Source organism: Arthrobacter sp. NPDC093128, from assembly GCF_040683875.1.
Classification (GTDB): domain Bacteria; phylum Actinomycetota; class Actinomycetes; order Actinomycetales; family Micrococcaceae; genus Arthrobacter.
On sequence record NZ_JBFBEY010000024.1, the window covers coordinates 1 to 56,064 of the forward strand.

Here is a 56,064-nt window from a genome sequence, read left to right on the forward strand (position 1 = left end):
AGTGCCGTCCGCCCAAAGGGGACCGGTGCAGGTTGATGGTCGGTCCCAGGACGACGTCGACCCCCTTGCGCCGTGCCTCGGAGGCGGAGGCCTCATATTCCGGTGTCCCCGGGCCGATTCTGCGTCCTGGACCCTCTACGACGGCGGGGCACGCCTGCAGCCGCCAACTTTCCTTCCAGCTCGCCCGGCTTCCGCAGGTCACTCCACACCCACCGGACCACGTTCAGGCCGGTCGCCCTGATCCTGTCCTCCCGCAGCTTTTCATCCACCACCGCCTGCCCGGAAGTCCTGCCGTTGAGGTATTCCGGCTTGAGGTACTTCGCCACGCCGTCGAACTCCCCTACGGTGCGGCTGCCCCTCCAATAGAAGTCGGCAAAGGCCACGAAGCCGGTGGAGCTCCGGACCTCGTGCTGCAGGGTTGGTGCCGCGAAACCCGCTGTGTGAATCAACCCTCGGCTGTATGACTCGCCTGGAGAACCGGACCGGGCATCGGCAAACTCCAGGGCAGCCCTCACCCGACGCTCGGCAGCAGCGGAGTAGCGTCCGGCCACCGCCGCGAGAAGCTCCGCCATGGTCAGTGCGGGGAGCGACCGGGCGTTGTCCGGCTTCAGCACATGGTCCAGCGGAACAATTGCTTCGGCTAACGGGACGGCTGCCGCGAGATCGAGCACCGTCACCACCCGTGAGGTGACGAGCAGACCGTCCACGGTGTCGACGTCGAGCATTCCGGGCCCCACAAGATGCCTCCGCACACCGCCGCGGGACCTGCCGCCTCCCCTGGACGTAGTGAGGGCGTGAATGGGCTGGCCTCGCTGGATCGTGGGGATACCCCAGAGGACGGCGCCGGAATGATGCGAGAAAATCGGCGGAACGATGGCGGTCTCAGCGACCGCCTCGATCTTCAGCCGGTAGCGTTGCCATGCGGCGAGCCCGTCCCAGGCTAAAGCCTCCACGTACACACCCTGCCGGATACGCACCAGCGAGCCCGATTTCACTGCTGCCGGCAGCGGGCGCGTGCTTGCGCCGGTCTCGGCCAAGTGTCGGGTCAGAATCAGGCGGGGAAGCTTACTCATACCGCACCATTGCAGGGCACGCAGGGTGGCCGACAGAGGTCGAAGCGGCTATGTGGAAAGCCTGAATTGGAGGGGGGACACTGTTTCGGTCTGAGGACGCGGGATAATCTGTGTCCTCGGACCGAAACGGCGTCCGGGGTCAGCCGGCCAGGACTCCCGACGCCGCTTCCGCCACTGCGGCCTTGATGCGGCCGTGCAGCTCCCGGAGGCCCTGCCGGTCCGTGCGGACCTCAATAATGCTGCGCCCCGACCGCGGTGCGGCGAGCGCCTCGGCGAGTTCCGCCGTCGTACTTACCGCACAATGTCCGACGCCGTACGCTGCGGCGAGTGCCGCGATGTCCACTGAGTGCGGGGTGCCGAAGAGGCGCTCGACGGCGTTCCCGTATGTTCCGGCTTGCTGCACGGCTCCGTGTTCCAGGAGGTTGAAGATGGCCCCGCCGGCGTCGTTCAGGACCACGATGCGCAGGAGGGGATCGTTCTCGGCGAAGCCCAGGAGGAGGCCGCCGGCGTCGTGCAGGAAGGTGACGTCGCCGACCAGGAGGGTGGTTTCCTGCCGGCCGCCCCAGGCAATGCCGGTGGCGGTCGAGATGGTGCCGTCGATCCCGGCGAGGCCGCGGTTGGCGAACACCGTGGCCTGCGGTTCGGGCAGGGGCTGACCCGCGAGGTCCACGTCCCGGATGCCGTTGGAGGACCCCAGCATCAGCTGCCCGCGCGCATGCTTCCACACCAGCGCACCGACGGACGGCCCGGTTGCCGCGGTCTCTCCGGACAGCACCTGGTCGAGCGCGTGCTGCGCGGCGGCACCGGCCAGCAGCCAGGTATCCAGCCACGCCGAGGAGCCGCGGCCGGAGAAATCGGCGAGGTCCGCGAGGTTGTCCAGCGGGAGTTCGGTCCGCCGGCCCGGTTCGTACCAGGCCACAGGAACCGGCTGGTACAGGGCGGACGGGACGTCGGCACGGGCCAGCAGCGCGGAGACTGGGCGCGAGAGGGTCGGCCGGCCAAACAGGACCACCCGCTCGATCGGCTGGGCGGAATCCGGACCGAAGTGCTCCAGCAGGAGCCGGTACGGGCCCACGGCATTCGGGCCGAAGCGTGAGTTGGAGGACGGTTCGGCGAGCAGCGGCAGGCCATGGGCGCGGGCGAAGGCTTCGGCGACCGGACCGGCATCGTGCCCGGCCAGCACCACGGTGCGCCGTTCCTCCAGACTGGCGGGTGCGGGCGGAAGGGTCAGCGGTTCCGGGCCGCGTCCGATCCTCCACGTCCTGCGGCCCGCTTTTTCCGGCAGGTGGTCGCCGGCGGCGGGAACCAGCGGATCTCGGAAAGCCAGGTTCAGCTGGACGGGCCCGGGCGCGACGTCTTCGAACACGCCGGTGGCGGCGCTGAGGGCGGTCTCCACGGCGCGTTCCGGATCGGTGCCCGCGGGAATGTCGACGGCGAAGCGCACGTGCTCGCCGAAGAGGTCCAGCTGGACGGTGGTCTGGTTGGCGCCGGTGCCGCGCAGTTCGTCAGGCCGGTCAGCGGACAGCACCACCAGCGGCACGGCGGCGTGGTTGGCCTCCATGACGGCTGGCATGAGGTTCCCGACGGCGGTCCCGGACGTGGTGAGCACGGCGGCCGGCGCTCCCGTGGACAGGGCAAGGCCCAGGGCAGTGAAGCCGGCGGAACGCTCATCGATCCGGACCAGGAGCTCCACGCGGCCGGCGGCGTCGGCCTCGGCGAGCGCATAGGCCATGGGTGCTGACCGCGAACCCGGCGAGACCACTACATACCGGACGCCGCCGTCGAGCAGGGCGGACACGGCAATCCGGGAAGCCTCGATAGCGGTCAGTGTGCCCTGCGCCGCGTCGGTGCGCGTGGCGCCATCGGCGTGGCCGCGGGAGTCCTGCGCTGCTTGGGCCGGTGCTGCTTCGGCCGGGGCGCCGGTGGCGTCACCTTCGGAAAGAGGGGCGTCGTCGGCAGCGGCATAGACGTTGAGCGGGTCCAGCGGGTTCTCGGAAGTCACCAATCCAGTCTCCCATCAACCCCAACGCTCTCTCACTTCCTGCCGCCCAAACCCCAACCCTCTCTCACTTTCTTCGGCGAAGTGAGAGAGCGTCACGGGAAACCCCGCAGGAAGTGAGAGAGCGTCGCAGGAAAACCCACAAAAAGTGAGAGAGGATCGCAGGGGCGCGCACCAGCTCACACGAGTTAGGTAAACTGCAGCAAAGCAGTGTTTTCCCACCCGGAGGATCAGCCCATGAACCGCAAGGCCACCGCACTGGACGTCGCCAAGCTGGCGGGTGTCTCGCGCAGCGCTGTGTCGCTCGTGCTCAACGGGCGGGGTGACGGCAACGTGGCCGCGGAAAGCCAGCAGCGCATCCGGGAAGCAGCCGTTGCCCTCAACTACTCGCCGAACAAGATTGCCCTGAGCCTGCGCAACCAGCAGTCGCGGGTGATCGGGATCGTGTCGGACCACGTGGTCGTCAGCGCCTTTGACGGGAACATCATTGGCGGGGCCGACGACGTCGCACGCAGCCGCGGCTTTGTCACCGTAGCCATGGACACGGAGTTCGACGCCGCCCGGGATGAGAGCGCCGTGGAGACCCTTCTGGACCGGCAGGTGGAGGGACTCATGTACGTCACGGAGGGTCTAAAGCGCTTGGAGGTGCCGCCGGGGATGCTTCGGGTTCCGTCGGTCCTGGCCAACTGCTTCGACAACGCCCCGGCGCCGGCCCTATCCCACGTGATCCCGGACGAAGTGCGCGGCGGCAGGGAAGCCGCTAGCCACCTGCTGGAGTTGGGCCACCGCGATATCGCCATGGTTGCCGGCCCCGCCAACGCCTCGGCCGCACCCCTTCGCGTCGCCGGCTATCGCGAGGCCTACTCCGGGGCCCACCTTCCGGTCCGGGAAGACCGGATCAGCTTCGCCGGATGGGACATTGACGACGGATTCCACGGCGCCATGAAACTGCTCGACGGCGCGTCGCCCGCCGAGCGGCCCACCGCCATCATGGCCGCCAACGACCGCGTCGCCATCGGCGTCATGCTGGCCGCCGCCCGCCTAGGCCTCAACGTGCCCGGAGACCTCTCGATCATGGGCTACGACGACGAATTGCACATCGCCGATACCATGGTCCCCGCGCTCACCACCATGGCCCTGCCGCTTCGAGAAATGGGAGCCGCGGCCATGACCCAGCTGTTGGAACGGATCGAGGGCGACGGCGGTTCGGAACCTGCGCGGGTTGACGGCCTCGAGACCTTGGTCCCCTGCCGCCTCGTAATCAGAGAGTCCACGGCGCCCGCACCGCCGGGCCGCAGCTGATTCCCGCCGCCTGCGACGGCGGCACCACGGCCGAACGGCACGACGGCGGCACCCAGCTGAGTGCCGCCGTCGCTAAGTACCGCTGTCCGCTATTTAGGCTGCTTCAGTTCCCAGACGTCCGCCGCCGCGCCGGCGGGAAAGTGCAGCTGCCACTCTTCCCCCGGAGCCGGGTAAGCCCGCAGCGTGGTGGCCACGGAACCGGCGCGGTAGACCTCCACCAGTGAGGCATCGACGAAGACCCTCAGCTCCTCCCCCGGCTCGAGGGTGCCGCTAAACACGCTCTGGCGGCCGCCGTCGCCCACGAGCAGGAGTTCGACGGCGGTGTTCCCGCCGCCGGCCCCGCCGCCAGTCCCGTCTCCAATAGCCGCACCGGCAGTAATCAAGGCTTCAGCAAACGGAGGCAGTACAACGGATCCTGCCGTCTGGCTGGCCGTCAGCGCTCCACGGTAGGCGTCGACCTCGGGGGCAGGGCTGACGGCAAGGGCGCCGTCGACCACGGAGAGTTCTCGCGGGAAGGTCAGGACCCCGGCCCAGCCGGCGGCGTCTATTTCGTCCTGGCTGCGGCCGCGGCGTCCATCGCGGCCCGGTCCTTCATTGGCCCAGCCCCACAGCAGGGCCCGGTCCTCCAGCGCCACGATCTGGGGCGCGTAGAAGTCCCGTCCGAGGTCGGACTTCCCGCCGCCGCGGGGCGTGAAGACCGGCAGTCCGGTCGCCGGGTCTTCGGTCAGGGAGCCGACCAGGTGTCCCACGCCGTTGGCGTGTTCGTGCGCGTCACCTGAGAGCCAGAGGGAGAACATCATCAGCCAGGTGCCGGCGTCGCCTGCGGACTCCCCCGCGGACCGGGACCCGGAGTTCCCGGACACCCCGGAGGAATCCGCCACCCGCACCAGCTGCGGGCATTCCCAGATCTCGGCGGGCGTGTACTCCGAAGCCACCGGATTCTCCGAGGTCAGCCAGATGCCCTGGTACTTCCAGTCGGACAGGTCCTCCACCGTGTACAGCAGCAGTGCGGCGTGCCCGCTGGCGAGGCCTGCGCCCTGCATGGCGTACCGCCTGCCGTTGAAACGGAAGATAAACGGGTCGCGCACCGCGGTGACCCTCCCGTCGTTCGGCATCGAGGCCGCAACGTGGCCGGTCTGCTCCCAGCGGACCAGGTCCTCCGAGCCGCGGGCGATGACCACCTGGGAGTGGCCCCCGGCGCCGTGGACGCCCGAGTACGCGGCGGTGGGAACACCGCCGTCGTCCGTCACCACACCGGTCCAGCAGCCGTACTCATCCGGTCCGCCCTGCTGCGGACGCAGCGCCACCGGGTGTTCCTCCCAGCGCACCAGGTCGGCGGAGCTCACGTGGCCCCAGGCGATCCTGTGGTGCCGGGTGGAGTCCGGGTTGTACTGGAAGAACACGTGGTAGCGGCCGTTGATGTAGCTGATGCCGTTGGGATCGTTGATCCAGCCCTGCGCGGGACGCGGGTGGAACCGCGGGAAGGCGGGATCGGGGTGGGCGGCGGCGACGTCGTCGAAGCGCAAGGCGGCGAGGTCCGGGGAGGGCATAACAGGGGGCCTTTCGGTGAGGAGGTTATTTTCCGGTGCCGGCCGTGAGGCCGTCCTGGAGTGCGCGCTGGCCGAACATAAAGACCACCAGCGCCGGGATCATGGACAGGACCACGCCTGCAAGCACCACGGAGATGCTGCCGGTTCCCAGGTTGCCCTGGAGCGAGACAAGTCCCAGCGGGAGCGTGAAATTCTGCTCGGAGATGGTCAGGATGAGCGGGCGGAAGAACTCGTTCCAATGGAAGTTGAATGCGAGGATTCCCACGATCGCCATGCCTGGCATCGCCAGTGGTGCATATATGGAACGGAACGTCCGCCAGGGTGAGGCGCCGTCGATCGAGGCGGCCTCGGCCAGCTCGGCCGGGAGCCCCATGAAGTACTGGCGCATCAGGAAGGTGCCGAACGCCGTCGGAATGGCCGGCAGGATCAGTGCCAGCAGCGTGTCCGAAAGGCCCATGCCGCGGATCAGCATGAAGACGGGCACGATCGTGACCTGCACCGGCACCATCATGGTGGCCAGCACGATCGAGAAGAGTGCGCCGCGGCCGCGGAACTTCAGGTGCGCGAAGGCGTAGCCTGCCATCGCCGCGGTCACCATCTGGCCCAACGCGATTAGCCCGGTCACCAGGGCGCTGTTGAGGACGAGCAGGAAGATATTCAGTTTCTGGAATACTTCACCGTAGGACGTGAAATCCGGGTTCCACGGGAAGAACGACGGCGGCAGCTTGAAGGATTCCGACGGCGACCGCAGCGACGTGGACAGGGTCCACAGCACCGGGCCCAGCGTCAGGGTTGCCGCGATCAGCAGCAGGACGATGCGGAAAGCGAAATTCCAGCTGAACCTGCGCCGGTTGGGTGACGTTTCCGGGAGGCCTTCCGAGAGCCGGGGGGAATGCCCAGCCAGGCCGTGGTCTGTTGTGGTTGTCATGGCTGGCCTTACTGGTAGAAGACGAATCGTTTGCTGAGCCGGAACTGCGCGGCCGTGATGGCCATGATGATCAGGGTGAGAAGCACGCCGATGGCGGAGGCCTGACCGAACTCGAGGCGCTGGAAGGCCGATTCGAAGATGACCATGACGGCGGTGCGGGTGGAGTCGCCGGGTCCGCCGCGGGTCAGCACGTAGGGCTGGTCGAACACCTGCAGGGCGCTGATGATCGCCATCACCGAGGCCACCAGCGTGGTGGGGCTCAGCAGGGGCAGCGTCACGTAGAGGTGCTTGCGCCAGCCGGTGGCCCCGTCGATCGATGCCGCTTCGTATGTCTCCACGGGAATGGAGGCCAGGCCGCCGATGAACAGCAGGAAGGAGAACCCGAAGTTCTGCCACACGTAGACAAGGATCACGACGGCGGCGGACCCGCCCGGCGTGGTCAGCCACGGCACCGCGGGGATGCCCGCGAGGGACAGGAACCAGTTGACCACGCCGAACTGCTCGTTGAAGAGGTACCGCATGAAGATGGAAACCGAGGCCGCGGACAGGATCAGCGGGAAGAAGAAGGCGGAGCGGAAGAATACGCGCAGCCAGGCCGGCATCTTCTCCTGCACCATGATGGCCAGTGCCAGGGCGAGCCCGAGCTGGAAGGCCACGGCCACCACCACGAACAGGATTGTGTTCAGGAAGGACACCCGGACGGTGGGGTCCTGGACCACTTCGGAGAAGTTGTCGAAGCCCACGAAGGTCGGCGCCGAAATGATGTCCCAGCGGAAGAAGGCAAGGACCACGGATGCCACGATCGGGATCAGGGTGAAGAGGCCCATGCCCAGGATGGTGGGGGCCAGGAAGATCCAGGCCAGCCAGCGCTGGCTGTTCCTGCCGTTCGTTACGGGTGCCTTGGCCTGCGTAGCCTGCCCGGCCGCCTGCCTCGGCCGCTCCCGCGGCGGGGTGGTGGTGCTCATGACTGCCTCCTCAGGGCCAGTTCAAGGTCGCGCTGCATGGAGGCGAGGGCCTGCTTGAGCTGGCGCTCGTCGCCGCTGACAGCCAGCGATACGTTCTTCATCAGGGCCGTTTCGACGGCTGCCTGCTGCGGTGGGGCCGGAATGGGGCCGGTGGTGGGGAACCTGTCCAGGGTGTCGTAGAAGACCTTCCAATTGGCGGGTCCCTTGCCGGCGTAGAGCTCCTCGTTGACCATGGAGCGGCGCGCCGGCGTCGTGATCGGGTTGGGGAAGATCAGTTCCATCGCCTCGCGGCTGGAACTGAACTTGATCCACTCCCAGGCGGCGTCCTTGTCCTTTGCGGTCTTCATGATCGCGTAGCCGGCGGTGCCGAATTGGTGGCGCTGGGTCTTCCAGCGGGGGAAGAACTGGACGTCGAAATCGTTTTCGCCCATCCCGGCCTCATGCAGGCCCTGCACCCAGTAGCCGCCGGCCGGCGTCGTCCCGATGCGGTTGGACGCGAACAGCCCGACGAGTGAACCACCGCCGCCTTCCTCCGGGCGGACCCCGAGTCCGTCCTTGACCAGCCCGCGCAGGTAGTCGAAGGACTCGAACACGCGGTCGTCGTTGGCGTTGGGCTCCAGCCACTGGTACCCGCCCGACCTGAGGCTGCGGGAGGGATCGTTGGCGTAGAAGCCGTCCCAAAGCCACTCCCCGCCGGCGGACCTGGTCTCCTTCAGGAAGCTGGTGTCGTTCGCGTACAGCCACGGCACCACACCGCCGAAGAGCCGGTTGGTCCAGTAATACGGGGTGAAGTCCGAGGTGCGGGCCTTGCGCATGGCGGCGAGGCTGTTCCGGAAGTCCATGTGGGTCCAGTCATCCGCCGGGCGCTCGAGCCCTGCCTGCGCGAAGGCGGTGGTGTTGTAGTACATGTTGGCCGCGTTCCAGTCCATGGGGAGCTGGTACAGGCTGCCCTTGTACATGAAGGCCTCCACCAGGCTGGGGTGGACGTCGTCGAAGAACTCCGCCATGTCCGCGGCGTCGCGGCGTACGTACTCGTCGAGCGGGTGGGCGAGTTTTTCGGCGAACAGCTGGGCGCCTTCGGTGGCAACGTAGACCACGTCCGGTGGTGTCCCTGCGGCCACCATGGTGAGGATCTTGGTGAAGAAGTCTTTCCAGTCCGCGGCCTGGATGGCCTGGACCTTGACCTTGATCTCCGGGTGGAGACGGGTGAAAGCGTCGATGGCGCGCTGGCGGGCGGCGGCGTCCGCGGCGGTGCCCATGATGGCGATGCTGAGGCTGTTGTCCCCGCGGCCCGGAATGTCCGTCCCGGAGAGACGCGGCCACGATGCCACGGTTGCTCCGATAATTCCCGCGCCGAGGGCACCAAGGGCGGTACGGCGGGTGAATTCCCGCAGGTGCCCGTTTGTGGCTCCGGTCATGTCAATTTCCTTCCTAACACGTGTTAGGAACTGTAGATCAAGGCCTAACACGTGTCAAGCATCACAAGCTAGGCGCAGGCAGGCCTCGCAACCTGGCACACTTCACTGCCACGCTCTCTCACATCCTGCGCTCAAAAACCCGGACGCTCTCTCACATCCTGCTCCAAAAACCCGGACGCTCTCTCACATCCTGTTAGTCATGGTCGTGCGATGCGCCCTGCAGTGAACCCTCAACGGCTGTGGAGCGGAGCCCGGCTGTAAATGCGGATCGCCAATTGGGATCCGGTCGCCCGGTCGGCGGCCCGAAGGTCGTTCCGCGGATTGAGTTCAGCTCGCGGTTCATCCCGCCGAGTGCCTCGCTGTACGCGAACTGTTGCCCGGCAGACATCGACTCCTAAGGCGCAGCCAGTTTCATGCCAAAGAAAAGCTCCTGCATCCACCCCGTATCCGCTACGGGGACTAGGTCACTCCCGTAGGCCCGTTCCACCATCCGGCGCAGAGTGTCCGTTGACTGCCGATATTTGGTGATGCTATCCATGGGTCCTCACATGATCCGACCATTTTCTACTCGAGTAGACAAGAATACTCCACGTACGGCGAGCTGCGAAGGTCACGGATGGAGTGCGTCAGAAGTGAGAGAGCGTCGGTCAAAAACCCGCAGGATGTGAGAGAGCGTCCCTGCGCCTACATGTTCTCCGGGGTCTCGATGCCCAGCAGGTCGAGCCCCTCGGAGAGCCTGTGGAGGACCAGTGCGCACAGGGCCAGCCGCGACTGGCGAACCGAATCGTCCGCCTTGAGCACGGGGCACTGGTCGTAGAAGGACGTGAACAGCTGCGCGAGCTCGAACAAGTACGCACACAACCGGTGCGGCTCGAGGAGTTCCCCCACCCGGCGAAGGTTGGCACCATACTCCAGCAGGTGCAGGGCCAGGGCACGTTCAGCGGGTTCGACGACGGCGATGGACGCAGCCGCCGTCGGCCCGCCGGCCGTCTCGCCCGGGGAAGCCGCCTCGCCCAGAGACCCCGCCTCCCCAGCAGACTCCGCGTCGCCCACAGACTCCGCCTCGCCGGCCTTCCGCAGGATGGAGCGGATCCGCGCGGCGGCGTACTGCACGTACGGGCCGGTGTTGCCACTGAGTGCAAGCATGCGGTCAAAGTCGAATACATACTCGGTATCGTGGCCCACGGAGAGGTCGGCGTACTTCACCGCTCCGATGCCCACCTGCCGGGCGGTCACGGCGCGCACGTCCTCCGGGAGGTCCGGGCGGCTCGAGTCCACCACGGCCCGGGCGCGGTCCACAGCCTCGTCCAGCAGGGCCATCAGCTTCACCGGCGTGCCCGAGCGGGACTTTAGGATCTTGCCGTCCTCGCCCAGCACGTTGCCGATCTGCACGTGGGTGGCTTCGACCGTGTCAGGCAGCCAGCCAGCCTCGCGCGCCGACTCCATGACCATGCGCAGGTGGACGTTCTGCGGGGCGCCCACCACGTAGAGGATGCGGTCGGCCTGGAGGTCCCGGACCCGGTACCGGATGGTCGCGAGGTCCGTCGTGGCGTACCCGTACCCGCCGTCGGACTTGCGGATGATGAGCGGCAGCGGCTCGCCGTCCCGGCCCGTAAACCCGGCGGGGAAAGTGCACAGCGCCCCTTCGCTGACGCGGGCCAGGCCCCGCTCCTCCAGTTCCTGGCACAGCTGTGCTAGATGGCGATCGTACGAACTTTCACCCGCGATGTGGTCGTCCTCGAGGCTGACTCCCAGCGTGGCGTAGATGGCGTTGAAGTAGACCTTCGAGTGGTCCACCAGCCGCTGCCAGACCTCCAGCGTCTCCTCGTGGGCCGACTGGAGTGACACGACGCGGAGACGGGCCCGCGTCGCGAAGTCGGGGTCGCCGTCGAACTTTGCCCGCGCCGCCTGGTAGAACGCGCTGGGGTCCTCCACCAGCAGCGCGGCCTCGGGTGAATCCTCGCCGATCTCCAGCCAGTGCTCAATCAGCATGCCAAAGGGCGTGCCCCAGTCGCCGATGTGGTTCTGCCGGATCACCGTGTGGCCCAGCGCCTCGAGGACGCGGACCAGGCTGTCCCCCACCACGGTGGTGCGGAGGTGGCCCACGTGCATTTCCTTCGCAACGTTTGGGGAGGAATAGTCGACGACGACGCGCTGGGCTTGCGTCTCCGGCCCGCCTTGCGACTGGGAAGCCTGGGCGTTGAGCAGCTCCTCGATCCACGTGCCGTCGAACGTGAGGTTGATGAAGCCGGGGCCGGAGATTTCAACGCCGGTGCAGAGGCCGTCGAGCTCCAGGGACTCGACAATGCGTGCGGCAGCGTCGCGTGGCGCCAGGCCCACCTTCTTCGCGAGAGCCATGGCCGCGTTGACCTGGATGTCCGCGAATTGCGACGGCCGGACCACCGGGTCGGTGTCCCGGAACTCTTCGCCGAACGCTTGGGCAATAGCTGCCTGGACTCTGGGGACAACCATCTCGGCCGGATTATTCACAAGCTCAAATTATCAGTCCCGGGCCCTTCCGACCCTCTCTCACTTCCTGCGGATAAATCCGGGACGCTCTCTCAGTTCCTGCCGCCAAAAAGCGGACGCTCTCTCACCTCCCGACTTTGCGGCCAGGGAGGTGAGAGAGCGTCCGCAAAAAACGCACCAAAGGTGAGAGAGCGTCCGCAAAAAACCCACCAAAAGTGAGAGAGCGTCCTGGAAGGTAGGGCGGGCCGGGGGGTGACCCGGTCAGATGAGTGGAAAGCGGCCCTAGCCGCGGAAGACCTGGACCACCGACGGGCGCGGGGCGCGCGCCTGGCCGCGCGCCGGCGTCGTGCCTGCCGGAACGTAGTCCGGGAAGTACGAGTTCGGTGCGTCGAATGTGCCTTCCTCCCCCGGGTGCTGCACGGAGACAAAGACGGTGCGCTCGTCGTCGTGGACGATCGGGCCGCAGGTCTCGGCGTCGCGCGGGACGGCCAGGAACTGCTCCACCTTGCCGCGATCAGCGCCGTCGAGGGTCACCTTGAACAGGCCGTCCGCGCGGCCGATGCCGGCGGGGGCCCCGTCGGTGGAGATCCACAGATTGCCCACGGAGTCGAACGCCAGGTTGTCCGGGCAGGAGATCGGGGAGACCTGGTCCACCGGGAAGCCGGAGAAGTAGGTGACGTCGCCCTGGGCGGGATCGCCGCAGACCATCAGCAGGTTCCAGGTGAACTTGGTGGAGGTCTGGTCGCCGGTTTCGGTGATCTCCACGATGTGGCCGTCGCGGTTGGCGTTGCGCGGGTTGATCTCGGTGGCGCCTTCCTTGCCGGCCTTGCCGCGGTCCGAGTTGTTGGTGCAGGCAACGTAGACCTTGCCCGTGTGCAGGCTGGGCTGCACGTCCTCGCAGCGGTCCATCTTGGTGGGACCCACCTTGTCCGCGGCCAGCCGGGTGTAGACGAGGACCTCTTCGACGGACATCCCGGGCACTGCCGAGGCCCCGTCAACCACCAGCGGCAGCCATTCGCCGGTACCGTCGAACGAACCATCCGCGGGGACAGCCCCGGTCCCGGTGATCTCGGCCGCCGGCGAGTTGCCGGTGAACTTGGCCACGTACAGGTTGCCGGCGGACAGCAGCGTCATGTTGTGCTTACGGTCGCCCTCGCGGTATTTCTCGGCAGAGACGAACTTGTAGAGGTAGTCGAAGCGCTCGTCGTCGCCGGAGTAGGCCACCGCGTGCCCCGATTCGGCGACGATCACGTTGGCGCCCTCGTGCTTGAACCGGCCCAGCGAGGAGTGCTTCTTCGGCGTGGAGGTGGGGTCGAAAGGGTCCACTTCCACGATCCAGCCGAAGCGGTTGACCTCATTCGCGTAGCCGGCGTTGCGGGTGTCGAAGCGGGGGTCGTCCAGTTCCCATTTGCGCGCCGTGGCCGACGACGTCAGGCCGTAGCGCTTGTCGCTGGCGGACGTGCCCGGGGAGACGAAGTACCCGTTGAAGTTCTCCTCGCCGGACAGGATGGTTCCCCAGGGCGTGGTGCCGCCGGAGCAGTTGCCGAGCGTGCCCTTGATCCTGCGCCCGGACGGGTCGTCGATGGTCTTTACGAGCGAGGAACCGGCGGCGGGGCCGGTGAGTTCGTAGACCGTGCTGTTCAGGTAGCGGCGGTTGAGCCCGGCGCCCTGGACGTAGCTCCACGGCTTGTTCCTGTTCTGCCGCTCCAGCTCCACCACGGTCAGGCCGTGGGCGGCCTGGCCCACGGCGCGGACATCGGCGGCCGGCATGGTGGCCGGGAACATGATGTTTTCGTTGGTGTATTCGTGGTTGGCGAAGAGCACGGCGCGGCGGCCATTGCTACCCGGAACCTCGAGGATGTCCGTGTAGTCGTTGTTGTAGCCGAACTGCTTTTCCTGCGCGGCCGCCGTCTGGTTGTTGATGTCGAACGCGGGAGCATCGTTGAAGATCGGGTCTCCCCAGCGGATCACGGGCTGCCAGGCGAACCCGGCCGGCACGGTCAGGGTGTCCACGTCCGCGGCGATGGACGGGATCGCGGTGAACTGCAGCTTGGACTTGCCGAAGCCGTCCTTTGCTGCGGCGGCGAGACCGGTGCCGCCGTCGGCCACTGCCGTTCCGGCGGACGTTACCGCACTGCCCAGCACGACGGCGAGCGCACCGGCGGCGCCGAAGCCGAGGGCGGCGCGGCGGGACATGGTGGCGGAGGCGATGTCGCGGAAGTAGCTGTTTGAGCTGTTGTTGCAGACCTCGCCCGAGCAGGCGTTGTCGCACTTCAGCGCGCAGGTGACGGGGCTCCGCTTGCCTTTGGTGTGGCCGAGCATGGGGAGCAGGGCAAACTTGCGTCCGGTCGTTTCAGACATGAGGGGGCCTTCCAAGGAATCCGATGCGGTCCCGCCAACCCTGCCAGCAGCTTCCAACCGGGAGCCGACAACCAGATGAAGATCCGGTGAACCGCCGGTGGCCCGCAGAAAGGGGTGAGAGAGCGTCCCGGAAAAACCCGCCAAAAGTGAGAGAGCGTCCCAGGAAAACCCACAGGAAGTGAGAGAGCGTCAGACCTGGGCGGGGGCGGCCAGCGCTGCGTGCACCCGGCGGAGGCGGTCCAGCCACCAGTCCCGGCGGCCAGCCGGGGCCGCGAACTCCTCAAGCAGCCCGGCGTCGGCGGTGACGTCGCGGAGGCGGATGGCGCCGTCGTCGGCCACCAGCGGATCCCGGGTGACGTCGGCCGCGAGCAGCGACACCGTCCCCAGGCCGCACGCGTACGGCAGTTCCGGCAGGGCCGCCGCCAAAGCCAGCCCGGCGCGGATCCCCACCGAGGTGTCCAGCGCGGAGCTCACGACGGCGGGCAGCCCTGCCTGCGCCACGATGTCCAGTGCACGCCGGACTCCCCCGAGGGGCGCCACCTTCACCACGATGAGATCGGCTGCGCCAGCCCGCGCGACGCGCAGGGGGTCGTCCTCCTTGCGCACGCTTTCGTCCGCGGCGATCAGCAGGGGAATGCCGGCGGCCCGCAACCGGCGGCGCACCTCGGCCAGGCCCTCGATGTCCGGCACCGGCTGCTCGGCGTATTCCAGCCCGACGGCGGACAGCCGGGTCAGTGCCTCCACGGCCGTGGGAACGTCCCACCCGCCGTTCGCGTCGACCCTTATGGCGGCGTGCGGGAGGGCGTTGCGGACGGCGGCGACCCGGGCGGCGTCGTCGTCGAGCGTCTGGCCGCGTTCAGCCACCTTGATCTTGACGGCATCCACGCGGCCGAACCGGGCCAGCACCGCCGGAACGCGGTCCGCGGCAACGGCCGGAACGGTGGCATTGACGGGGATGACGTGGCGCAGCGGCGCGGGAAAGCCCTGCCAGCCGGCCTCGACGGCGGCGGCGAGCCAGCGCGAGGCTTCGGCGTCGCCGTATTCGGGGAAGGGGCAGAACTCGCCCCATCCCAGCGGGCCTTCCAGCAGCAGGGCCTCGCGCTGGGTGATGCCGCGGAACTTCACGCGCATGGGCAGGCTCACTACATGGGCGGACGCCAAAAGCCGGTCCAGGGAAGGAAGGGCTGCATCCTTTTCGGAGTCTTTCCCCCGGGGCTGGCTGGGTGCGTCGGCAGGCATGATTTCACTCTACCGGGCACCCCCGACAACGGGCCGACGCAAAAAGCCCCACTGCAGATAGGGAGGCCGAGGAGTCCCTTGGTAGGGCCGACGGCGACTGGGGGCGAGCTTCACGTTTTATGAGACTCGTCGCCGCCGGCCCAGCTCAAGGAGCCCCGGGCGCACATTCCCTGCGGATAACCGCCGGATCTGCTGCGGGGCGGTCCGTGTAAAACCGGACCGTTGATAAAATCCTAGGGACCCCGGGCCGCCGCCGCATGAGTACCCGCTACTCGTTTTGGCGGCTCGGATGTACTCGGGAAAGCGGCCATCACGCGCCGCGAACAGCGTGCGATGGCCGCCAGTTGGAAGGGAAAGCGCCCCTAACGCAACATGGATCTACCGGTGGTTGTGGTCGTCATCCTTCGCGCGGTCCAGCAGCTTGCAGATGTCCTTCGCGTGCCGGATGCTGTTGTGCGTGATCTCGCCGGAGACGATCTCCATCTGGTCGGCGGCGGCGTAGACAACGTTGCCTGCCAACCGTCCGCGTTCGAAGTAGAAGGCCTTGGGCAGTCCGGCGTCCTCAAAGACCTTCTCGTCAGCGGCTCCCATAGCGAACACCAGGCTGGGACCCCGTGCGGAGAGGTGGGCGCTCAGGCCGTCCGCTGCGAGCCTCTGGGTGAAGGGTCCGGAGACGTCCAGCTCGTCGATCGTGGCGCCGTCGGAAACGCGGGTGAGGTCAATGGTGGCGTCGCCCCGGAACCTGATCACCAGGGTCCCGTCGTCCTTCTTCTCGCCCTTGTACTTCACCTCGCGCTCGTCGCCGGCTTCCACCTTGATGGTGGTGTCGCAGGCCTCGAACTCGTAAGGGTCGTAGTACGAATCGGGCACGGAGACGTACTTTCCGTCGGTGTCCTGCGGGGGCCACGGCCCTGCAGCCCCGCCTCCGCCGCCAGACCCGGCGGACGCCGGAGCGGAAATTCCCGTAAGCAATGCCAGCGCCAGAGTGGCGGGCAGGCACAGATACCTCATTTTTCGGTTCATGGCAGCACTCCTGAAGATGGCAGGAGGGGACGCATACGGGCCTGACCTGCCAATGTTTATAAACATCAAATGCCAGTTAGGCGACGAGACCAGTTGTGATGCGGTGATATTGCGGCCGCTGTGTTCAGGCCGACAATACGTTCAAGCTAGCGCCGCCGTCGCCGGGGTGTCAACGGGTAATCGGACGCCCCGCGGCACGCTGAATCGTACGCCAAATCCGGGCACGGAAGCGGGACGGCAAATACGCCTCGAAACAGGGCGCGCAAATGCGGGGTTTTGCGGACGCCAATGCCCTGCGTGTCACCGTCGTCGTGGGCATTGGCATCCGCTACGGTCGCCGGCTTAGTGCTGGTCGGCTGGCGGCCGATATCCCTAGCGTAGGAAAATCGCCACCGGCCAGCACGAGTATTTGCTACCTGTTTTGGGGCGCAATTGCAGCCAGTGGTGGCCCTCGGTACGGTGCTCCTGGCCCCGCAGCGGAGGCGCGGCGCAGGCACTTTCCTCAGACGGCTCCCAGCATTTTGTGGGACGCTGATGGTGATGAGTTCTCACCTTAAAGATTCCCGACGACGGCGGCCCGCCGGGCAGGTGCGTGGCACCAAGCGACTGGCTGCGCTGTGCATCCTCGCAACACTAGCCTGTGTTGCCGGCCTGATTGCAACGTATTACTTCTTCGTGCGGACCACCACGGGGCAGTACATCGACGAATCCGCCCTCGTGGAGGCCGTCGCCATCCACGGGCCCGCCGGGAAGGCCGCCACCAGATTCCTGGACTGGCTGCCCACCATCTCGCTGGTGATGGCCGCCGTCGTCGTCCTCTTTGTCACGGTGATCCGCAAGAGGTGGAGGGCCGCGGGCATTGCCGTGGCAGCGTGCATCGGCGCGAACATCGCCACGCAGGTACTGAAGGAACTGCTGCCGGCCCGGCCGTTCCGCGGCGTCGAAACCCTGGAATTGAATTCGTTGCCGTCCGGCCACACCACGCTGGCTGCGTCGGCCGCGGCGGCCGTGTTCCTGATGGCCTCGCCGCGCTGGCGGCCGTTCGCAGGCTTCGTGGGTGGCAGCTTCGCCATCGTGTCCGGGATTTCCACGGTGGTGAACCAGTGGCACCGCCCCGCTGACGTCGTGGCGGCCTTCCTGTTGGTGGGCGCGTTCGCGATCCCGGCCGGGTGGCTGATCATCCGCACCGGCAATTCATGGAACGTGTGGGATGGCTTCGGCGGGCACTGGGCGTCCTCACGCTGGTGGATCCGGCTGCCGGGCCTGATCTCCGTGGTGTTTGCAGCGGCCGCCGCGTATTTGCTCACCCGGTACATTCCCGGCGAGGGCGGAAGCACCACCAGCTACTTCTGGGGCGGCATCTCACTGATCGTCGTGGCCGGGTACGTTGCCACGGTGGCCACCACCGCGCTGTTCGCCTTTGCCGCACGACGGCGGGTGGCCGGCGGCCGCTGACGGAGCCAGCCCGTGTCTACTTCAGGAACGAGGCGTTGAAGGAGTTCAGGTCCACCGGAACGCCGTTGAGGCTGTGCTCGAACTTCTGCTGGATGCCGATCCGCATGGTGCTGGCCGTGTTCCAGCCGCCGTACTGCACCGGGGCCGGGGCGAGGTAGTTGGCTGTCCAGGTTGAGTAGTTGAGGTTGCTGGTGTTCGTGTCCCAGAGCGGGACGTCGGAGAAGGCGGTGCTGTTGCTCATGAGGTCCGGCCACATGCCGCTGCCGCTGTAGATCACGGGCCGCACGCCCATGCTGCGGACGCCGTCCACCATTTGGCGGGTCACCGCCGCGCTGCCGGGCTCAACGTCCAGAGCGAAGAACTGCAGCTGCGCGGTGTACGGTCCGGCAGCGTTGATGCCGCCCTGCCAGCAGGCGGCGTCCCGCGTGTACACGGCGATTTTCAGGCCGGCGTCGAGCGCCATCTTGAGCTGGGCCTGGGTCCGGGACCAGGGATCACAAGTACCCCAGGCGGTGGAGTGCATCACGTAAAGCCGGATGCCGGCGTCGTACGCCTTTTTGAACCACGCGGGGTCGGTGATCGCGGCGGTGGTGTCCACAACCTTCACCGAAGAGCTCGAGACGGGCGGCGTGCGCTTGGTGGGCTGCATCTTCGCCTCCTGGACTTTCGCGGGCTGCAGCACAGCGGCTTGGACTTCCGGCGCTGACTGCGCTGGCTTCTGCGCGGACGGTGCGGCGGCAGGTGCCGCTCCGAGGCCCAGCAGAAGGGGCAGGGCAGCAATGGCAGCAACAAGGTTGATCTGAAGCAAACGATACTCCTGGGTCTGGCCGGCCCGGCGGGGATGGGGGCAGGCATGGCGCGGCAAGGCCGCGTGAGGGTGGGGATGCGCAGTTGATCGAGCCCAGTTCCCGGTCAACTCGTGGGACGCCGCACAAGTAGTGCCGGGGTCCGCCCCCTACCTTACGGGTGTTGCGGCGGGTATCGAAAACCACAAAAACGAGTGTTGACTGTTCCGGTGTTTGTCCCGTAATGGCGTGGAAGGCATCTTCCATTTACATTGCCGCCCGCGAAGGCCAGAATAAATCGCACCACCAGCCTCCACTGGCTCAGCAGCGAGCTGACTTCCATGCTGCTCAATACAGGGGGCTGCTCTGATGGCCGATCTCTACGAATCCAAACTTTCCACGCGGGTGGATTTCCCGGCCCGGGCCAGGGCTGTCGCCTCAATTCCCTCGTTGCTGAGGCTCCAGGCTTTCCTGCGCATGCATGCCCGGCGCCAGAATGAACCCGGAATCTGCGACTTCACACTCGGCAATCCGCATCAAATGCCGCAAGAGGCATATGTCGCGGCATTGCGGGACCAGCTGGAACCGAGGAATGAACTCTGGTTCGCCTACAAATCCAACGGCGTGGAGGCCCAGCAGGCCGCCGCCGAATCGTTGCAGCGCCTGTTGGAGATGCCGTTCGAGCCGGAAGACATTCACCTCACCACGGGAGGCTTCACCGCCATCGCCATGGCATTGAAGGCCGTGGCCGATCCTGGCGACGAGGTGATCTACAGCCTGCCGCCGTGGTTCCTGTACGAGCCGATCGTCACCGAAGCCGGCCTGGTTCCGGTCAAAGTGCTGATCAACACGGAGACGTTCGACCTGGACCTCATGGCCATCGCCTCCGCCATTACGGCCCGCACGCGGGTGGTGATCGTCAACTCCCCCAACAATCCCACCGGCCGGATCTACCCGCCCGCGCTGCTGGTGAAGCTGGCGGCGATGCTGGAGCTGGCCTCGGAGCGGAACGGACGCCGGATCTATCTCCTGTCCGACGAGGCGTACAACCGGATTGTGTATGACGGCGCCCGCTTCCACAGCCCGGCCGAATACTATCCGCATACCCTGCTGGCGTACTCCTACGGGAAAACCCACCTGGCTCCAGGGCAGCGCATGGGCTACCTGGCCCTGCCGCCCACCATGCCGGACCGGGACGCCCTGCGGGAGATCCTGAGTGCGCTGCAGGTTGCCATGGGCTGGATCTACCCCAACGCGCTGCTCCAGTACGCACTGCCCGCACTCGAGACGTTCTCCATCGACGTCGGGCAGCTGCAGCGGAAGCGGGACCGGCTGTATGACGCGCTGACGGGAATGGGATACCGGCTCCACCGGCCGGAGGGCTCGTTCTACCTGTTCGTCCATTCGCCGGCTCCCGACGACGAAGCGTTCACTGAGTCCCTGGCCACGCACAACGTCTTTGTGCTGCCGGGAGTGCTGTTTGAAACACCGGGGTTCTTCCGGATCTCGCTCACGGCCAACGAGGAGATGGTGGAGCGCAGCCTGCCCGCGTTCGCGGAGGCGATCAGGCTCGCGGGGGTTGGGTGAGGTGCCGGCGTTAGGTGAGGCGCCGGGGTTGGGCCCACCTGAGTGGTCAGTACCTGTTCTTCCTGGTCCACTCCTGCATGGAGGCCCGGCTGCTACGCACTGTGCCGCCGGCTCCCGAACACGCCGGGTCTGTGTGTTGACTCGCCGGTGGTCGCGGAGGAATATCGCACTTGTCCGCACCGGCGCTGCCAGGGCTCTCCACCGCCGTGCAGCGCGGGTGGCCCCAGCCGGAAGAAGGATCCCCCATGTCCATACTCGCCACCACTCCCGAAAGCCAGGCGTTCGGCCTGAAGGCGAAGATATACGACGACGACCTCCGGTCCCATGGTTACGTCGCCAAGCACACGAAGGACCTGGCGGTGAACCCGGAGGCGTATGTGGCATTTGAAGCGCTGATCAGCGCCATCACACAGAACATGGATGTGCGGCGCTACGAGCTGATCACCCTGGCCGCCGCCCAGTCGCTCGGTTCGGCACACTGCCGGCTGGCCCACGGACTGAAGGCGCTGCGGGCCATTGCCGAGGACGAGCTGGTGCAGATCGCCAAGGACTATCACAACGCGGGGCTAACACCGGCGGAGGTGGCCATGATGGAGTACGCCGAACGGCTCAGCACGGACGCGGTCACCATGACCGACGCCGACACCCTCGAACTGCGGGACCACGGCTTCACCGACAGGGAAATCCTGGACATCACGCTGGCTGCTGCTGCCAGGAACTACATGAGCCGCACGCTGCAGGCAATCGCGGCGGAGGTGGACGTTCCCACCAAGCTCTCCCCGCAGCTCCGCAGCGCCCTGCTGTCTCCCCTGGCACAGTACGGCGCGGCGGCGAAGCCCCGGCACCGCGGCGCCTGACCCCCCAGCGCTCTCTCACTTCCTGCCGTAAAAAACCCGACGCTCTCTCACTTCCTGCCGTAAAAACCCCGACCCTCTCTCACTTCCTGCCGTAAAAAACCCGACGCTCTCTCACTTCCTCCGGCACGCCCGAGATGGTGAGAGAGCGTCGGACAAAAGCGCGCAAGAAGTGAGAGAGCGTTGGAGAAAAACGCGCTGGAAGTGAGAGAGCGTCACCACTCGCAGCGCGGGCAAGGCGGCTCGGCGGCTGGGCGGCTGTCGCCCTAGGCCTGCCGGCGGTACGTTGCCTCGACCACCTGGTACGGATCGTGGCCGGGCACCATGTTGTGCATGGTGATCCGTCCGCCGTTGCCGTCGCCGGGATGGACGTGGATCTGCCAGCCCCAGTCAGGTCCGGACGGGGCGGGGTACCAGCCGGTCAGACGGATCACGCCGTCGTCGTCGATGTTCCCGTCAAGGGTCAGCCATTCCGGCCCGGAGTGGAAGGAATCAACCCAGACCGCTTTGGCCCCTTGGGTTCCGGCGGCCGCGTCCGCTGGGGCCCCGTCCCCCACGTCGGACACTGCCGCCGCGTCCTCCTCTTCGGGCGCCCCCGAGCCCTCCTCGGACACAGCGGCCGGGCCGGAGCCCAGGAGCAGCAGGCCGCTCTGCGGCTTGCCCTCGTGCTGCCACGTGTACTCGATGGTCACGAACGCCCCGGCGGTCACGGTAACGGTCGCGGCCGACACCGATTCCTGGTACTCGTCAGTGGGCATGATCCGTAGCAAGTTGTGGCCCTGCCAGCTTCCGGTGAACGGTGCCAAACTTTCGATAATCGTCATACCGGCAGTCTGGCCGGTAAGCGCGGCCGCCGCCAGCCCGGCACGCCGTGCCAGTGCAGCTAGTAGTTCCGCCGGTGCTTGAGCCGCGGAATCGTGATGGCGAAGACGACGGCGGCGGCGAACCCCAGCACGCCGGTGGCCCACACGCCCGCCCCCAGTGAGACTGCGGCGGTGACGCCGGAGAGCAGCACCGGGCCGCCGGTGGCACCGGCGTCGGCAATAAAGCGCCACAGTCCCAGGAACTGGCCGCGACCGCGGTCCGGGGAGAAGTCGGCCCCGAGGGTCATGATGAGGCCGGAGCTGATTCCGTTGCCGAACCCAATCAGCAGGGCCGCCAGCAGCAGGCCCACAAAAGTGCCCGTAAGCGGGATGAGCATGAGTGCGGTGCCCATGATCACCGTGGACGGGATGGCCACCCATTGCCGGCCCTTGCGGTCCATGAGCTTGCCCGCGGGGTAGAACACCAGCATGTCGATCGCCCCGGAGAGGCCGTAGATCAGCGAGGCCTGCGTGGCGTCCATGCCCAGGTTGTCCGCCCACAGCGGGATGACCACCTGGCGGGACGCGCGCAGGGCACTGAGCAGCAGGATGCCGGCGCCCACGGTGAGGAACACCCCGGCGTGGGACCGGGCGATGCCGCGCATCGTGGGCTCCGGCCCTCGGTGCGCGTCGCCCGAACCGGCAACAGCAGGCAGGTCCGGGATGGTGATGGACAGGACGGCAGCGGCTGCCATGGCCGCCACGCCAACCCAGTACGCGCCGCTGATGCCGGCGAACTGCATGACGCCTGCGCCCACGAACGGTCCGATGAAGATGCCGATCCTGCTCACGCCGCCCAGTGTGGACAGGGCACGGGCGCGGAACGCCACCGGCACCGCCTCGGTCAGGTATTTTTGCCGGGCCAGGCTGAAGACGCTCGCGGCCATTCCGACGACGACCATCGCCACGGCGAGCAGCCACAGTCCGTTGGGGATCACCGAGGACAGCCCGGCCGCCGTCAGCGCCAGGGCACCGGCCGCGGCGGCTCCGACGATGGACCAGCGTTCGCCGAATTTGAGGGTGATCAGGGAGGCGGGCAGGTTGAAGAACCAGGAGCCCAGGCCGATGAGCGTGACGATCAGCGCGGCCACCGCCACGGACGCGCCGAGGTCCCGGGCGGAGAGCGCCACCACCGGGAGCACCGCCCCTTCGCCGATGCAGAACAGCAGCGCCGGGCCGAATGCGGGGACGGCAATACTGCGGAGGCTGAAGGTCTTGGTGGCTTGCGCGGAGGTCATCCCCTTCATCCTATGGCCCGGGTTCCGCCGGCGGCCCCGCGGGGAATCCAACGCACATTCGGGGGTCACAAAAGGCCTCGAGAGGACTACCGTTTGCCTTGTGGGGTACTTACACGTGTGCCCGTCACCAAAAGGAGGATTGTCCCATGGGCGAAGTGTGGATACGCACGGTCAACAACAGCCTGGTCCGCGGCAGCATGGTCACCGAGATCGCTTCCACCCGCGGGTCCCTTCATGAGGACCAGGGCTACGCGCTCAAGGTCATCCTGGACGGCAAGGCCCACGTACTGATCGACGACGGCGAGCTCCGGGGCTCGCTGACCGAACGGCTCGAGTATGCCCGGAACCTGGAGGACGCCCTGCTGCTTGCCCTGGACGAGGCCGGACGGATGGATGCGTCCGCGGTGGTGGAGCACGATCCGGAGCGGGACCGGTGGCAGGTTATTGCCGGCGCGGAACTGGGTGGTGTCCAGGCCGGCTTCAATGCTGCGGCAGGGTCGCGCGTGTAAGAAAGTAGGCACTCCCTTCTCTTGCCGGGATTGGCTGCCTGCCAGCAAAGGAAGCAAGCAATGAAAATCGCCGTTGCCGGGGGAACCGGAACTGTCGGTCACCACGTGGTCAGCATCGCCAGGGCCCGAGGGCATCAGGTGGTGAGCCTGAGCCGCGCAGACGGCGTGGACCTGGTCACCGGCCGCGGGCTCGACGAGGCGCTCCGGGGTGTGGAGACGGTCATCGACGTTTCCGGCATTCAGACTAGGTCGACCAAGAAGGCCGTGGACTTTTTCACGAACAGTACCCAGAATCTGCTGGCTGCCGAGAAGAAGGCCGGAGTGCGCCACCATCTTGCCCTCTCGATTGTGGGCATCGACACGGCGACGTCGGGGCTGTACGCGGGAAAGTTGGTCCAGGAGGATACGGTCCGCCACGGCGGTGTGCCCTGGACCCTCCTGAGGTCCACCCAGTTCCACGAGTTTGTGCCCATGACCGTCGGCGTCGCTTCACTGGGCCCGCTGGTGCTTGTTCCGCAGATGCGGACCCAGCCGGTGGCGGCGCGGGAGGTGGCGGAGGCGCTGGTGGATGCCGCAGAGGCAGGGCCGAGTGGCCCCATGGCAGACCTCGGCGGGCCACGCGTGGAGGAACTGGACGACCTCGTCCGCGCCTACCTGCAGAAGTTCCGCATGCGGAAGCAGATCGCGAAACTGTTCATCCCCGGTTCCATGGGCAAAGCCATGCGCAGCGGCGACCTCATCCCCAAGCCGGGTGCCGCCGTCGGACGCCAGACGTTCCAGGAGTGGTTGGAGACGGACGCCTCCTCCCCAACGAACAGCGCCTAGACGTACCCGTCCACAATCGCGGCCGCGATCTCCTTGTAGGCGCGGCGGGTCTCGGGGCGCAGCACGTCGAGGGTGACCAGGTCGCCGTCGGCCACTCCGCGGTCGTGCGGGACGGCGATCAGCTGCCGGCAGATGCCGGAGAGGTGTTCCTCGATGGCGTCCTTGTCCACGCGGGAGGAGACCTCGTCCTTGTCCGTGATCACCACGATGGCGTTGCGTGCCAGGTCCTCGTAGCCGTGGTGGGCGAGCCACTGCAGGGTGCTGCGGGCGCGCTTGGCGCCGCTCACCGCGTACCCGGCGGCGATCACCAGGTTGTCGGCGGACTGCAGGATGCCGCTCATGGCGTTGTGCGTGACGCCGGTGCCGCAGTCGGTCAGTGCCACGGAGTAGTAGCCGGAGATGAGCTTGCGGATGCGGAGGTATTCCTCGGCCGTGAGCGAGTCCGACACCTCCGGGTCCTGCTCCCCCGCGATCAGGTGCAGCCGGCCGGCGTGGTGCATGTAGCGGGCCAGCGCCGTGAGGGAATCGACCGAGTCGATGTTCTTGAGCAGGTCCGTGATGGTCCGTGGGCTGGCCTGCTGGTAGATGCCCTCGCCGAGGGCGCGCTCCACGAGGTCGCCGGAGTCCGGGTTGGCGTCGATGGCGCACGGGGCGTCCCCGCGGAATTCGGCGAGGGTCAGGCCGACGCCCACGGTGGTGGAGGTCTTGCCGATGCCGCCCTTGAGGCTCAGCACCGCCGTGTTGTAGCTGCCCTGCAGCTGGCGGGAGATCCGCCGGCCAAGTTCGTCCTCTTCACGCTGCCGCGGGCCGGGGCCCAGGTTGATGGCTCCGCCGCTCAGGGCGAAGAGGGCGCCGCGGAAGCCGCCGCGGGGGCGCGGCTTCTGCTGGCGGACAAAGGAACCCGGCGAGGTGATGAAGTCGGACACCGGCGCGTCCGCTGCCGCCAGTTTGGCGGCCTGGCGCGAGGCCGCACGCTGCGGGGAACCAGCGGAGGCGGTCTCTTCAGCGGTAGCGTTCGACGGCGGCGTGCTCGGTTCCGCGGGGACGGCCCGGCGGGAGGCGGCCGGCTGCGACGTGGGGAGAGCGGGTGCTGACGCCGGCACCGGGGACGGCACCTCTGCGGGAGCTTCCTCCGGACCGGACTCTACTTCGGCCTGCGCGTCGGCGACGGCGGCCGCTTCAGCCCAGGAACTCCGCCGGGTGGGAGCAGTGCGGCTGGTGTTGGGAGTTGCAGCGGCGGGCATGGTTCCTGTCCGGGCATCCGGAGATGCACCGGCCGGGCGACGGAGGTCGCGGCGGCGGCGCGTCTGAGACTGCCCTGCATTTTTTGCAGAGGCTCGTGCGTTCTTATCGGCCGATTCGGGCATGTTTGTCCCCCCAGGACGTTCGGCAAACCGTGCAGCTGCTCTTTAGGGCGTGGGTCAATCAGCAATTCTAGGCGCTTCGGGACGAAAGTCCGCCACGCAAGGGGTTGACGAGACGCGGCGCACAGTTGCCCCGCACCGGAGTGCGCCTTACATTGAGGCATGGCCAACTCCCCCGAGCGCGAACGCGTCCTGGAACTTCAGGACCAAATTATTGGCACCGAGAATGTCGCCGAGTTCCTGCAGCGCCTGTCCGTCATGGCGGCCGCCGCCGTGAGCAGGGCGACATCCAGCAAGGTGGAGTGCGGAGTGACGCTGAAACGACGACGGCGCACTGCCACCGTGGCCGGGAGCAGCCCCAGGGCGCTCCTCCTCGACAAGATCGAGCAGAGCATCGGGGAGGGTCCCTGCATCGAGGCGCTTCGAATCAAAGCCCCGGTGCTGCTCAGCAACATGGAAACGGATCCCCGCTGGCCGGCCTACCGGGATGCGCTGGCCGCCGAGGGGTGCCGGGGCACGCTGGGGGTGCCGCTGGAGCTCGGCGAGGAATCGGCTGCAGCCCTGAACTTCTTCGCGTTTTCCTCCGGGGTATTCTCGGACAGCGTCATCCAGGAGGCCCAGGATTTCGCCGATATCGCCGGCGGCGCCGTGCGGCTGGCAGTCCGGCTGGGCACCGCGCAGTCGCTGGCGGAGGATCTGACCGCCGCGATGAAAAGCCGCACGTCCATCGACCTCGCGTGCGGCGTGATCATGGGCCAGAACCGCTGCTCCCAGGCCGAGGCCATGGCCATCCTGACCAAAGTGTCCAGCAACCGCAACCAGAAGCTGCGCTTAGTCGCGGAAGAGATGCTCAGCAACCTCACGGGTGCAGAAATACACACCCACTTCGACCCCGCCTGATCCCCTGACGAAGGCTAATCTCCCGGCGTACCTGCCCGTGGGTTCAGCCGCTCGGCGAGTCCGGACAGAAGGATGCTGATTCCCTGATCCAGCTCCGCCTCGCCGTCGTAATCCGCCAGAACCGGCGCCAGCGCACGGAGGTGCGGGAAGTCCCGGGCCGGGAGCCGGTGAAGGCCCAGCCGGAGCAGAGCCTCGTTCTCGTCCGGGTCCACAATGAACTCCTGAAGCTCATTCAGGATGTGGCCGTACAGGAAGCCGTAGTAGGCGCGGTAGACGTGCAAGGCGTCGTTGGGGGCAAAACCGGCCTCAATGAGCAGGCCGAGGATCTGCTCCAGCGGGCGGAGCGTCCCCAATGGCCGGAGTCCCAGCGGGGTGGACAGCGGACGCGTCACCAGCAACGGCACAACGTTCGGATGCCGGAGGGCCAGGAGTCGCAGGTCATGGGCGATCCTGCGAAGCTGCGCCTGCCAGTCGGGGTCCTCCGGGAAGATGGCCAGCTCATTCAGTACTAGTTCGGTAATCCCGTCCAGGAGATCCGCGCGGTTCTCCGCATAGCGGTAGAGGCCCATGGGGTCGCGGTCCAGTGCCTGGCCCAGCCGTCGCATGCTGAGGGCTTCAAGGCCTTCTGCATCCACCAGCTCGAGCGCCGCCTCAAGGACCGCCTCGCGGTTTAGCCGTTGTTTGGGGGCCGTGTCCTGCGGGGCTGTCATCGTGGTGGTCCTTTGGTTGGAAATGGCCGGCATGCGATCGCATCTGGCTGCCCTCTATTGCTTTACCCGTAGTCTACGCCTAGAGTCTACAGTGTAGATATATTCCGTTGAAGACACTGAAAACTCCTGGATACGTCACACCCGCCGCTTAGATCAGGGTGGATCGGTTCAGGCCTTGTGCACGGATCTGGAACGTAGCTGCTGTAGCCGAACGGCGGCACATGATGCACTGCATGGAAAGAACAAATCATGGCCGTTTCACATTTTGACCGCTTCCTGAGTGAAGCCACCGCCCCGGACCACGACGGCGACTTGTCGCTGAGGAAGGACCAGCTGTACGGGCTGTACACCAGCTGGTGCATTCTCAACGAGTCCATCCCGGCAGCCGGGTCCGACTTCTGGTCCGCTATGAAGCACCACCGCATCCGGCCTTCGGACAGCGGGCTTCGCATGACGGGGCCCGCCGCCGCAGACTACATTCTGGCCACCTACCCGGTCCTCGTCTAACCGGCATCCCGGAGAACACCCTCCCGCAGCAACGGACCACAAAGGGCCGGTTCGCGGGTCAGCCTTGGGGGCTGACCCAGGAACCGGCCTTTTGCCTGTCCCGCGCGCGCCACCATCCGGCGATGTCCCGCTACTGCGCCAACGCTTTCATTCCCCGCCGCGAGAGCGACGAGCGCTGACCGCAACTGGAGCACGCTATGCGGTAAGTACGGGACGTCGTGAAGACGGGGATGAAGAAGAGAGTGAATTTGGATGCGCGCTCTTCTAGGTAGTGCTCCACGTGCCGGCCACAGTTGCGGCATGTTGCTTTCCTGGCGGGCAACGCCCGCAGGACGGTCTTGAGTCCGAAGAGTAAGAGCATCGCTCCCTTTCTGGATTTTGGCTTCTGGGGCATGGCGAGTTCTGGATCATGGCAAGTTCCGAGTTCACGGCGGGGCCCTACCGGCGCCCGCTTCAAACCGCTGACCGCCATCTGGTGAAACACCCCGATCGGCAAGACGCTTACGATCCAATAGTAATCATGCTTAGTATTGGGTGAGGTTTCACACCAACCACCACCGCGTCCCCAGCCGCGGTACTCCGGAAGGCAGGCACCAGGTCATGGCCTCGGCCCATCAGAACAGACCGGCAGGATGGTCAACACACCGCTTATTGTCGACGGCGGCCCGGCTGGACGAGCGCCGGATCAACCGATGCCTGGTCGGCCTGGGCCTCTCCAAGTCGTCCTTCGACGCCCTTGATTGCGTGGAGGAACTGGGGCCTGCGACCCAGAACAACCTTGCCGACGAGCTGGGAATCACCGCCCAAAGCCTCGGCAAGATCCTGGACCGGCTGAGGGACCAGGGCCTCCTGACCAAGGAGCGCGCCGCGGGCGACGGCAGGATCAGGAGCGTGCGGCTGACACAGCGCGGGCGTTCGGTGCTGCGTACGGCAGAGGAACTGGTCCGCGGACTCCCCCGCCCGGAACGCGAGGTCGAGCTGGGCCTGCGGCAGCATCTGGAACAGCACATCGCGCACCTCACTGAGGCCCAACAGGCCCGCGCGGAAGCGTAAAACCCGTCACAGGAGTTACAGAATCAACCTTGAGTTAATCTTGAGCATTCCTTGGGGACCACTTGACCGTTCCTTGGCCACCTTTTGAGCTTGGCCCCGCAGACTTTTTCTAACGGAGCCGGACAGGGCCCCGAAGGTCTGCGGATACTCCGCACAAGTTCAAGGGGAACTTCAAATGAGCAAAGTAGCTGGACGTAAAAAGCGCATCATCATCACCACCGCAGCCATGCTGGCAGTCGGCGGCGGCGCAGCCTTCGCTTACTGGTCCGCGACGGGCACCGGCAACGGCACCACCACCGCCGGAACCTCCTCAAACTTCACCATCACCAGCTCGGTGACCGGCGGGGCACTCTCCCCCAATGGCCCCACCCAGACCTTCACCTTCGTCGTCACCAACCCCGGCACCGGCGTGCAGAAGCTCTCCGCCGTCGACGCCACCGTCGCCACCACCACAGGCGCGGCCTGGACCGCCGTCTCCGGCTGTTCCGCCGCGGACTTCGCCGTCGGCACCCCGGCGTTCACCATCGCCGAGATCCCGGCAAACGGCACCGCGACCGGCACCGTGACCCTGCAGATGATCGATCGCCCCGGCGTCAACCAGGACGGCTGCAAGGGCGCCACCGTACCCCTGCACTTCGCCGCAAGCTGAAGGCGCAACGGACTCACGTTCCTCCTCAGTACCGTCACCTTCATCCCCCAATGGTGAACGTGGCACCCCCCACCACCCCCTGAGCCAACGTCGAGAAGGTGCGAATGTCCGGCAGGCCCAACACCAGCTCCCCCGAAGCCCCCCACGGCTTCCGGCGGGGGCTGGTGTTGTATCCCCGCACATTTAGCCGCGGCGTAATGGCCTGCGTGGCCATGGTGGTTGTGGCACTGTTCGGCGCTTCGGCGGCTTCGGCCTACTGGCCGGCATCAGGAACGGGAAGTACGACGGCGGCAGTCGCCACCCTGGCCCCGCCCACCAACGTGGCGGTCCCCGCGACCAGCAACTCCAACGTATCGGTCACCTGGACTGCATCAACGGGAACGCCCGCACCCACGGGCTACTACGTCACCCGGGTCACTGGTGCCACCTCCATGCTGGCCTGCGGCAGCAGCCCTGCCGCGCTCATCACGGGCACCGCGTGCACGGATGCTTCCGCGCCCGAAGGCACGCACCATTACGTGGTTACAGCCGTCCACCGTTCCTGGACCGCAGCCAGCCTGGCCAGCGGGAACGTCACCGTGGACAACATCAACACCATCAACTTCATCGTCCAGCCGGGGGCCAGTGTCACAGCCGGCTCGGCCCTGCAGTCCGTCACCGTCGAGCTGCGGACCGCATTCGGAATCAAGCTCCTGGCGCCCGGAGTCCAGGTGACCATCGGTATCGGCAACAATCCCGGCGGAGGCACACTCTCCGGCACGTTGACGGCAACCACCAACATCTGGGGCGAGGCCACATTTACGGGCCTGTCCGTCAACAAGGCCGGCACCGGCTACACCCTGCTGGCAACCAGCACGGGATACGCCGGCGCAGTGAGCACGCCGTTCAACGTCACGGCCGCGGCCGCCACGCAGCTCGTAGTCACTGGACCTGCTTCGGGCACCGCGTCCGCAACCGCAACCATCGGGCCGTTCACCGTGCAACGCCAGGACGCCTACGGGAATCCCGTAACCACCGGAAGCATCACCGTCACCCCCGCGTCGAACTCCACCGGCACCAAGGTCTTTGCCCAGACAACCGGCGGCGCAACCGTCACTTCGGTGACCATTCCGGCCGGGGCCTCGTCGGCGTCGTTCTTCTATGGCGACACGAAGGCAGGCACCGCCCGGATTACGCTGGGGAGCACACTTACTGCTCAGCCCGTTGACGTGACGATTGCACCAGCGGCGGCGGCAAGCCTGGTCTTCGGTCCCGGATCCATCGCGCCGGTCAAGAACCAGACCATCGTCCCGGCCGTCACGGTCAGCATCCTGGACGGCTTCAGCAACCTGACCACCAGCACGGCCTCGGTCGCGCTGCAGTCCAACTGCAACCTCAAGGGGACGCTTACCCAGGCGGCAACGGGCGGCGTGGCCTCATTCGCAACCCTCGTCTTCAACGGCACCGGATCCAACTGCACCATAGTGGCCGCCAGCACAGGGCTCCCGCCGGTTACAAGCAACACCTTCAACTACGGGTGATCGGAACCGGCAGCCCTGGCACCTCGATTGAACAGTGTTCATGGATGCTGCGTATGGGGCTGTTGATATGAGTGGTCGCAGCGGGAATTACGGGTAGTTGGCACTCGCGATTCGCACCGCTGTGCCTCCTACTGTGGAGGTATTAGGCCGCCGGAGACGAGCTGCCAAAAGGCCCAGACGGCCCATCTCCGGCCGGCCGAACATCAGGACCCGCCTTCCGGCGTGCGCAGGAGCTGAGCACCCTGCCCGCCCGGAGGCGGGTCTCCTGCATGTCTGGTTAGCCCCGGAACAGCGCTGCAACCACGACGGCGGCGGTGAGTACCAGGAGAATGCCGAGCAGCACGTACCCCGGCCATTTGGGGCCGGAGCGGTGCGGGTTGATGTCTATGTACGGCATTACTGGCGGACCTTCACAGGAACGGGCTTCGTTGCCGTGCCGCGCTTCAGGCGGAGCAGCAGATATAAAGCGGTGAACGGAATGACAAGGGTGCCCATCAGGACGCACAGCGCAAAGGCGTAATCACTCAGGGCCACGGAATTACCTCCAGGATGCGTCGTTGCAGTCGAGCTGTCCCGTTACGTGAAGACTCTTCAGGCGAACGGCGGGCAACGAACTGTGAGATCCCCCATAGCGGATCGCTCATTACCCTAATGGTCGGAAAGCAACCTGTCCAATCCGGTCAACCGCTCGACAAATCCTGTCAATTGGATGCCGGTTTACCACAATGATTTGGCGCACAGCAGCGCAGTGCCATCACCACCACGACGGCGGTCGCGGCGGCCAGCGCTGCCAGCCCACGTAGGTCAGCAGCAATCGTTGCGCCTTTTTGGCATTTCTTTAGCATCGCTGTTTGAGCGCCGGGTTTTTAGAGCATTCCATCTTTCGGTGGCGCTAAACTGTGACAATTAGCGAGAATCGGAGGATTCTGTGTCCAGAGGTATCTGCCTCGTCATCGAAGATGACGCGGACATCGCAGATCTTGTTTCTTTTATCCTGTCCCAAGCCGGCTTCGAGGTCCATGTGGCCCGTTCCGGAATGGAGGGGCTTGATGCTGCAGCCGCACTGGATCCAGCCCTCATCACCCTGGACCTCGGACTTCCCGACATCGACGGCCTCCACGTCGCACAGGGCCTCAGGGGAATCACGGCGGTCCCGATTCTTATGCTCACTGCCCGAGCCCGGATCACTGACGAAATGGACGGTCTGTCCGCGGGAGCGTCCGGGTATTTGGTCAAGCCGTTTCGCCCCCGGGAACTGAGAATCCTCGCCGACCGGCTGTGCCCGGCCAAGAGTCCAACTGGACCATCACACTCGCCGGCCAAAGACAAACAATGAATATATTCGTGGGCGCCGAGCCAAGGCCGTGCACCTGACGAACAATTGTCCCTTTCGCAGGAATTGCCCTGCGTTGCCACAGGAACTGCGCAGGGTTTGCCGAGGATGCACCGTGGCTCTGTTTGTCCGCCGGAGCCTCTGGTACTCATTGTCTGGGAATGTCTTTTCCACGCATCCGGGAGTGCCGGAAACGGGGATTCAACGCCCCGGATGCCTCCAAGGATACGTTGAGTACAAATTCTGTCGGGCACCTGGCTGCGGCCGCGCCGTGCGGCCTAACTGACCCTGGAGCAGGGCGGTAATTTCACGAATTGCTGGGGAGTGTTTGTGGGTATGTGCCGTTATTTTCGATTTGTAGTGACCGGTCTCGTTCTATCCCTGGCGGTGGTGTTTGGCCTTGCCGTCCCCGCCGAGGCCGCGGGCCGGGCAGGGATCACGCTGGACGCTTCCGCCGGCCCCGGCGGATCATCGGTCATTGTGACGGGTGCAGGATTCGCCCGCCATGCCTCCGGAACCCTGACGGCCGGACCGAGCAGTGTCCCGTTCACCACCAAAGCCAACGGATCCTTCACTGCGGCCGTGACGATCCCCCTCACAGCTGAGGCAACGGTGCTCGTCACCGCCCAGACAGGAAAGGCGTCGGCCTCTGCCCCCTACACCGTCACTTACAGCCCCGCCTCGATCAGCGCGGGCCGGGAGAGCGCCTCCGGCGCAATGGCGGCAGCAACAGCCCCGGTCACGATGGCCGCCCGGACAACGACGGCGACAACAGCCACGCCCATCAGCTCCGATCCGCTCCGGTTCGGCGTGTCGACGCCGGGTGGCCCCTTGGCCGCCACCGAACTCGACGCCGTCGGCACACTGGTCAACGAAAGCCCGTCCATCGTCATGTCGTACAAGGACTTCGGCCAGGCCGCGCCAATCGCTGACCTTAACGCCGTGGATGCACGCGGTGCCACCAGCCTCGTCACGTGGGAGCCGTGGCTCTGGAGCGGAAACGGCTCCAACCAGCCGGCCTACGCCCTGGACCGCATTACCGCCGGCGACTACGACACCTACATCCAGCAGTGGGGCAACGCGCTGGCATCCTGGGGCAAGCCGGTCATGCTGAGGTTCGCCCACGAAATGAACGGCAACTGGTACCCCTGGGCAGAGTCCGCAAACGGCAACCAGGCCGGGGACTACGTGGCCGCGTGGCGCCACGTGCACGACGTCGTCGCCGCCACCGGTGCGACCAACGTGCAGTGGGTCTGGAGCCCGAACGTTCCGTACTGGGGCTCCACGCCGCTCTCCGGGCTCTACCCCGGCGCCGGCTACGTCGACGTGGTGGCCCTGGACGGCTACAACTGGGGAACCGCGGTGTCGTGGAGCTCCTGGACTTCGCCCTCGGCCCTGTTCGGCGACGGCCTGACCGCGCTCCGCAACCTCGCACCGGGCAAGCCGATCATTATCTCGGAGACGGCGTCCGCCGAGGCCGGAGGCTCCAAGGCGGACTGGAACACCGCCCTGGTGTCCTATCTCGCGGCCCAGCCCGACATCACAGCATTTGTTTGGTTCCACCACAACAAGGAAGTCGACTGGCGGATCAACAGCTCCACATCCTCGGCGAACGCCCTCGCCGCTGCCCTGGCGGCCCGGAACTCCGCTCCTTGAACCATCAGCTCGTTGTCAGGATCCTCACCACACTGACCATGATCCTGGGCGTGAACTACATGGCATGGCGGTGGTTGTTTTCCGTGAACTGGTCTGCTGCCTGGATCAGCGTGCCGCTGGTCATTGTCGAAACCTACAGCCTGATCGATGCCTTCCTGTTCGGAGTCACCATGTGGAAGCTACGCGTCCGCGACACCCCTCCCGCCCCACCCGAGGACCTCACGGTCGACGCCTTCATCACCACCTACAACGAGCCCATCAGCCTGGTCATGACCACAGCCCTCGCCGCCAGCCTCATCAGCTACCCGCACAAGACCTGGATCCTCGACGACGGCGCCCGGCCCGCCATGAAACGTGCAGCCGAGGACGCCGGCATCGGCTACATCACCCGCTCCCCCGACTGGGAAGACCACCCCCGGCACGCGAAAGCAGGCAACCTCAACAACGCCCTCGCCGCAACACAGGGCGAATTCCTCCTCATCCTGGACGCCGATCAGGTCCCGGAACCGGGAATCGTGCACAGCATGCTGGGCCACTTCAACAACGAAAAAGTTGCGCTGGTCCAGACCCCGCAGTGGTTCCACAACGTCACCGACGAAGACATCCTCGGAAGCCAGGCGCCCTTGTTCTACGGTCCCATCCAGCAAGGCAAGGACGGCTGGAACGCCGCATTCTTCTGCGGCTCCAACGCCATGATCCGACGTGAGGCCCTCATGCAGATCGGAATCACCGGCTACGTCCAAGGCGTCCGCACCACCGTCCAGCAGACACTCAAGGCCGCCGACAAGATCATCACCAAGGCACGCGCCGAACACGCCGCCACCGGCCCCCACGTAAACCGGGCATTGAACGACGTCGGCCAGGCCGTCCGCAGCGCACGAAAGGAACTGCACGAAAACAAGCCGGTCGCGAACGTCACCTATGACTTCCAGCGAAAGGTCGATGCCGCATCCAAAAGCATCGTCACGGTCGACGTCGCTGCACTTCTGGCGGACCTGGACGAGATCGCACGCCTATCCGGAGACGGCGGGACCGGCGCGTACATCGGCGACGACGTCATCGACCGCCTAGCACGCCGGGACTGGTCACCCATCGGCGCCATAGAATCAGTGCGCGAAATGGTCCAGGCCCTGGACGTGGACCGTTCCGACGAGGCGCTGCCTGTCATGCCGATGGCCACGAACTCGGTGACCGAGGACGTGGCCACCTGTATGCGCCTTCACACCCAGGGCTGGGAGAGCGTTTACCATCATGAGATCCAGGCCAAGGGCCTGGCCCCCGAGGACCTGCGCACCATGCTGACGCAGCGGCTGCGCTGGGCGCAGGGCACCATGCAGGTGTTCCTTCGCGAAAACCCCCTGCTCCAGCGGGGTCTCAGCCTGGGGCAGCGCCTGATGTACTTCTCCACGATGTGGAGCTACCTCTCGGGCTTCGCGGCCGTCGTCTACATCGCAGCCCCCATCATCTTCCTGTGCTTCGGAGTGATGCCCGTGGATGCGTTCAGCGTCGACTTCTTCGCCAGGCTCGTCCCGTTCCTGGTGGTGAACCAGATGCTGTTCTCCGTCGCTGCCCGGGGCCGGAAAACCTGGCGAGGACAGCAGTACAGCCTGGCCCTCTTCCCTGTCTGGATCAAAGCCTGCACGACGGCGGCCGCCAACGTACTGTTCGGGCGCGACCTCGGCTTCGCCGTCACCCCTAAAACCCGGCAGGACGCAGGCCCGCCATGGTCCCTGATCCGGCCCCAGCTGGTCGCCATTGCAGCCCTGATCGTTGCAGCCATAACGGGGCTCATCCGGATGTTCACCGGCGTGGGTGCACCCGCGGGAACGCTGGTCAATATTGCCTGGGTCATCTTCGACCTGGTGATCCTCAGCGTGATCATCCGCGCTGCCCTCTACAAAGGATTCACCCCTACAGAGGAAGTTGAAAGCAATGGAATTTGACGTCGAACCATCCGGCCCCGACGGGGCGGTGATCCGCATCAGCGGGCGCCTGAACATGGTTGCCGCCCCCAAACTTCGGGACCTGGTGACACACATTGTCCACGGGGACGGGCGCTCCCATTTGGTCGTTGATCTCGAAGGCACGGATTTCGTGGACTCGTCAGGCCTCGGAGCGCTGATCGCCGGCCTCAAAACCGCCCGCTCGGCCGGCGGGGACCTCCGCATCGCCCGCGCCGGGACACAGGTCACGATGGTGCTGGAGCTGACGGGCCTCGACCGCATCCTGCAGTCCCACGACACTGTTGAGGAGTGCTTCCAATGAACCAGGGCCCTCTCCAGATCCACGAGCTCCACGCCTGCGCGGACCCTGAGTGCCTGGGCAAGGTCCACGATCTTTTGGCCGAAATGTGGAGTACTTCACCGGATGTTACCGAGACAGACCGGGCGATGTTCGAAATCGCGGTCATCGAAATCGCGGCCAACATCGTCCGGCACGGCTCCGATGAGGGCCGCACAGTCTGCAACCTCATCCTCGAGGTCTACCCGGAGCGCCTCGGGGCAAGCTTCAAGGACGACGGGCTCATTGCCCACGTGAACATCGACTCGGCCGCCATGCCGGACGTCTTCGCAGAAAGCGGCCGCGGCCTCGCGATAGCAAAGGCCGCCGTGGACGTCCTCATTTACGAACGGCACAACGGCGCCAATTTCTGGTCGCTCAGCCGCACCCGCGCTCCGGTATGAGGCACGTCCTTTTCGGACAACGGTCACAGTTAAGCCGTTTGTGACAGTCAGGCTAGTGCTGCCACCCGCTGGCGTCCTTGATGGGCGGTGTGAAGTTGGGCCGCGTTTCCGGCGGCATGTTCTGCTGGTCCAGCCAGGATCGGACGGGGTACGGATCATCAGCCACGATGTTCCTCGCCACGAAGCGGCGGATCGCTTCCTTAATGTCCTTAATCATGCACTTACGCTACGGCTCGGTAACTCTTCTAGACAGAGTGGTCTGTACTCGTCTTTTGGGCACCACACCACTCGTTTCCCGGGAAATCGGGTACTCGTTATGCAGTACCCGTGCGGACTCCCGTTAACGGCCATTCCGCGGCGCAAAACACAGGCCGAAATACCCCTGTATTTATCTTTGCGTAGCGTCTAGCGCACTTTTTGGCCGGAGGAGCATACTGATACCGTCGCCCAAATCGATGGATGTTTTCTGGCATCCGGGCGGCTCATTCACCGGCAGTGCCCGTCGGGCCGGCCGGCATCCTGGCGAATATGGGGCAACTTGTTCCCATGCTTCGCATCCCTTACCGAACGAACAAATCTCGGGTCTCAGAGGGTTGGAAAGAAAATGATGTCTCGCACCAAAACAGGAATGATGTCCATGGTCGCCGCTGCCGTTCTGGCGGTGGGGCTTGCCCCGGGCGCCGCCGTTGCCCACGAGGGCTCGGGCGGAGGTTCAGGGCACAACGGCTCGGACAAGAGCGACGACTGGAAGAAGAATTCCGAGCAGCGCCGACTGGTGAAGACCCTTCGGGATGTCACTGATGACTACCGCTGGCTGGATAACGCGATTGCGGATGGCTACGAAAAGGCCAGCGAATGCGTGGAGATACCGGGCGCGGCAATGGGATTCCACTACCTGAAGAAGGAGCTGCTGGACGACAAGACGCAGGCCCGCAAGCCGGAGGTGCTCGTCTACATGCCCAACGAGCGCGGACGGATGAAGCTGGTGGCCATCGAGTACATGTCAACGGCCACGGAGCGGCCGGAGATCGCAGGCCTGAAATTCGAGGACGGACCCTTCCCCGGCACGTTCGCCCTGCACGCCTGGGTGTGGAGGGACAATCCGGACGGTATGTTCGCGGCGTACAACCCCGACCTCAGCTGCCCGAAATAACAGCCTTCACGCAGCAACGGTGAAATCTACAGGTGAAGGTTGGCAGCACCCTCGGATCTGCCCGGTGCTGCCAACCTTCACAAACGTCTGCGGAGCCTCAGGCCCTGGCGGTGATCAGGGCCTTCTGCAGCAGGGGAACCAGCTTGGAGTTCCTGCCCCAGACAGGATCAAAGATCTGCAGCTCCCAGCACTCGGCCAGCGATTTGGCGAGTGTCTCGTTGGTCCAATCCGTGTAGGTTTCGTGGGCGTAGGAGGGCCCGCCGGAACTTCCCAGCCACGTGAATTCCCTGGACCCCTCCAGCGCCACGCAGATCTGCCCACTGCCGGATTCGCCCGGAGGGAACATCAGCACCACCAGGTCGGTTTCCACCAGGACCGCTGAAATGACTGCTGCGGACTGTTCCGTGCAGCGGCCGCTCACAAACGCGCGCTGCATGTTGCCGCCCGCCATGCCCGTTCCGGGCTGCGAATCATCCGTGAGGAAGCCGAGCCGGTTGATCGCGGCCAGGGCCTCGCTCATCGGGCCGTTCTCTCCGGCGTACTGCGGCGCCGTGTAACCGGGCACATAGCTGAGGGATCCCTCGAGCCACCGTGCCGTCAGTTCACAAGCGCCTTCGAGCGTGGTGCAGTTGCGCCACGCATCCTCGTCAGGGACACCTTCAAACATGGGCTGTCTCCTTACGTTCCCCAATTGTCACAAGCAGAATGTATCACTGCTCACATACGTTGCGCCCTGTCACTTGCGTAACAAGCATGTGAACTGGCGTTAGGTCCCGACGACGGCGAGCACCCCGCTCAGTGCCTAGCGCTGCGCCGCGTAACGGTACATAAAAGCGGCCATCTGGTCCCGGAGGATGGATGCGCCCGGCCGGAATGTGCGTGTGGTGGCCGATTCCGCCCAGCCGTTGCTGATGCCGTTCTTGGCCAGCCACGAAATCTGCTTGTAGAAACCGTGGTCCGTGGGAATGTCCGCAAACGGCGACTGGGCTTCGGGGACGTAGTCGGGTGAACCGGCGTGGCGGTAGATGAAGGCTGCCATCTGGTCGCGGTTGACCGTGGCGCCCGGCCGGAAGGTCCTGGTGCCATCCGCTTCCTTCCAGCCCGTGCTGATTTCCTTCCACGCCAGCCAGGAGATCTCGCGGTAGAAGGCATGGTTGGTCGGGATGTCGGCGAACGGCGAGACAGCAGGCGGGACAAAGTCCGGGTTGCCGGCCAGCCGGTAGAGGAAAGCGGCCATCTGGTCCCGGTTCACCGGCTCCCCAGAACGGAACGTCCGCGTCCCGTCCGGCTCTGCCCACCCCTGGGTAATCTCCTCGGTTGCCAGCCAGTTGATCTCCAGGGCAAAAGCCGAACCGTCGGTGATGTCTCGGAACACGGCGGAGTCGAACGTATGGGTCCAGGAGGCAACGCTGCCGGCCACCAGGGCGTAGCCCGCGGTGACCCGGGAGTTCACGGTGACTGCACCTGCTCCCGGATAGGTCCCGGCCGCCACCACGTTGCCGGCCACCAGATACTCCACGCCCGCAGCCGAGGGCACCGTGTAGGTGTCGTTGGGGGTTCCGATCTTGTCCGTGAACTGCACGGGCGCCGGAACCGCGCCTGTCTTCACGGCCGCTGTAGCTGCACTGGTCCGCTCCGCCGAGATGTACCCATCCTTAGTTCCCGTAACGCGGACAGTGAGGGTCTTGTCCTTGTCGTCAGTGGTCATCTGGTACGTGTTGGCCACGGCGCCGGGGATCGCTTGACCGGAGCGGTACCACTGGTAAGACAGGGTAACCGGAGCGGGTTGCCATGCCCCCGGTTCGGCGGTCAGTAAACCGCCGATTATTGCCTGACCGGAGATCCTGGGTTCGTACGGCGGGACCACCGGGGCAGCCTCCACCGGTGCCGTCGGCGCCGAGGTGACGGACACGCTCTGGCCAAAGAAGCGGCTGCCGGTGGCGGTGACCGTCAGTGTTGTCCCGACGTCGGCCGTTTGCGGCAGGTAGGTCGTTGCCTGCGCTCCCGGGATGGGGGCGCCGTTGCGGTTCCACTGGTAGGAAAAGTTGACGTCGCTGGGCGTCCAGTTGATGGCATAGGCGGTGAGGTCTTGCCCGACGGCGGCCTTGCCGCCGATGATGGGTGCGACTCCCCGGATCTCGCGGTCGGGCTGGAAGTTGAGTGCTGCTGTGCCCTGCAGGAGGCCGCTGCCGCACGTCTTGTCGGCACACGCCACGTTCTTCGTGGATGTCGCTTTGAGCCGCGCTTCCAGGTTGGCCGGCGTGGCCAGGTCGCCCAGCCGGGACATCAGGAGCGCGGCGAGTCCTGACGCGTGCGGGGCGGCCATAGAGGTTCCCTCGGAGTACGCATAGGTTTCGGCTGCGGGCGCCTGCGTTCCTTGGTTGAACGGCACCACGATGCCGTCCGCGGGGTTCTGGGTCATGTCCCCGCCCGGCGCCGCCACATCGACGGCTGCTCCGTAGTTGGAGTACGGTGCCAGGTTGCCCGTGCGGGTGAGGGCGGCGACAGAGATGACGTTCTGGCAGTTGGACGGACTGGTATCGGCAGCCGGCCGGTTTTCGTTGCCGGCAGCGGCGATCACTGCCACCCCGGATTCGTAAGCGAAATTGACGGCACTTTGGAAGGTTGCCGGGCAGGGCACGTCAGCGCCGAGGCTCAGGTTGATGACGCGGGCGGGGTTGGGGTTCACCGGCAGTCCGGCGACCGACCCGCCGGCGGCCCAGACGATGCCGTCCGCGATGTCGGACATGTAGCCCCCGCAGGGCCCGAGGGCGCGGACCGGAAGGATCTTCGCCTCGGGTGCAACTCCGGTGATGCCGCTGGAGTTATTGGCTGCGGCGGCGATGATGCCTGCCACCTGGGTGCCGTGCCATGAGGAGGGGCTGGCGGGGCCACCGTCACCGCACATGCCGGCCGGGGTCCAGTCGCCTTCGTCGCGCGGGTTGGCGTCGCGGCCGCTGGAGTCCCTAGAGTAGGCGGGATCGGACATCATGTCGTAGCCGGGGAGCACGCTGGCATTCAGTTCCGAGTGGCTGGTGATCCCGGTGTCCACCACGGCCACCACTACGCCGGCGCCCCTGTTGAGTGACCACGCGTCGGGCATGTTCATCGTGCCGGCCGCGCCGCCGGACTGCAGTCCCCACTGCAGCGGGTAGTAAGGATCGTTAGGCTCCGCTGTCCGGTACATCCGGATGTCCGGTTCGGCGTATTCGACGGCGGGATCCCCCTTCAGCGCCGCCAGCGCCTTTTCGGTTTCACCGGCGTCCAGCGTGCGTTCGGCCCGCAGGACACGGGCACCTGCGGCTGTTCCGCGGACGTCGGTCACGCGGACACCCACGTTCCGGGTCACTTTGCCCAGGGACTCTGTCCGCACGGGAGATCCCGCGGCGGCCTTGTCTTTGAACTTCACAATGAACTGGTCGGTCGCGGAACCGGGACTGGCGGCGGGAGCCGCCGGTGCAACCGGGAGCAACGGCGCGTCGTCGGCGGCTGCCGGGGGTGAAATCACGGAGCCGCAGACCAGTGCGAGAACACCGGGTATCAGTAGGCGGGCGGACAGACGTGTGCGCAGGGCATGAGACATCGCGAAATCCTTGGGGCCAGGCGTCGACCCCCCCAAGGAGCCGGACCGCGGGAAATAGAGACCGCGGAATCCGCGTCAAGCATGAGTGTAACAACGACTTTAGAAATTGCCAGACCTTGAGGTCATCAGTTTTCCAGCGCCCGCGCCTGGAAGAAGGTGGCAGCCCGCATCAACTTTGGGCAAGAGAAGACGCGGGCCGCCTGAGCCACATAGTAAGCCAGCTTGGGATGGCCGGACCACCCTAGGACCAAATGGGACCGGCCGCGTCCCCGTCCCGCACTTTGCTTGGCATTAGTGCCCCAGCCGCAGCCTTGAGGCCGATTGCAGGGAGCAACACAACGGCGGCTACGACCGACAAGACGGTCCAGCCCCATTCCTCCGGGCTGAATCCGGCTGGGCGCTCCGGACGCGAATTCCGCCGGCGCCCGTCATGCATCAGTGTGATCATGGCCCAAGGCTATGTACTGGACACCTGCCTGCACCTCAGTAGCCAGTACCTGTCTTTGGCCTCACGCGACACTTGCTTGAAGGACGGGCGCCAACTACGAGGCCACCCGGTTCCGGTTCTACGGTGCCACGGACGCCACGGTCCCGACGGCCAGCCCCCGCCACATCAATGGCTCCGTTTCTGACGGGAGCGCCGGAGAACGTGGACAACACTCACGCCCTCCGCAATCTGGACACATGCGTCATGGCCCGCTGACGTGAACGCGAACGTCGGGCGGTGCATTGCCTAAACGAACGTGTCCAGGAAGTGTGCAACCCGGCAGTCGTCGGAGCAACAGTTATCTGTCGCGTCGTACCGAAACATGACGTGGCAGGTTATCTACTGGCCCCTGAGTAGCATCATGTGTGCGCGGAAGCGGCGCACGGGCATCAGTTATCCCCGTGCGCCGAGTATGGGGCTCAATGGACGACAGATGGTTCGGAAACGGGGTGCGCAGACTTTCCGGCGCGCCGCTTCCCCCAGCGCTGAGCAGGCTTTTCTATGAGTACAAAGCTCAACAATGCAAGCGGTATCGTGCCCATAACGCTGAGGGCTATGACAGCCGGCAACGACGCGTGATCGCCCAGGATCAGCAACACAAATTGCTGAACGGGCCACGCGTAGATGTACATACCGTATGAGATGTCATACCGGGATCCAATCCGGGTCAGGGGCAGCGTGCAGCCCGCAACCATAACCAGAAAGACGAACGGCAGGGACCCCAATGACTGAACCATTCCCAGAGGAACCGAGGCCACGAGCACTAGTAGCGCCGAGGTTATGGTCACTGCCGTCACCTTGATTCTGTCCTGGTAAAGAAAAAGTGTGGCCCCGGCAGCGAAGGCGATAACCAGCGAGAGTACTCGCCCAGGCAGGGCCGGCAGGTCAACTAGATCAGCGTCATGGAGCAGGCGAAGGCCCGCGCATACAACGAATAGCGCAAGGGATGCGGGCCGGAGGGCCCTACGCGACAGGACCGAGGCGCCAATGCCTACGGCCAAATAACAAGCGGCCTCCCAGAACAAGGTCCACAAGGAGCCGTTCCATACCGATGGGTAAGCAACGTGTTCAAGCGTCCTTGCAACGCCGTCCTGCGAGAAGTGAGGAGGGTATAGAGCACTGTTGCTGATGACATAGCGGATGGCGTCGCCAACGCTCCAGCTTCCGTTCCGGTCAAAGAGCAACGAGAGTGGTGCGAACACAAATGCCACCATCAGGATGCAGACGACGAATCCCGGGAAAATCCTAAGGAATCGGGCCCGATAGTACCTGAACGGCGTTTGCCCTGACAAACGGCTGCGAGTAATGAGGAAACCGGAGATACCGAAGAATCCGAGCACCGCCCACACCCCGGCAGTTGTCGCTCCTGCCTCCGGCTCCAAGCCGAACACGCCGATCGCCCAGGAGTGCGAAACGATCACTGTACTGGCCAGAAATAGCCGGACCGCGTTCAGTGAGTTGTTGCTCGGGTTGAAGACGTCGCGCAGCGATTTGCCGGCCATTATTACCCCCAAAAACGTGGACCTAGACTCGTCGAGTATAAGGGGTTCAAGAGATCGGCAGCGACACATCCGCCACTCTAGCAACTCTATACTCACTGAGTATCCATGTGGCGCATCCAAGTATTTGTTGCCCAAAAAAGCACGTAACTTGCACGGTGGTTTATACCAGTCCGAGGAAATAGCTTCTTGTCATGGTTATCGAGATTGGCAACATAGATCAGCCGGTACCCCCAACGGATACCGGCGTAAGGCGCCGTGGGCTTCTCAGCTTCGGAACCCTGATGGCTGCATTCACTGGTGCTTCCGCTGTAGCGGCTCTTGGTGCCAGCAGCGCCCAAGCCGCCCCCGGCGATAAGTACGTTCCCATCGCGGAAAAGGGCGCCCCTTCGGGTGTGGCAGCTTTGGACAGTGGAGCGAAGATCCCGCCTTCGCAGCTCCCTGACCTTTCAGCCACATTTAGCCGTCTCATTCTGGCGCCCGTAAACGTCAAAGACGCGCCGTTCAACGCCGCCGGAGACGGAATAACCAACGACACCGCCGCCATTCAGGCCGCACTGAACACAGGGCGAAACGTCTACATCCCCGGCGGGCGCTACAGCATCACATCCTCGCTAGTCATGGCGACGAAGGGCCAACGGCTGTCCGGGGCCGGATGTGGCAATTTTCTGGACCTCGCGGACACCTCGGATTCGGCCCGCACGACGCTTCGGCTCCTTGCAGGTGCCAATTGCGACATAATCCGGGTTGCTCCCAAAACGCCTGGTATTGATATCCGCGACCTACAGCTCTATGGCAATAGGTTGTTCCAGAGCGGCGACTCCACGGGAATCCACGTCATGGATACCCCGGACGACGGCACGGGTGTGAAAAGCGAACAGCCCAAGCTAACTGACATCGTGATCCGCGATATGTATACGGACGGTGTCCGGATCGGTTTCAATGCCGTCTCCTCGTTCCTGAACAACGTCGCTGTGTACAACAGCGGCCGTGACGGGATACGGATGGACTATACAGACTCCCGCATAACCAACTGCGAAGTCGGGCACTGCATTGGCGACGGCATTGCCGTACGGCAGTGGACAACCAAGATCATCGGTTGTGACATTTGGGGCAACAAGACAGGTGTCTCGTTCTACTCCGGCGGACGAAACGGGCAGGTCATTGGCTGCTGCATCAACGGCAACAAGCAGAACGGTGTTGCCATGCTTGACTCTGGCAACCTTCTGGTCGGATGTGAACTCCATGACAATTCCAACGGCGCTGCTTCGACTTACCACAATGTCTTTATTGGGGCAGGTCCGGCCAGCGTGCAGGCTTGCAATTTCGGTGCACAAGGTGGCCTCACCACGGCCTCGAACATCTACATCGCTGCTGGGGTAAGCGCCGACATAGGAGGGCACGCCTTCCAGAGCGGGTCCGCTGCATCGAATTACAGCGGCCCCGGTAAGGGACAAATCGGAAACACGCCCCGCGTCGTTCACATCCCCGCAACTACAACCCCGCTGACTCAAGTTGGCTTCGGAAGTCTCTCGGCAGCAAGCGCAGACTTCTTTGCTGCTCGCAACGCCAACGGAGGAACCCTCAATGACTACATCGAATGGGACGCCCATCTTGACGCAGGTACATACTCACTGGACGTCTACACCCGGGACGGGACCACCTGCGGACTTCTGTCCATCAGCCTCGACGGAGCAGCCCTAGCATCCTTTGGGGCGTCTGGATCAAGCGTGGACACCTATGCCGCCGCAGCAGCGAGTACAAAGCGCACAATCACGGGGATCGTGATTCCATCCCGGAGAACAGTGCGGGTGCGCGTCACCGTCTCAGGAAAGAACCCTGCATCATCAAGCTACTTCGCCAACCTCAATGCTCTAACTTTCTCTCGGACAGCGTAGGGGTCCGAAAGACCGGATTTGTCCCTAACTTTGGCTCCGATCCAACCTTCCGGGCAAGGGCGGGCGAATAGCGAACCCGTCAGACTTCCCTACTCGCGATGGCGGAACTTTCCGAACCAACAGTTAAGACAATGCTTGAAGGTTGCCGTCTTGCTCTCCTCGACAACCCGGTAGAACCCGCTTTGGCCCCACCTGTTGACATCCTTACCGGCCCCATCGAAAGATGTCAGGCCTGATCTTTCGCGCTACGCTCGCGCGTCTTGCCGCAGATTGGCCGTCCGCCTCCTCGCCATGGACCCAAATGGCAAAGGCAGGGCACGATGGACCCCCGGTGGCAGCAGGCCCTGAGAGAGCAGTCCCCGCGAATGCCGAGCATCTGCGAAATCCTAGTGGTGCGCGCGGGTCTCCTGCAGGCGCTTGATGAACCAGCGAGACTGCTCCGGCCCGTACGGCAGCACCGGGATCGCCTTGGTGGCGTCGCTCGGGGTGTCGCGGATGGACTGGATGGCCTGGCGCACCGCCGTGGTCATGGTGTTGGCCATGGTCTTCACGAACTGGTCGCTGCACGGTTCGCCGTGACCCGGGATGAGGAATTCGTAGCGGTGGCGGAGCGCGGACAGGTGCCGCAGGGCGTCGGCCCATTCCTCGGGGAAGGCGTCCTCGAAGGACGGGTGCGAGCCCTGCTCCACCAGGTCGCCGGCGTACAGGGTGGTGGACGTTCCGACGAGGAGATCGCCATCAGTGTGCCCGCGGCCCAGATAGAACAGCGTCACGGTCTGGCCGCCGAGGTCCACCAGGACGGGCTGGTCCTTCACGATTGCGTTCGGAACCACGAGTTCGGCGTCGGCGCCTTCGCCGGCGGCCATTTCGGGTTCCAGCGCGGCGACCATGCGGCGCTGCCGGTCCCCGTTTTCCTCAATCTCGCGCGCACAGTTCTCGTGGGCATAGAACTCCGTGACGCCGTCGTCCGCGAAGACGGCGTTGCCGAAGAAGTGGTCGTAGTGGGCGTGGGTGTTCACCACCACCAGCGGCAGCTGGGTCTTTTCACGCACGGCGGCCAGGATTTCCCGGCCCTGCCGGGGTCCGCCGCCGGTGTCGATCACCATGGCGCGTTCGGCGCCGACTATGAGTCCGGTATTGAGCTTCGAGCCTTCGGTGGTCAGCACATGGTTGCCCTGGCCGACCTCCATCCATCGCGACATTCTGTTCTCCGTATTCATGCGTTCAGGCGATCCTAGGCCTCGATTCTACCCACGCCCTGCTGGTGGAAGCCTGATGAAAGGCACGCGGCGGCGGACCAAAACAGCGGTCATCGCCTTGTTCGGCGCAGGCGAGTAACCTGTGCCGTACTTCAGTTGCCCGGCCGAGGAAACGGAGGTGCCCGCATGGAATCCGGAACGTCCCTGGAGCGGATGGTGTTTTTCAGTGACGCCGTCTTTGCGATCGCCCTGACCCTGCTGGCCCTGGACCTGAAACTGCCCGAGGGCATCGCGGCGGCACAGCTGGACGGCGCCCTGATTGACGCCCTTCCGGAGCTCTTGGCCTATGCGTTGTCGTTCGTGATCATCGCCAAGACGTGGCTGTCCCACCACTCGGATTTCGCCCTGATCCGCCATTTCAATCCGACGCTGGCCTGGCTGAACCTGTCTCTGCTGTTCTTCATCGCCATGCTCCCTGCGCCCACCTCGGTCCTCAGCGAATACGGGGACGACCCCACCCCCTGGCCCAGCATTCTGTACGCCGCCAACATCGCCGCGATCTACCTGCTGATGGCCGTGATCTGGAGTTACGCCCGGCAGGCGAAACTCATGGATCCGGGGATGACCACACACGTGCACCGGCAGGTCTTCACCGCCCGCATGGCCGTGCCGGTGGTCTTCCTCCTCAGCATTCCGGCCGCGTTCTTCCTGAACTCGTACACGCCGCTGCTCTGGCTGCTGCTCCTGCCGGCATCGCGGCTGTCACCCTGGCTGTCCGCCCGGTCCCAGCCCCGGCCGCAGGGCGACGGCTAGCGCCGGCTGTCGGCGTCGATCCCGGCAAGCAGCTGTTTGAGGGTCCGCTTGTAGTGGTCTTCACTCCCGTAACGGCTCATCGGGCCGGCCGCCGCCGCCGTGAGCGGAAACTCCGGCGGCGCCGGCGGCAGCTGCACCGCTCCCCCGCCGCTGGCGGCTTCGGCTGCCTCGCGGGCCAGAACGAAGGAGGACCAGCCGTAGTTCAGTGCCACTATTCCGCTGAAGGCGGCGACGGCGGCGTCCCCCGTGATGCCGGCGCGCTGCAGGATGCGCAGCGCGCCTTCGCCGATGGGCAGGGCGTTCGCTCCCGGATACGGGTGTCCGATCAGCGGGGTGACGGCCCACGGGTGGTCGCGCAGCATCTGGCGGTGGTTCCGTGCGAACGCCGCCAGGTCGTCCGCCCAGCTGGCGGTTTCCGGCGGAGCGGCGAACCGCCCCAGAACCCGGTTGAGCAGTGCGTCCACCAGCTCGTCCTTGGTGGCGAAGTAGCGGTACAGGGACATGGGCGCGGCTTCCAGCGCCACCGCGACGGCCCGGACGGTGAGCGACTCGAACCCGGTTGCCGCCACCTGCTCCGCGGCGTCCAGGATGGCGTCCACGGTCAGCGAGTTCCGGGCGCGGCGGCTGCGGGGTTCCGCCGAGGTTTTCGAGGGCATGGCACCGGCTTTCAGTAAGGTTTTGGTCGGAGGACTGTTGTGTACAGTGTACGTTATGGCGTAGCGTACTTAGTACACAACCATTGCAAGAGGAGCTCCTCCAATGTCATTCCTACGCTGGGCACCAACATTTCTCGGCTTCCCGGTGGGGGGCTGGCTGGCCTTCCGGGTGGCCGGCTCCGTCACCGGGCCGCTCACGGCGGCGCTGGCAGGCGTCATTGCCGGAGCCATCATCGGCGGAGCACAATGGCTGGCGTTGGGACGTGCCGCCGGCTGGCGGTGGCTCACCGCAACTGTCCTCGGGATGGGCGCCGGCAGCGCCCTGGCGGCCGCCGCCACCGGGGCGGGGACCACGACGCCGGCACTCGTTATGTCGGGGCTGGTCACCGGCGCGGTGGTCGGCACAGCCCAGGGGGTCGCCCTGCACAAAGGCCTGCGCGTTACGGCGTTGTGGGCGGCAATAGTCAGCATGAGTTGGGCCCTCGGTTGGCTGGTGACCGCGAATGTGATCGTCGACGTCGCGAACGGCTACGCCGCGTTCGGTTCCAGTGGAGCCCTGGTGGCCACGGCACTTACCGGGCTGGTGCTGCGGCGTATCCTCCGCCCCGCTGTCCCGCGTGGGACCGTGGGAACTCACAAGACCGCGGCTGCTGCGTCCGGGAAGACCGTCCTGTGAACGCCACCGTCGCCGCGGCCGCCCTGCTGATCCTGCTGCCGCTTGCCTTCAACGCAGCCTTCGCGGCTCTGGCGGCGAAGTTTGACTACCCGGACATCCTCCGGCGCCCCACTACAGAAGTCCTGGAACGCTTCCGGCAGGGCGGCCCGGCGCTGGTGCTGCTCTGGTGGGCGTTCGCCATGACGGCCGTCCTGCTGGCGCCGCTGACGGTGCTCCTGGCAGGTGTCCTGACGGGCGCCGATCCCCTGCTGCTCAGCCTCGGCTCAACCGTCGGCGTCCTGGCTGCGCTGGTGCAGTTCCTCGGTCTGATCCGCTGGCCGTTCCTGGTGCCGTACCTTGCTCGGGTGGCGGGAGAGCCGGACTCCTCCGACGCGCGGAAGGAGTCGGTGGATGTCGTCTTCCAGGCGTTCAACAGGTACCTGGGCGTGGCGGTGGGCGAGCATCTCGGCTACCTGTTCACGGGCGCCTGGAGCGTCTTGGTCGGGGCCGCGATCATGCAGAGCGACGCCGTGCCGGCCTGGCTGGGGCTGGTGGGCATCGTGGTGGGCGCAGTGCTGGCGCTCTGCTCGCTGGAATTCGTCGGAGCATTCGAGCGCAGCGGCTGGAAAGTGGCCGCCGCGCTGACGCCCATCACGTACATCGCCTGGTCGCTGTGGCTCGTGGCCACGGGCGTGGCACTGCTGCTATGACCTTGGAGCACACCTTTTGTTCCACCGCGGTAACCCCCGGGAAACCCAAACCTGCTTATGATCTGGCCATGGCTACCAAACAGCACAAGACTTTCTGCGCCCCCTGCGGCGCCACAACCAACCATGTCACGTCCTACGGATCCCCTGAGGGCTGTAGCGGCATATCGGTGATTAGCGTCAGGTGTGCAGAGCACTCGGACTTGAAGTAATCGGTCCATCGCGAATTGCGTAAAGCGAGTCGTAGCGACCCGATCGGGCATACCGGGCGCTCCTCAATCCGAGTTATCCGTTGACGGGTCTACTCCGAGGGAGTTGTGGGCTCCTCGCAGCTTCACCGGCCAAGTGTCCGCTCCATAAGAACGGCTTCGTCGGCGCCCGCGCCGTCTAGTTGTGCATGATGCAGGCGCCGCCTCGTTAGGGGCCATGGCAGGGAGAAGCACAAGGGCGGCGACAATGGACAACACAGTCCAACCCGCGTCCCCTAGAGGTCCCTGCGGCGTCGACCCGGGCCCTCTGCGACCATATCCATCAGAGTGACCATGGTTCGACGGTGAGGATCAACAGCAGTCCACGGCCGCGCTGTGGCTACATGGTTCCGGCCCGGGAGCACTCGATCATAGCGGTTGCCTTCGACCAAAGTACTTCCCTGTGGCCTTGGCTGGCAGTCATTCAGGTGCTAGACGTAACTATTTCGTGATCGGTTCAGCGACATGATGATGCGCGGATCCGGACGGATGCTTATGTGCCAATTCGGGCGGTAAGGGCGTCCTTCCGGAGCGGGCATTGTCCCGAATTCCGAAGGCAACCGCCATACCGGCGCAGAACCATACGGCCATGCCGTATTGGGTTATGAGTGCTACCGTGCCCATCACCCAGATCTGACCGAACATGGCAATGTCTGCGGGGCCGCCCCTTCGAATCAAAACCCTAAAGATGACGGCAACCAATCCGGCGCCCAACAAGGCTGTTGGCACCCATCCGAATTGAAGGATGGTCAGGACATAGGTGTTGTCGATGGACCCGAATATCATCCGGTAGAAGTAGCGGCCATTGGGCAGCAGGTTCATTTGATCGGCCGGACCCAATGCGTGCATATCCTCAAAAATGTACTTCGTCAGGTCGGCCCGGTATTGGGTTGATGGATCAAGGTCGTAGCTGAGGGAATCGAATACGCTCAACAGGTACGGGACCAGCGTGACTGCCACAAGCACGAGCAGAGCAAAGAAGAACTGGCGAGTCTTCCGGCCGAGTGACGTTCCGGGTAGGAAGATCACGCAGGCGACAAAAACGATCAGAGCCCCGATGAGGGCACCCCGGCTGAACGTGACAATGACCCCGCCGCACACGGCGGCGATCATGAGAGTCTTCCGAACTGGAGCAAACTTGCTGGCTATCACGAACGGTAGGCCCAATGCGAGAAAAGCGCCCATCGCAATGGAGTGCCCCCAGGCCCCCTCGCTGCGTGCGAATGCCCCGCGGATCTGGATCTTCTGCCATCCTGCTGACGCATCAGTCCCGGCAAAGTTCTCGAAAAGATGCAAGCTGAAGGCGAACTCAGCTATTGCCCAGATACCCACGACCGTCGCGGCAATGGCTACCGCACGGTAGACCCACTCTTTGCCCGCCGCCGGAGCAAGGTAGCGACCGACCCAGTAGCCGGCAAGCCACTGCACGAACACTGTCGCGAACGCATACTGAGGCGTACTGAGAAAAGCGAACGCTACGGAGACTGATACGACGAAGCCTCCCAACAGCAGGTCAACTTTGCTCAGTCGCTGATTCGCTGCGTGCAGGATGGCCGGAACGAGCAACAGGAACGTGAAGTTCAGCGGCGAGAGCGATGTGACCACCTTCACCGAAATCCAGCTAGGAACCGCGATCATTACTATGAGCCAGAGAACAATGGCTGCCCGTGGGTGCTTCATCAAGGCGAAGCTGACAACCACACCTGCGATAACCAGGCAGGTAATTACAAAGGCGTCCAAAGAATTCCCCCATTACGTGGACTGCGGCCGGCGCGACCTAGTTTCCGAGCCGGGTCCCTAGGGACTTAGTGGCCCGGTCAACGAGAGCGCTGACGATGGCAGCGCGAAGCATGGACACGAACGCATGTCCTTGGAAGGCGAGCAAGCCAGCGAGTCGGCCCCAGAGGGCCCCTTTGCACGGCGCAGACGAGGACGCGTTTTGTCCTGGTTCGCTCGGCTGCCTGTTCACGGGCAAACTCTATCAGCCGCGGCCCGAAAGGTCGGAGAAGCATCCCCTGCAGGTTCTGGCAATTTCTCGCCCGCGGGCCGCGATTGTTGAGCTAGACCCCGACGGAACTGGCTGTAACGTCGTAAGCCGCGGGCAGCAAAGGTGGGTTACTACATATCAGTAAGCACAGATCCCGGATTCTCTATTGCATCGGCCACGTACCGGAGGAACCCGCCCGCCGCTCCGCCGTCGCACACTCTGTGGTCGAACGTAAGGGTCAGCTCGGTGACCTTGCGGACGGCCACCTCGCCGTTGACCACCCACGGTTTGTCGATAATGCGCCCCACGCCCAGGATCCCCACCTCAGGGTGGTTGATGATCGCTGCCGAGCCGTCCACTCCGAACACGCCATAGTTGTTCAGCGTGAAGGTGCCGCTGCCCAGCTCCGATGGTGTCGCGTTGCCCTCCCGTACGACTGCGGTGAGCCGGCGGATTTCGGCATCCAACTCGCGGGCACTCATCTTGTCCGCGTTGCGCACTGACGGCACCATCAGTCCGCGGTCCGTCTGAGCTGCGAAGCCCAGGTTGACGCCGTCAAACGCGACGATCTCCTGGCTCTCCCCGCCGGCGGCGTCCTCCGTGGTGACAATCCGGGTGTTCAGTGCCGGATACTTCTTCAATCCGGCCGTGACAAACCGCGCGATGAATGCCAGCAGGCCGGGGGTGTTGTGCGGGTCCGTCTTCTTCAGGGCGGCACGCATCTCCACGAGGGCCGTGGCATCAACATCGACCCACACTGTGGCTTCCGGGATCTCTGAGCGGCTTCGGGTCATGTTCACGGCCACTGCCTTGCGAACGCCGCGTAGCGGTGTTCGGGCGGTGACGCCGAGACCCGTGCGGGAGTCGGTCTCCGCTCCGGTTTCGACAGACTCAACCGCGGAACGCGGTTCAAGTCTCGGACGTCGCGTTTCGGCAGGCTCAACGACCCGACGCGGTTCAACCGCCGGGGCGGGAGCGATCGCCGCCTCGACATCCTTGCGCATGATCAACCCGCTTGCACCCGACCCTTGGAGTCCCCCCAAATCAACTCCATGGTCCCGGGCCATCCTGCGGACCAGCGGCGAAATCACCGCCCCGAGTTTGCCCGGCACGCGAGTGCGTAGAAGAAGGAGATCGTCGGCCGCCTTCTCGGCTTCCGTTACCGTGCTTGCGGCAACACCGCTCTCAACCACCCCGACGGCCGCCTGTTTCCTTGTACGCGTACGGCGCGCAATGCCGTGTCCGCCTGGTGTTCCATATCCGATGAGGACGTTGCCGGAGCCGGCCTTTTCCTCATCACGGTACGTTTCAGCCGCGACGGATGCGGCAGGCTCGGTTTCGACGGGCTCAACCATCGGGGCCTTGGATTCGACAGGCTCAGCCACCTCGGAGCCGATGGGTGTGACCGAGATCAGCGGCTTCCCGACGTCAAGGGTCTGGCCAGGCTCGCCGTGAAGCACGGCAACGGTGCCGGCGTACGGGGACGGGACCTCCACCATGGATTTCGCCGTCTCAACCTCGGCGATGGGCTGGTCGACGCGGATTTCGTCGCCCACGGCCACGAGCCAGTTCACGAGCTCGGCTTCGGTGAGGCCTTCGCCCAGGTCCGGGAGCAGGAATACTTTCGTTTCGCTCATCTGATCATTCTTCCCACTGGAGGTCATCAACGGCGTCGAGGATACGGTCCACGCCGGGCAGGTAATAGTGCTCGAGCTTCGGCGCCGGGTAGGGCACGTCGAAGCCGGTGACGCGGCGGATCGGCGCAGCCAGATAGTGGAAGCAGCGTTCCTGGACCCTTGCGACGATCTCCGACGACACCGATGCAAAGCCATGGGCTTCGGCGATGACCACAGCACGGCCGGTCTTGCGGACGGAGGCGCAGACAGTCTCGTCGTCGAACGGCACGACGGAGCGCACATCGATCACTTCCAGCGAGCGGCCCTCCTCTGCCGCCGCGGCAGCGGCGGCCAGCGCGGTCGGCACGGACGGACCGTAGGCGATCAGCGTGGCATCGGTGCCGGGGCGGGCGACGGCGGCGCGGCCTTCCGAGGAAGTCCCCCGCTCGGCGTTCGCGGCGTGCTCAGCGCGGAGTCCTTCAAGGTCCACCAGGTCCTTGGACCAGTAGAGCTTCTTGGGCTCCATGAACATCACCGGGTCGTCGGAGTCGATGGCTTCGCGGAGCATGCGGTAGCCGTCGGCGACGGTGGCCGGGGTGAAGACCTTCAGGCCCGCGGTGTGGGCGTAGTAGGACTCGGACGAATCGCAATGGTGCTCCACGCCCCCGATGCCGCCGGCGTACGGGACGCGGATGACGATGGGCAGCTTGACCGCGCCCTTGGTGCGGTTGTGCATCTTGGCCACGTGGCTGACGATCTGTTCGAAGGCCGGGTATGCGAAAGCATCGAACTGCATCTCGATCACCGGGCGCATCCCGTTCATGGCCATCCCAACGGCCATGCCGACGATGCCGGACTCGGCCAAAGGTGTGTCGAAGCAGCGGGACTCGCCGAAGGTCTTGGTGAGCCCGTCCGTGATCCGGAAGACGCCGCCGAGCATTCCGACATCCTCGCCGAACACCAACACGGAGGAGTCTGCGTGCATGGCGTCGGCCATGGCGGTGTTCAGGGCCTTGGCGAGTGTGATGGTCTGCGGGCCTGTTGATTCAGCGGTGGCGGCTGCCTTGGCGGCGGCGCGCGCTGTTGCCGCACTGACGTTGCCGTTGACCTCGGAGGAGGTGGTGACAGTGGGGCTCATTTTGCGGCCTCCGTATCGGATGATGCGCCGGCGCTGGAGTCGCGGGCCAATTCGTCAGCGAGCAGGGCGGACTGTTCCTTCAGCTGCGGGGTGGGTGTGGAGAAGACGTACCGGAAGAGATCCTGCGGATCGACCGGGACGTCCTCGCCCAGGCCGTCCCGAAGCTGCGTGGCAACCTGCTCCGCTTTCTCGGCGATCCGGGCAGCGCCGTCGTCGTCCAGCAGCCCGCGGTCTGTCAGGTAGGTCTGCATCCGCTTCAGCGGATCCCTGGCCACCCACTGGGCCACTTCGCTGTCCTGACGGTAGCGGGTGGCGTCGTCGGCGTTGGTGTGGGCCTGCATCCGGTAGGTGTGGGCCTCCACCAGGAGCGGGCCGGAGCCCTCGCGGGCCAGCTTGACCGCGCGGCCGAGCACGGCGAGGAGGGCGACGACGTCGTTGCCGTCCACTCGTTCGCCGGCCATGCCGTAGCCGACCGCTTTGTGCGCGAGCGACGGCGCCACGGACTGGTGGGCCAGCGGCACGGAGATGGCGTACTGGTTGTTCTGCACGAAGAAAACGACGGGCAGGTGGAAGACCGCCGCGAAATTCAAGGCCTCGTGGAAGTCGCCTTCGCTGGTGGCGCCGTCGCCGCACATGGCCAGGACCACGGTGTCCTCGCCGCGGAGCTTTGCGGCGTGGGCGACCCCGACGGCGTGGAGCAGCTGGGTGGTCAGCGGCGTGCACTGGATGCCCACCTTGTGCTTGGTTGGGTCGTAGCCGCTGTGCCAGTCCCCGCGGAACAGGGTCATGGTCTGCACCGGGTCCACGCCGCGGGCCATCACGGCCACGGAGTCGCGGTACGTGGGGAAGATCCAGTCGCCGTCGGAGAGGCAGAGAGCGGCCGCAACCTGGCACGCCTCCTGGCCGTGGCTGGACGGGTAGACAGCCATGCGGCCCTGACGGACCAGGGCGGAATTCTGGTCATTGACGCGGCGGCCGACGACAAGCTGCTCATAGGCAGCCAGCAGTTCGGCGTCGCCGGGCAGGGAGTATTCGTGGCCGGGCTGGGCACCCTGCTCGGTGTGGGGGTTCAGGGTGCCGTTCTGGTCCACCATCTGGATCTGGTGGCGGGCCGGCAGCATGTAGTCCTCCACCGTGATGCCGAACTTGCGCACAGCCTCGGCTGCGGCGCCTTCGGTCACGTGGTTCCCGGCCGGCTCTTCCGGCGAGTGCTGCCCTAGGGCGGTGTGGTCCGCGGAGATCGTCATTGGTCCGTCCTTCTGTAGCCACTATTCGTTTCCAGTATCGTCCTGAAGGAACTTTCGTATCCAGTCCTGCGGGAAATCGTGGAGAAGTATGGAATTCTGGCCTAGTCTGAAAGACGAATCGTAAGTGTGAGCTGCGTTACCGGCGGGAGTTGTGGACAAATGGCAGGGACCGAAGGGGACCAAGTGGCGGTGCCTCTGGATGACGTGGACCGGAACATCATCGCGGAGCTGACCCGGGACGGGCGGATGTCCGTCACGCAGGTTGCCGAGAACGTGCACATCTCACGGGCCCACGCTTATACGCGGATCGCCAGGCTGACCGGCGAGGGGGTGCTGACCAAGTTCACGGCGCTGGTTGA

The 56,064-nt window shown here is 65.3% G+C and carries 49 protein-coding genes (1 of these 49 only partly in view); 22 read left to right on the forward strand and 27 right to left on the reverse strand.

Going from position 1 to position 56,064, the window contains the following annotated elements; translation table 11 throughout:
- Positions 1-92 precede the first annotated feature (92 nt).
- Together AB0N24_RS22455 and menD are read right to left on the reverse strand one after the other, a co-directional pair.
- Positions 93-1,073 (reverse strand): hypothetical protein, encoded by a 981-nt coding sequence (locus AB0N24_RS22455; protein WP_364129283.1) that lies wholly within the window; start codon positions 1,071-1,073, stop codon positions 93-95.
- Between the two features lie 139 nt (positions 1,074-1,212).
- On the reverse strand, positions 1,213-3,075 hold the full coding sequence (gene menD, locus AB0N24_RS22460; RefSeq protein ID WP_364129286.1) for a 2-succinyl-5-enolpyruvyl-6-hydroxy-3-cyclohexene-1-carboxylic-acid synthase: 1,863 nt from the start codon (positions 3,073-3,075) through the stop codon (positions 1,213-1,215).
- Positions 3,076-3,309: 234 nt separating this feature from the next.
- Between menD and AB0N24_RS22465 the strand changes: the two genes are divergently transcribed.
- A complete protein-coding gene (locus AB0N24_RS22465) occupies positions 3,310-4,374 on the forward strand; it encodes a LacI family DNA-binding transcriptional regulator (RefSeq protein WP_364129289.1) in 1,065 nt (354 codons plus the stop codon).
- An 89-nt stretch (positions 4,375-4,463) separates the two neighbouring features.
- On the opposite strand, the gene AB0N24_RS22470 is transcribed toward AB0N24_RS22465, so the two are convergent.
- The 8 genes from AB0N24_RS22470 to AB0N24_RS22505 form a co-directional block, all read right to left on the reverse strand.
- Positions 4,464-5,924, reverse strand: coding sequence for a glycoside hydrolase family 32 protein (locus AB0N24_RS22470; protein WP_364129291.1), 1,461 nt, complete (start codon positions 5,922-5,924; stop codon positions 4,464-4,466).
- A gap of 25 nt (positions 5,925-5,949) precedes the next feature.
- Positions 5,950-6,852: a carbohydrate ABC transporter permease gene (locus AB0N24_RS22475; RefSeq protein ID WP_364129293.1), complete on the reverse strand. Its 903-nt coding sequence runs from the start codon at positions 6,850-6,852 to the stop codon at positions 5,950-5,952.
- 8 nt (positions 6,853-6,860) lie between these two features.
- Positions 6,861-7,817 carry a sugar ABC transporter permease gene (locus AB0N24_RS22480; RefSeq protein WP_364129295.1) on the reverse strand — a complete coding sequence of 319 codons (957 nt, stop codon included), beginning with the start codon at positions 7,815-7,817 and terminating at the stop codon, positions 6,861-6,863.
- Positions 7,814-9,235 (reverse strand): extracellular solute-binding protein, encoded by a 1,422-nt coding sequence (locus AB0N24_RS22485; protein ID WP_364129298.1) that lies wholly within the window; start codon positions 9,233-9,235, stop codon positions 7,814-7,816. The genes AB0N24_RS22480 and AB0N24_RS22485 overlap by 4 nt, the downstream gene beginning before the upstream one ends.
- A 684-nt stretch (positions 9,236-9,919) precedes the next feature.
- Positions 9,920-11,707 (reverse strand): arginine--tRNA ligase, encoded by a 1,788-nt coding sequence (gene argS / locus AB0N24_RS22490; RefSeq protein ID WP_364129300.1) that lies wholly within the window; start codon positions 11,705-11,707, stop codon positions 9,920-9,922.
- Between the two features lie 279 nt (positions 11,708-11,986).
- The gene (locus tag AB0N24_RS22495) at positions 11,987-14,065 is read right to left on the reverse strand and encodes a PhoX family phosphatase (RefSeq protein WP_364129302.1); all 2,079 of its coding nucleotides are present in this window, start codon (positions 14,063-14,065) and stop codon (positions 11,987-11,989) included.
- 189 nt (positions 14,066-14,254) lie between these two features.
- The gene (locus tag AB0N24_RS22500) at positions 14,255-15,304 is read right to left on the reverse strand and encodes an o-succinylbenzoate synthase (protein ID WP_364129304.1); all 1,050 of its coding nucleotides are present in this window, start codon (positions 15,302-15,304) and stop codon (positions 14,255-14,257) included.
- Between the two features lie 378 nt (positions 15,305-15,682).
- Complete coding sequence (locus tag AB0N24_RS22505; RefSeq protein WP_364129307.1) at positions 15,683-16,327, reverse strand: hypothetical protein; 645 nt, start codon at positions 16,325-16,327, stop codon at positions 15,683-15,685.
- Positions 16,328-16,861: 534 nt separating this feature from the next.
- Between AB0N24_RS22505 and AB0N24_RS22510 the strand changes: the two genes are divergently transcribed.
- Entirely contained in the window at positions 16,862-17,782 is a 921-nt protein-coding gene (locus tag AB0N24_RS22510; RefSeq protein ID WP_364129309.1) for a phosphatase PAP2 family protein, read from the forward strand.
- Positions 17,783-17,798: 16 nt separating this feature from the next.
- Here the strand turns inward: AB0N24_RS22510 and AB0N24_RS22515 are convergent, their stop codons facing one another.
- A complete protein-coding gene (locus AB0N24_RS22515) occupies positions 17,799-18,590 on the reverse strand; it encodes a hypothetical protein (protein ID WP_364129311.1) in 792 nt (263 codons plus the stop codon).
- A 346-nt stretch (positions 18,591-18,936) separates the two neighbouring features.
- Between AB0N24_RS22515 and AB0N24_RS22520 the strand changes: the two genes are divergently transcribed.
- On the forward strand, positions 18,937-20,154 hold the full coding sequence (locus AB0N24_RS22520; protein ID WP_364129314.1) for an aminotransferase class I/II-fold pyridoxal phosphate-dependent enzyme: 1,218 nt from the start codon (positions 18,937-18,939) through the stop codon (positions 20,152-20,154).
- A 245-nt stretch (positions 20,155-20,399) separates the two neighbouring features.
- Positions 20,400-21,011 carry a carboxymuconolactone decarboxylase family protein gene (locus AB0N24_RS22525; RefSeq protein WP_364129317.1) on the forward strand — a complete coding sequence of 204 codons (612 nt, stop codon included), beginning with the start codon at positions 20,400-20,402 and terminating at the stop codon, positions 21,009-21,011.
- A 263-nt stretch (positions 21,012-21,274) separates the two neighbouring features.
- Here the strand turns inward: AB0N24_RS22525 and AB0N24_RS22530 are convergent, their stop codons facing one another.
- Together AB0N24_RS22530 and AB0N24_RS22535 are read right to left on the reverse strand one after the other, a co-directional pair.
- On the reverse strand, positions 21,275-21,832 hold the full coding sequence (locus tag AB0N24_RS22530; protein ID WP_364129320.1) for a DUF1579 domain-containing protein: 558 nt from the start codon (positions 21,830-21,832) through the stop codon (positions 21,275-21,277).
- 59 nt (positions 21,833-21,891) lie between these two features.
- Complete coding sequence (locus AB0N24_RS22535; protein ID WP_364129322.1) at positions 21,892-23,109, reverse strand: MFS transporter; 1,218 nt, start codon at positions 23,107-23,109, stop codon at positions 21,892-21,894.
- A 146-nt stretch (positions 23,110-23,255) separates the two neighbouring features.
- Here AB0N24_RS22535 and AB0N24_RS22540 point away from each other — a divergent pair, with 146 nt between their 5' ends.
- Entirely contained in the window at positions 23,256-23,618 is a 363-nt protein-coding gene (locus AB0N24_RS22540; protein WP_364129325.1) for a hypothetical protein, read from the forward strand.
- Positions 23,619-23,678: 60 nt separating this feature from the next.
- The gene (locus AB0N24_RS22545; RefSeq protein ID WP_364129328.1) at positions 23,679-24,443 is read left to right on the forward strand and encodes an NAD(P)H-binding protein; all 765 of its coding nucleotides are present in this window, start codon (positions 23,679-23,681) and stop codon (positions 24,441-24,443) included.
- On the opposite strand, the gene AB0N24_RS22550 is transcribed toward AB0N24_RS22545, so the two are convergent.
- Positions 24,440-25,810 carry a MinD/ParA family protein gene (locus tag AB0N24_RS22550; protein WP_364129331.1) on the reverse strand — a complete coding sequence of 457 codons (1,371 nt, stop codon included), beginning with the start codon at positions 25,808-25,810 and terminating at the stop codon, positions 24,440-24,442. The genes AB0N24_RS22545 and AB0N24_RS22550 overlap by 4 nt on opposite strands.
- 159 nt (positions 25,811-25,969) lie before the next feature.
- Between AB0N24_RS22550 and AB0N24_RS22555 the strand changes: the two genes are divergently transcribed.
- On the forward strand, positions 25,970-26,707 hold the full coding sequence (locus AB0N24_RS22555) for a GAF and ANTAR domain-containing protein (protein ID WP_364129334.1): 738 nt from the start codon (positions 25,970-25,972) through the stop codon (positions 26,705-26,707).
- Between the two features lie 14 nt (positions 26,708-26,721).
- Here AB0N24_RS22555 and AB0N24_RS22560 read toward each other — a convergent pair whose 3' ends face one another.
- Positions 26,722-27,417: a TetR/AcrR family transcriptional regulator C-terminal domain-containing protein gene (locus AB0N24_RS22560; RefSeq protein WP_364129337.1), complete on the reverse strand. Its 696-nt coding sequence runs from the start codon at positions 27,415-27,417 to the stop codon at positions 26,722-26,724.
- Between the two features lie 249 nt (positions 27,418-27,666).
- Here AB0N24_RS22560 and AB0N24_RS22565 point away from each other — a divergent pair, with 249 nt between their 5' ends.
- Positions 27,667-27,924, forward strand: coding sequence for a hypothetical protein (locus tag AB0N24_RS22565; protein ID WP_364129339.1), 258 nt, complete (start codon positions 27,667-27,669; stop codon positions 27,922-27,924).
- 130 nt (positions 27,925-28,054) lie between these two features.
- Here the strand turns inward: AB0N24_RS22565 and AB0N24_RS22570 are convergent, their stop codons facing one another.
- Complete coding sequence (locus AB0N24_RS22570; RefSeq protein WP_364129430.1) at positions 28,055-28,396, reverse strand: zinc-ribbon domain-containing protein; 342 nt, start codon at positions 28,394-28,396, stop codon at positions 28,055-28,057.
- Positions 28,397-28,458: 62 nt separating this feature from the next.
- Here AB0N24_RS22570 and AB0N24_RS22575 point away from each other — a divergent pair, with 62 nt between their 5' ends.
- From AB0N24_RS22575 to AB0N24_RS22585, 3 genes are all read left to right on the forward strand, one after another.
- Positions 28,459-28,977 (forward strand): MarR family transcriptional regulator, encoded by a 519-nt coding sequence (locus AB0N24_RS22575; protein WP_364129342.1) that lies wholly within the window; start codon positions 28,459-28,461, stop codon positions 28,975-28,977.
- A gap of 175 nt (positions 28,978-29,152) precedes the next feature.
- The gene (locus tag AB0N24_RS22580; protein ID WP_364129345.1) at positions 29,153-29,626 is read left to right on the forward strand and encodes a hypothetical protein; all 474 of its coding nucleotides are present in this window, start codon (positions 29,153-29,155) and stop codon (positions 29,624-29,626) included.
- 104 nt (positions 29,627-29,730) lie between these two features.
- A complete protein-coding gene (locus AB0N24_RS22585) occupies positions 29,731-31,146 on the forward strand; it encodes a hypothetical protein (protein ID WP_364129347.1) in 1,416 nt (471 codons plus the stop codon).
- Between the two features lie 396 nt (positions 31,147-31,542).
- Here the strand turns inward: AB0N24_RS22585 and AB0N24_RS22590 are convergent, their stop codons facing one another.
- Positions 31,543-31,680: a hypothetical protein gene (locus AB0N24_RS22590; protein WP_364129350.1), complete on the reverse strand. Its 138-nt coding sequence runs from the start codon at positions 31,678-31,680 to the stop codon at positions 31,543-31,545.
- A gap of 394 nt (positions 31,681-32,074) precedes the next feature.
- Here AB0N24_RS22590 and AB0N24_RS22595 point away from each other — a divergent pair, with 394 nt between their 5' ends.
- From AB0N24_RS22595 to AB0N24_RS22615, 5 genes are all read left to right on the forward strand, one after another.
- Positions 32,075-32,482 carry a response regulator transcription factor gene (locus tag AB0N24_RS22595; protein WP_364129352.1) on the forward strand — a complete coding sequence of 136 codons (408 nt, stop codon included), beginning with the start codon at positions 32,075-32,077 and terminating at the stop codon, positions 32,480-32,482.
- 357 nt (positions 32,483-32,839) lie between these two features.
- Positions 32,840-34,135, forward strand: coding sequence for a glycosyl hydrolase (locus tag AB0N24_RS22600; protein ID WP_364129355.1), 1,296 nt, complete (start codon positions 32,840-32,842; stop codon positions 34,133-34,135).
- 38 nt (positions 34,136-34,173) lie between these two features.
- The gene (locus tag AB0N24_RS22605; RefSeq protein ID WP_364129433.1) at positions 34,174-36,078 is read left to right on the forward strand and encodes a glycosyltransferase; all 1,905 of its coding nucleotides are present in this window, start codon (positions 34,174-34,176) and stop codon (positions 36,076-36,078) included.
- Positions 36,068-36,400 (forward strand): STAS domain-containing protein, encoded by a 333-nt coding sequence (locus AB0N24_RS22610; RefSeq protein WP_364129357.1) that lies wholly within the window; start codon positions 36,068-36,070, stop codon positions 36,398-36,400. The genes AB0N24_RS22605 and AB0N24_RS22610 overlap by 11 nt, the downstream gene beginning before the upstream one ends.
- Positions 36,397-36,819: an ATP-binding protein gene (locus AB0N24_RS22615; protein WP_364129360.1), complete on the forward strand. Its 423-nt coding sequence runs from the start codon at positions 36,397-36,399 to the stop codon at positions 36,817-36,819. The genes AB0N24_RS22610 and AB0N24_RS22615 overlap by 4 nt, the downstream gene beginning before the upstream one ends.
- 52 nt (positions 36,820-36,871) lie before the next feature.
- Here the strand turns inward: AB0N24_RS22615 and AB0N24_RS22620 are convergent, their stop codons facing one another.
- The gene (locus AB0N24_RS22620; RefSeq protein WP_364129363.1) at positions 36,872-37,036 is read right to left on the reverse strand and encodes a hypothetical protein; all 165 of its coding nucleotides are present in this window, start codon (positions 37,034-37,036) and stop codon (positions 36,872-36,874) included.
- 387 nt (positions 37,037-37,423) lie between these two features.
- Here AB0N24_RS22620 and AB0N24_RS22625 point away from each other — a divergent pair, with 387 nt between their 5' ends.
- Positions 37,424-37,972: a hypothetical protein gene (locus AB0N24_RS22625; protein ID WP_364129365.1), complete on the forward strand. Its 549-nt coding sequence runs from the start codon at positions 37,424-37,426 to the stop codon at positions 37,970-37,972.
- 97 nt (positions 37,973-38,069) lie between these two features.
- On the opposite strand, the gene AB0N24_RS22630 is transcribed toward AB0N24_RS22625, so the two are convergent.
- The 3 genes from AB0N24_RS22630 to AB0N24_RS22640 all read right to left on the reverse strand — a co-directional run bounded on the left by AB0N24_RS22630 (position 38,070) and on the right by AB0N24_RS22640 (position 43,544).
- Positions 38,070-38,639, reverse strand: coding sequence for a hypothetical protein (locus AB0N24_RS22630; protein ID WP_364129367.1), 570 nt, complete (start codon positions 38,637-38,639; stop codon positions 38,070-38,072).
- A 135-nt stretch (positions 38,640-38,774) separates the two neighbouring features.
- Positions 38,775-41,555 carry a S8 family serine peptidase gene (locus AB0N24_RS22635; RefSeq protein ID WP_364129370.1) on the reverse strand — a complete coding sequence of 927 codons (2,781 nt, stop codon included), beginning with the start codon at positions 41,553-41,555 and terminating at the stop codon, positions 38,775-38,777.
- Positions 41,556-42,461: 906 nt separating this feature from the next.
- On the reverse strand, positions 42,462-43,544 hold the full coding sequence (locus AB0N24_RS22640) for an acyltransferase (RefSeq protein ID WP_364129373.1): 1,083 nt from the start codon (positions 43,542-43,544) through the stop codon (positions 42,462-42,464).
- Positions 43,545-43,735: 191 nt separating this feature from the next.
- Here AB0N24_RS22640 and AB0N24_RS22645 point away from each other — a divergent pair, with 191 nt between their 5' ends.
- On the forward strand, positions 43,736-45,439 hold the full coding sequence (locus tag AB0N24_RS22645) for a glycosyl hydrolase family 28-related protein (RefSeq protein ID WP_364129375.1): 1,704 nt from the start codon (positions 43,736-43,738) through the stop codon (positions 45,437-45,439).
- 386 nt (positions 45,440-45,825) lie between these two features.
- Here AB0N24_RS22645 and AB0N24_RS22650 read toward each other — a convergent pair whose 3' ends face one another.
- Positions 45,826-46,641 (reverse strand): MBL fold metallo-hydrolase, encoded by an 816-nt coding sequence (locus tag AB0N24_RS22650; RefSeq protein ID WP_364129377.1) that lies wholly within the window; start codon positions 46,639-46,641, stop codon positions 45,826-45,828.
- Between the two features lie 183 nt (positions 46,642-46,824).
- On the opposite strand from AB0N24_RS22650, the gene AB0N24_RS22655 reads away from it, so the two are divergent.
- A complete protein-coding gene (locus AB0N24_RS22655; protein WP_364129380.1) occupies positions 46,825-47,451 on the forward strand; it encodes a TMEM175 family protein in 627 nt (208 codons plus the stop codon).
- Here the strand turns inward: AB0N24_RS22655 and AB0N24_RS22660 are convergent.
- Positions 47,448-48,107: a TetR/AcrR family transcriptional regulator gene (locus tag AB0N24_RS22660; RefSeq protein ID WP_364129383.1), complete on the reverse strand. Its 660-nt coding sequence runs from the start codon at positions 48,105-48,107 to the stop codon at positions 47,448-47,450. The genes AB0N24_RS22655 and AB0N24_RS22660 overlap by 4 nt on opposite strands.
- 103 nt (positions 48,108-48,210) lie before the next feature.
- Here AB0N24_RS22660 and AB0N24_RS22665 point away from each other — a divergent pair, with 103 nt between their 5' ends.
- Positions 48,211-48,783: a hypothetical protein gene (locus AB0N24_RS22665; RefSeq protein ID WP_364129386.1), complete on the forward strand. Its 573-nt coding sequence runs from the start codon at positions 48,211-48,213 to the stop codon at positions 48,781-48,783.
- Complete coding sequence (locus tag AB0N24_RS22670; RefSeq protein WP_364129388.1) at positions 48,780-49,472, forward strand: DUF4386 domain-containing protein; 693 nt, start codon at positions 48,780-48,782, stop codon at positions 49,470-49,472. The genes AB0N24_RS22665 and AB0N24_RS22670 overlap by 4 nt, the downstream gene beginning before the upstream one ends.
- A 686-nt stretch (positions 49,473-50,158) precedes the next feature.
- Here AB0N24_RS22670 and AB0N24_RS22675 read toward each other — a convergent pair.
- The 4 genes from AB0N24_RS22675 to pdhA form a co-directional block, all read right to left on the reverse strand.
- The gene (locus AB0N24_RS22675) at positions 50,159-51,457 is read right to left on the reverse strand and encodes a hypothetical protein (protein WP_364129391.1); all 1,299 of its coding nucleotides are present in this window, start codon (positions 51,455-51,457) and stop codon (positions 50,159-50,161) included.
- Positions 51,458-51,835: 378 nt separating this feature from the next.
- The gene (locus AB0N24_RS22680) at positions 51,836-53,341 is read right to left on the reverse strand and encodes a dihydrolipoamide acetyltransferase family protein (RefSeq protein WP_364129394.1); all 1,506 of its coding nucleotides are present in this window, start codon (positions 53,339-53,341) and stop codon (positions 51,836-51,838) included.
- Between the two features lie 4 nt (positions 53,342-53,345).
- The gene (locus AB0N24_RS22685) at positions 53,346-54,458 is read right to left on the reverse strand and encodes an alpha-ketoacid dehydrogenase subunit beta (RefSeq protein ID WP_364129396.1); all 1,113 of its coding nucleotides are present in this window, start codon (positions 54,456-54,458) and stop codon (positions 53,346-53,348) included.
- Positions 54,455-55,705 (reverse strand): pyruvate dehydrogenase (acetyl-transferring) E1 component subunit alpha, encoded by a 1,251-nt coding sequence (pdhA, locus tag AB0N24_RS22690; protein ID WP_364129399.1) that lies wholly within the window; start codon positions 55,703-55,705, stop codon positions 54,455-54,457. The genes AB0N24_RS22685 and pdhA overlap by 4 nt, the downstream gene beginning before the upstream one ends.
- A gap of 159 nt (positions 55,706-55,864) precedes the next feature.
- Here pdhA and AB0N24_RS22695 point away from each other — a divergent pair, with 159 nt between their 5' ends.
- Positions 55,865-56,064, forward strand: the start of a protein-coding gene (locus AB0N24_RS22695; protein ID WP_104173217.1) for an Lrp/AsnC family transcriptional regulator. Its footprint extends 265 nt past the window's final position; the window shows 200 of its 465 coding nt (coding positions 1-200); the start codon lies at positions 55,865-55,867; its stop codon lies off the right edge, out of view.

What these genes read in the sequence shown, in the direction of transcription:
- AB0N24_RS22615 (WP_364129360.1), top strand. Translation starts at nt 36,397, where the DNA reads ATGAACCAGGGCCCTCTCCAGATCCACGAGCTCCACGCCTGCGCGGAC.
- argS (WP_364129300.1), bottom strand. Translation starts at nt 11,707, where the DNA reads ATGGTTGTCCCCAGAGTCCAGGCAGCTATTGCCCAAGCGTTCGGCGAA.
- AB0N24_RS22560 (WP_364129337.1), bottom strand. Translation starts at nt 27,417, where the DNA reads ATGACAGCCCCGCAGGACACGGCCCCCAAACAACGGCTAAACCGCGAG.
- AB0N24_RS22685 (WP_364129396.1), bottom strand. Translation starts at nt 54,458, where the DNA reads ATGAGCCCCACTGTCACCACCTCCTCCGAGGTCAACGGCAACGTCAGT.
- AB0N24_RS22535 (WP_364129322.1), bottom strand. Translation starts at nt 23,109, where the DNA reads ATGACCTCCGCGCAAGCCACCAAGACCTTCAGCCTCCGCAGTATTGCC.
- AB0N24_RS22540 (WP_364129325.1), top strand. Translation starts at nt 23,256, where the DNA reads ATGGGCGAAGTGTGGATACGCACGGTCAACAACAGCCTGGTCCGCGGC.
- AB0N24_RS22665 (WP_364129386.1), top strand. Translation starts at nt 48,211, where the DNA reads ATGTCATTCCTACGCTGGGCACCAACATTTCTCGGCTTCCCGGTGGGG.
- AB0N24_RS22545 (WP_364129328.1), top strand. Translation starts at nt 23,679, where the DNA reads ATGAAAATCGCCGTTGCCGGGGGAACCGGAACTGTCGGTCACCACGTG.
- AB0N24_RS22570 (WP_364129430.1), bottom strand. Translation starts at nt 28,396, where the DNA reads ATGGCGGTCAGCGGTTTGAAGCGGGCGCCGGTAGGGCCCCGCCGTGAA.
- AB0N24_RS22480 (WP_364129295.1), bottom strand. Translation starts at nt 7,817, where the DNA reads ATGAGCACCACCACCCCGCCGCGGGAGCGGCCGAGGCAGGCGGCCGGG.
- AB0N24_RS22465 (WP_364129289.1), top strand. Translation starts at nt 3,310, where the DNA reads ATGAACCGCAAGGCCACCGCACTGGACGTCGCCAAGCTGGCGGGTGTC.
- AB0N24_RS22550 (WP_364129331.1), bottom strand. Translation starts at nt 25,810, where the DNA reads ATGCCCGAATCGGCCGATAAGAACGCACGAGCCTCTGCAAAAAATGCA.
- AB0N24_RS22525 (WP_364129317.1), top strand. Translation starts at nt 20,400, where the DNA reads ATGTCCATACTCGCCACCACTCCCGAAAGCCAGGCGTTCGGCCTGAAG.
- AB0N24_RS22605 (WP_364129433.1), top strand. Translation starts at nt 34,174, where the DNA reads ATGATCCTGGGCGTGAACTACATGGCATGGCGGTGGTTGTTTTCCGTG.
- AB0N24_RS22580 (WP_364129345.1), top strand. Translation starts at nt 29,153, where the DNA reads ATGAGCAAAGTAGCTGGACGTAAAAAGCGCATCATCATCACCACCGCA.
- AB0N24_RS22655 (WP_364129380.1), top strand. Translation starts at nt 46,825, where the DNA reads ATGGAATCCGGAACGTCCCTGGAGCGGATGGTGTTTTTCAGTGACGCC.
- AB0N24_RS22630 (WP_364129367.1), bottom strand. Translation starts at nt 38,639, where the DNA reads ATGTTTGAAGGTGTCCCTGACGAGGATGCGTGGCGCAACTGCACCACG.
- AB0N24_RS22640 (WP_364129373.1), bottom strand. Translation starts at nt 43,544, where the DNA reads ATGGCCGGCAAATCGCTGCGCGACGTCTTCAACCCGAGCAACAACTCA.
- AB0N24_RS22635 (WP_364129370.1), bottom strand. Translation starts at nt 41,555, where the DNA reads ATGTCTCATGCCCTGCGCACACGTCTGTCCGCCCGCCTACTGATACCC.
- AB0N24_RS22530 (WP_364129320.1), bottom strand. Translation starts at nt 21,832, where the DNA reads ATGACGATTATCGAAAGTTTGGCACCGTTCACCGGAAGCTGGCAGGGC.
- AB0N24_RS22470 (WP_364129291.1), bottom strand. Translation starts at nt 5,924, where the DNA reads ATGCCCTCCCCGGACCTCGCCGCCTTGCGCTTCGACGACGTCGCCGCC.
- AB0N24_RS22475 (WP_364129293.1), bottom strand. Translation starts at nt 6,852, where the DNA reads ATGACAACCACAACAGACCACGGCCTGGCTGGGCATTCCCCCCGGCTC.
- pdhA (WP_364129399.1), bottom strand. Translation starts at nt 55,705, where the DNA reads ATGACGATCTCCGCGGACCACACCGCCCTAGGGCAGCACTCGCCGGAA.
- AB0N24_RS22645 (WP_364129375.1), top strand. Translation starts at nt 43,736, where the DNA reads ATGGTTATCGAGATTGGCAACATAGATCAGCCGGTACCCCCAACGGAT.
- AB0N24_RS22505 (WP_364129307.1), bottom strand. Translation starts at nt 16,327, where the DNA reads ATGAACCGAAAAATGAGGTATCTGTGCCTGCCCGCCACTCTGGCGCTG.
- AB0N24_RS22495 (WP_364129302.1), bottom strand. Translation starts at nt 14,065, where the DNA reads ATGTCTGAAACGACCGGACGCAAGTTTGCCCTGCTCCCCATGCTCGGC.
- AB0N24_RS22565 (WP_364129339.1), top strand. Translation starts at nt 27,667, where the DNA reads ATGGCCGTTTCACATTTTGACCGCTTCCTGAGTGAAGCCACCGCCCCG.
- AB0N24_RS22585 (WP_364129347.1), top strand. Translation starts at nt 29,731, where the DNA reads ATGTCCGGCAGGCCCAACACCAGCTCCCCCGAAGCCCCCCACGGCTTC.
- AB0N24_RS22485 (WP_364129298.1), bottom strand. Translation starts at nt 9,235, where the DNA reads ATGACCGGAGCCACAAACGGGCACCTGCGGGAATTCACCCGCCGTACC.
- AB0N24_RS22625 (WP_364129365.1), top strand. Translation starts at nt 37,424, where the DNA reads ATGATGTCTCGCACCAAAACAGGAATGATGTCCATGGTCGCCGCTGCC.
- AB0N24_RS22650 (WP_364129377.1), bottom strand. Translation starts at nt 46,641, where the DNA reads ATGTCGCGATGGATGGAGGTCGGCCAGGGCAACCATGTGCTGACCACC.
- AB0N24_RS22610 (WP_364129357.1), top strand. Translation starts at nt 36,068, where the DNA reads ATGGAATTTGACGTCGAACCATCCGGCCCCGACGGGGCGGTGATCCGC.
- AB0N24_RS22500 (WP_364129304.1), bottom strand. Translation starts at nt 15,304, where the DNA reads ATGCCTGCCGACGCACCCAGCCAGCCCCGGGGGAAAGACTCCGAAAAG.
- AB0N24_RS22555 (WP_364129334.1), top strand. Translation starts at nt 25,970, where the DNA reads ATGGCCAACTCCCCCGAGCGCGAACGCGTCCTGGAACTTCAGGACCAA.
- AB0N24_RS22660 (WP_364129383.1), bottom strand. Translation starts at nt 48,107, where the DNA reads ATGCCCTCGAAAACCTCGGCGGAACCCCGCAGCCGCCGCGCCCGGAAC.
- AB0N24_RS22510 (WP_364129309.1), top strand. Translation starts at nt 16,862, where the DNA reads ATGGTGATGAGTTCTCACCTTAAAGATTCCCGACGACGGCGGCCCGCC.
- AB0N24_RS22620 (WP_364129363.1), bottom strand. Translation starts at nt 37,036, where the DNA reads ATGATTAAGGACATTAAGGAAGCGATCCGCCGCTTCGTGGCGAGGAAC.
- AB0N24_RS22520 (WP_364129314.1), top strand. Translation starts at nt 18,937, where the DNA reads ATGGCCGATCTCTACGAATCCAAACTTTCCACGCGGGTGGATTTCCCG.
- AB0N24_RS22455 (WP_364129283.1), bottom strand. Translation starts at nt 1,073, where the DNA reads ATGAGTAAGCTTCCCCGCCTGATTCTGACCCGACACTTGGCCGAGACC.
- AB0N24_RS22680 (WP_364129394.1), bottom strand. Translation starts at nt 53,341, where the DNA reads ATGAGCGAAACGAAAGTATTCCTGCTCCCGGACCTGGGCGAAGGCCTC.